This is a genomic window from Pseudonocardia terrae, from assembly GCF_021343995.1.
GTDB classification, from domain to species: Bacteria; Actinomycetota; Actinomycetes; order Mycobacteriales; family Pseudonocardiaceae; genus Pseudonocardia; species Pseudonocardia terrae.
Genome location: NZ_JAJTTE010000051.1, coordinates 1 through 47,056, shown reverse-complemented (window position 1 = coordinate 47,056; position 47,056 = coordinate 1). Strand labels below are relative to the sequence as shown.

At 73.6% G+C, this 47,056-nt stretch carries 46 protein-coding genes; 19 read left to right on the top strand and 27 right to left on the bottom strand.

Annotated elements, in window-relative coordinates; translation table 11 throughout:
- Positions 1 to 34: 34 nt before the first annotated feature.
- The 3 genes from LWC33_RS27170 to LWC33_RS27160 form a co-directional block, all read right to left on the bottom strand.
- Complete coding sequence (locus tag LWC33_RS27170) at positions 35 to 1,900, bottom strand: sigma-54-dependent Fis family transcriptional regulator (protein WP_233307527.1); 1,866 nt, start codon at positions 1,898 to 1,900, stop codon at positions 35 to 37.
- A gap of 94 nt (positions 1,901 to 1,994) precedes the next feature.
- Positions 1,995 to 3,125, bottom strand: coding sequence for an LLM class flavin-dependent oxidoreductase (locus tag LWC33_RS27165; RefSeq protein ID WP_233307526.1), 1,131 nt, complete (start codon positions 3,123 to 3,125; stop codon positions 1,995 to 1,997).
- A 13-nt stretch (positions 3,126 to 3,138) separates the two neighbouring features.
- Entirely contained in the window at positions 3,139 to 4,047 is a 909-nt protein-coding gene (locus LWC33_RS27160) for an alpha/beta hydrolase fold domain-containing protein (RefSeq protein WP_233307525.1), read from the bottom strand.
- 201 nt (positions 4,048 to 4,248) lie between these two features.
- On the opposite strand from LWC33_RS27160, the gene LWC33_RS27155 reads away from it, so the two are divergent.
- From LWC33_RS27155 to LWC33_RS27140, 4 genes are all read left to right on the top strand, one after another.
- Positions 4,249 to 5,088, top strand: coding sequence for a mycofactocin-coupled SDR family oxidoreductase (locus LWC33_RS27155; RefSeq protein ID WP_233307524.1), 840 nt, complete (start codon positions 4,249 to 4,251; stop codon positions 5,086 to 5,088).
- A 145-nt stretch (positions 5,089 to 5,233) separates the two neighbouring features.
- The gene (locus LWC33_RS27150) at positions 5,234 to 5,668 is read left to right on the top strand and encodes a PPOX class F420-dependent oxidoreductase (RefSeq protein WP_233307523.1); all 435 of its coding nucleotides are present in this window, start codon (positions 5,234 to 5,236) and stop codon (positions 5,666 to 5,668) included.
- 111 nt (positions 5,669 to 5,779) lie between these two features.
- On the top strand, positions 5,780 to 7,072 hold the full coding sequence (locus tag LWC33_RS27145; protein ID WP_233307522.1) for a phosphodiester glycosidase family protein: 1,293 nt from the start codon (positions 5,780 to 5,782) through the stop codon (positions 7,070 to 7,072).
- Between the two features lie 60 nt (positions 7,073 to 7,132).
- Positions 7,133 to 7,789, top strand: coding sequence for a Dph6-related ATP pyrophosphatase (locus LWC33_RS27140; RefSeq protein ID WP_233307521.1), 657 nt, complete (start codon positions 7,133 to 7,135; stop codon positions 7,787 to 7,789).
- Here the strand turns inward: LWC33_RS27140 and metX are convergent.
- Together metX and LWC33_RS27130 are read right to left on the bottom strand one after the other, a co-directional pair.
- Positions 7,770 to 8,912 carry a homoserine O-acetyltransferase MetX gene (gene metX, locus LWC33_RS27135; protein ID WP_233307520.1) on the bottom strand — a complete coding sequence of 381 codons (1,143 nt, stop codon included), beginning with the start codon at positions 8,910 to 8,912 and terminating at the stop codon, positions 7,770 to 7,772. The two genes, LWC33_RS27140 and metX, sit on opposite strands and share 20 nt — an antisense overlap.
- A complete protein-coding gene (locus tag LWC33_RS27130) occupies positions 8,909 to 10,219 on the bottom strand; it encodes a bifunctional o-acetylhomoserine/o-acetylserine sulfhydrylase (protein ID WP_233307519.1) in 1,311 nt (436 codons plus the stop codon). Before LWC33_RS27130 ends, metX begins: the two co-directional genes overlap by 4 nt.
- 204 nt (positions 10,220 to 10,423) lie before the next feature.
- On the opposite strand from LWC33_RS27130, the gene yaaA reads away from it, so the two are divergent.
- Positions 10,424 to 11,170, top strand: a complete 747-nt coding sequence (gene yaaA, locus LWC33_RS27125) for a peroxide stress protein YaaA (protein ID WP_233307518.1) — start codon at positions 10,424 to 10,426, stop codon at positions 11,168 to 11,170.
- Positions 11,171 to 12,007: 837 nt separating this feature from the next.
- Here yaaA and LWC33_RS27120 read toward each other — a convergent pair.
- Positions 12,008 to 12,763, bottom strand: coding sequence for an SDR family NAD(P)-dependent oxidoreductase (locus tag LWC33_RS27120; RefSeq protein WP_233307517.1), 756 nt, complete (start codon positions 12,761 to 12,763; stop codon positions 12,008 to 12,010).
- A 102-nt stretch (positions 12,764 to 12,865) separates the two neighbouring features.
- Here LWC33_RS27120 and LWC33_RS27115 point away from each other — a divergent pair, with 102 nt between their 5' ends.
- The 3 genes from LWC33_RS27115 (at position 12,866) to LWC33_RS27105 (ending at position 16,361) form a co-directional block, all read left to right on the top strand.
- Complete coding sequence (locus LWC33_RS27115; RefSeq protein WP_233307516.1) at positions 12,866 to 13,447, top strand: TetR/AcrR family transcriptional regulator; 582 nt, start codon at positions 12,866 to 12,868, stop codon at positions 13,445 to 13,447.
- A 278-nt stretch (positions 13,448 to 13,725) separates the two neighbouring features.
- Positions 13,726 to 14,586, top strand: coding sequence for a serine protein kinase RIO (locus LWC33_RS27110; RefSeq protein WP_233307515.1), 861 nt, complete (start codon positions 13,726 to 13,728; stop codon positions 14,584 to 14,586).
- Between the two features lie 380 nt (positions 14,587 to 14,966).
- On the top strand, positions 14,967 to 16,361 hold the full coding sequence (locus tag LWC33_RS27105) for a DEAD/DEAH box helicase (protein ID WP_233307531.1): 1,395 nt from the start codon (positions 14,967 to 14,969) through the stop codon (positions 16,359 to 16,361).
- Positions 16,362 to 16,454: 93 nt separating this feature from the next.
- On the opposite strand, the gene LWC33_RS27100 is transcribed toward LWC33_RS27105, so the two are convergent.
- Together LWC33_RS27100 and LWC33_RS27095 are read right to left on the bottom strand one after the other, a co-directional pair.
- Positions 16,455 to 16,892: a LapA family protein gene (locus tag LWC33_RS27100; RefSeq protein WP_233307514.1), complete on the bottom strand. Its 438-nt coding sequence runs from the start codon at positions 16,890 to 16,892 to the stop codon at positions 16,455 to 16,457.
- 101 nt (positions 16,893 to 16,993) lie between these two features.
- A complete protein-coding gene (locus LWC33_RS27095; RefSeq protein WP_233307513.1) occupies positions 16,994 to 17,452 on the bottom strand; it encodes a GNAT family N-acetyltransferase in 459 nt (152 codons plus the stop codon).
- A 61-nt stretch (positions 17,453 to 17,513) separates the two neighbouring features.
- Here LWC33_RS27095 and LWC33_RS27090 point away from each other — a divergent pair, with 61 nt between their 5' ends.
- The 3 genes from LWC33_RS27090 (at position 17,514) to LWC33_RS27080 (ending at position 21,582) form a co-directional block, all read left to right on the top strand.
- Entirely contained in the window at positions 17,514 to 18,896 is a 1,383-nt protein-coding gene (locus LWC33_RS27090; protein WP_233307512.1) for a mycothione reductase, read from the top strand.
- 100 nt (positions 18,897 to 18,996) lie between these two features.
- The gene (locus LWC33_RS27085; protein ID WP_233307511.1) at positions 18,997 to 20,019 is read left to right on the top strand and encodes an acyl-CoA desaturase; all 1,023 of its coding nucleotides are present in this window, start codon (positions 18,997 to 18,999) and stop codon (positions 20,017 to 20,019) included.
- Between the two features lie 123 nt (positions 20,020 to 20,142).
- A complete protein-coding gene (locus LWC33_RS27080; RefSeq protein ID WP_233307510.1) occupies positions 20,143 to 21,582 on the top strand; it encodes an MFS transporter in 1,440 nt (479 codons plus the stop codon).
- An 80-nt stretch (positions 21,583 to 21,662) separates the two neighbouring features.
- Here the strand turns inward: LWC33_RS27080 and LWC33_RS27075 are convergent, their stop codons facing one another.
- Positions 21,663 to 22,484 carry a lysophospholipid acyltransferase family protein gene (locus LWC33_RS27075; RefSeq protein WP_233307509.1) on the bottom strand — a complete coding sequence of 274 codons (822 nt, stop codon included), beginning with the start codon at positions 22,482 to 22,484 and terminating at the stop codon, positions 21,663 to 21,665.
- A 168-nt stretch (positions 22,485 to 22,652) separates the two neighbouring features.
- Here LWC33_RS27075 and LWC33_RS27070 point away from each other — a divergent pair, with 168 nt between their 5' ends.
- Complete coding sequence (locus LWC33_RS27070) at positions 22,653 to 23,354, top strand: alpha/beta hydrolase (RefSeq protein ID WP_233307508.1); 702 nt, start codon at positions 22,653 to 22,655, stop codon at positions 23,352 to 23,354.
- A gap of 49 nt (positions 23,355 to 23,403) precedes the next feature.
- On the opposite strand, the gene LWC33_RS27065 is transcribed toward LWC33_RS27070, so the two are convergent.
- The 10 genes from LWC33_RS27065 to dxr all read right to left on the bottom strand — a co-directional run bounded on the left by LWC33_RS27065 (position 23,404) and on the right by dxr (position 33,236).
- Positions 23,404 to 23,973, bottom strand: a complete 570-nt coding sequence (locus tag LWC33_RS27065; RefSeq protein ID WP_233307507.1) for a pyridoxamine 5'-phosphate oxidase family protein — start codon at positions 23,971 to 23,973, stop codon at positions 23,404 to 23,406.
- Positions 23,974 to 24,004: 31 nt separating this feature from the next.
- Complete coding sequence (locus tag LWC33_RS27060; protein ID WP_233307506.1) at positions 24,005 to 24,550, bottom strand: TIGR03086 family metal-binding protein; 546 nt, start codon at positions 24,548 to 24,550, stop codon at positions 24,005 to 24,007.
- Positions 24,551 to 24,597: 47 nt separating this feature from the next.
- Entirely contained in the window at positions 24,598 to 25,449 is an 852-nt protein-coding gene (gene map, locus LWC33_RS27055; RefSeq protein WP_233307505.1) for a type I methionyl aminopeptidase, read from the bottom strand.
- A 254-nt stretch (positions 25,450 to 25,703) separates the two neighbouring features.
- The gene (locus LWC33_RS27050) at positions 25,704 to 26,087 is read right to left on the bottom strand and encodes a DUF3054 domain-containing protein (RefSeq protein WP_233307504.1); all 384 of its coding nucleotides are present in this window, start codon (positions 26,085 to 26,087) and stop codon (positions 25,704 to 25,706) included.
- 55 nt (positions 26,088 to 26,142) lie between these two features.
- Positions 26,143 to 27,963, bottom strand: a complete 1,821-nt coding sequence (locus tag LWC33_RS27045) for a penicillin-binding transpeptidase domain-containing protein (protein ID WP_233307503.1) — start codon at positions 27,961 to 27,963, stop codon at positions 26,143 to 26,145.
- Positions 27,964 to 28,084: 121 nt separating this feature from the next.
- Complete coding sequence (locus tag LWC33_RS27040) at positions 28,085 to 28,921, bottom strand: GNAT family N-acetyltransferase (protein ID WP_233307502.1); 837 nt, start codon at positions 28,919 to 28,921, stop codon at positions 28,085 to 28,087.
- 100 nt (positions 28,922 to 29,021) lie between these two features.
- The gene (gene ispG / locus LWC33_RS27035; protein WP_233307501.1) at positions 29,022 to 30,167 is read right to left on the bottom strand and encodes a flavodoxin-dependent (E)-4-hydroxy-3-methylbut-2-enyl-diphosphate synthase; all 1,146 of its coding nucleotides are present in this window, start codon (positions 30,165 to 30,167) and stop codon (positions 29,022 to 29,024) included.
- Positions 30,168 to 30,255: 88 nt separating this feature from the next.
- A complete protein-coding gene (locus tag LWC33_RS27030) occupies positions 30,256 to 30,747 on the bottom strand; it encodes a phosphatase domain-containing protein (protein ID WP_233307500.1) in 492 nt (163 codons plus the stop codon).
- Between the two features lie 39 nt (positions 30,748 to 30,786).
- Positions 30,787 to 32,079, bottom strand: coding sequence for a M50 family metallopeptidase (locus tag LWC33_RS27025; protein WP_233307499.1), 1,293 nt, complete (start codon positions 32,077 to 32,079; stop codon positions 30,787 to 30,789).
- Positions 32,076 to 33,236: a 1-deoxy-D-xylulose-5-phosphate reductoisomerase gene (gene dxr / locus LWC33_RS27020; protein WP_233307498.1), complete on the bottom strand. Its 1,161-nt coding sequence runs from the start codon at positions 33,234 to 33,236 to the stop codon at positions 32,076 to 32,078. Before dxr ends, LWC33_RS27025 begins: the two co-directional genes overlap by 4 nt.
- 89 nt (positions 33,237 to 33,325) lie before the next feature.
- On the opposite strand from dxr, the gene LWC33_RS27015 reads away from it, so the two are divergent.
- Both LWC33_RS27015 and ligD read left to right on the top strand, forming a co-directional pair.
- Complete coding sequence (locus LWC33_RS27015; protein WP_233307497.1) at positions 33,326 to 33,577, top strand: DUF2631 domain-containing protein; 252 nt, start codon at positions 33,326 to 33,328, stop codon at positions 33,575 to 33,577.
- A 17-nt stretch (positions 33,578 to 33,594) separates the two neighbouring features.
- Positions 33,595 to 34,551: a non-homologous end-joining DNA ligase gene (gene ligD, locus LWC33_RS27010; protein ID WP_233307496.1), complete on the top strand. Its 957-nt coding sequence runs from the start codon at positions 33,595 to 33,597 to the stop codon at positions 34,549 to 34,551.
- An 87-nt stretch (positions 34,552 to 34,638) separates the two neighbouring features.
- Here ligD and mug read toward each other — a convergent pair whose 3' ends face one another.
- From mug to LWC33_RS26990, 4 genes are all read right to left on the bottom strand, one after another.
- Complete coding sequence (gene mug, locus LWC33_RS27005) at positions 34,639 to 35,193, bottom strand: G/U mismatch-specific DNA glycosylase (protein WP_233307495.1); 555 nt, start codon at positions 35,191 to 35,193, stop codon at positions 34,639 to 34,641.
- Between the two features lie 78 nt (positions 35,194 to 35,271).
- Positions 35,272 to 35,727, bottom strand: coding sequence for a MarR family winged helix-turn-helix transcriptional regulator (locus tag LWC33_RS27000; protein WP_233307494.1), 456 nt, complete (start codon positions 35,725 to 35,727; stop codon positions 35,272 to 35,274).
- A 60-nt stretch (positions 35,728 to 35,787) separates the two neighbouring features.
- A complete protein-coding gene (locus LWC33_RS26995) occupies positions 35,788 to 36,855 on the bottom strand; it encodes an ATP-dependent DNA ligase (RefSeq protein ID WP_233307493.1) in 1,068 nt (355 codons plus the stop codon).
- Positions 36,856 to 36,944: 89 nt separating this feature from the next.
- Entirely contained in the window at positions 36,945 to 37,946 is a 1,002-nt protein-coding gene (locus LWC33_RS26990; RefSeq protein WP_308191016.1) for a LacI family DNA-binding transcriptional regulator, read from the bottom strand.
- A gap of 379 nt (positions 37,947 to 38,325) precedes the next feature.
- Here LWC33_RS26990 and LWC33_RS26985 point away from each other — a divergent pair, with 379 nt between their 5' ends.
- From LWC33_RS26985 to LWC33_RS26970, 4 genes are all read left to right on the top strand, one after another.
- Entirely contained in the window at positions 38,326 to 39,675 is a 1,350-nt protein-coding gene (locus tag LWC33_RS26985) for an ABC transporter substrate-binding protein (RefSeq protein WP_233307529.1), read from the top strand.
- 100 nt (positions 39,676 to 39,775) lie between these two features.
- Entirely contained in the window at positions 39,776 to 40,717 is a 942-nt protein-coding gene (locus LWC33_RS26980) for a carbohydrate ABC transporter permease (protein ID WP_233307492.1), read from the top strand.
- The gene (locus LWC33_RS26975; protein ID WP_233307491.1) at positions 40,717 to 41,595 is read left to right on the top strand and encodes a carbohydrate ABC transporter permease; all 879 of its coding nucleotides are present in this window, start codon (positions 40,717 to 40,719) and stop codon (positions 41,593 to 41,595) included. The genes LWC33_RS26980 and LWC33_RS26975 overlap by 1 nt, the downstream gene beginning before the upstream one ends.
- A gap of 30 nt (positions 41,596 to 41,625) precedes the next feature.
- Positions 41,626 to 42,714, top strand: a complete 1,089-nt coding sequence (locus LWC33_RS26970; protein WP_233307490.1) for an ABC transporter ATP-binding protein — start codon at positions 41,626 to 41,628, stop codon at positions 42,712 to 42,714.
- Positions 42,715 to 42,780: 66 nt separating this feature from the next.
- Here the strand turns inward: LWC33_RS26970 and rlmN are convergent, their stop codons facing one another.
- Positions 42,781 to 43,893, bottom strand: a complete 1,113-nt coding sequence (gene rlmN / locus LWC33_RS26965; RefSeq protein ID WP_233307489.1) for a dual-specificity RNA methyltransferase RlmN — start codon at positions 43,891 to 43,893, stop codon at positions 42,781 to 42,783.
- Positions 43,894 to 44,036: 143 nt separating this feature from the next.
- The gene (locus LWC33_RS26960; RefSeq protein ID WP_233307488.1) at positions 44,037 to 44,594 is read right to left on the bottom strand and encodes a hypothetical protein; all 558 of its coding nucleotides are present in this window, start codon (positions 44,592 to 44,594) and stop codon (positions 44,037 to 44,039) included.
- A 148-nt stretch (positions 44,595 to 44,742) separates the two neighbouring features.
- Between LWC33_RS26960 and LWC33_RS26955 the strand changes: the two genes are divergently transcribed.
- Positions 44,743 to 45,222 (top strand): QcrA and Rieske domain-containing protein, encoded by a 480-nt coding sequence (locus tag LWC33_RS26955; protein ID WP_233307487.1) that lies wholly within the window; start codon positions 44,743 to 44,745, stop codon positions 45,220 to 45,222.
- A gap of 14 nt (positions 45,223 to 45,236) precedes the next feature.
- Here LWC33_RS26955 and LWC33_RS26950 read toward each other — a convergent pair whose 3' ends face one another.
- A complete protein-coding gene (locus tag LWC33_RS26950; protein WP_233307486.1) occupies positions 45,237 to 45,962 on the bottom strand; it encodes a class I SAM-dependent methyltransferase in 726 nt (241 codons plus the stop codon).
- 52 nt (positions 45,963 to 46,014) lie between these two features.
- Positions 46,015 to 46,917: a phosphatidate cytidylyltransferase gene (locus LWC33_RS26945; protein WP_443720048.1), complete on the bottom strand. Its 903-nt coding sequence runs from the start codon at positions 46,915 to 46,917 to the stop codon at positions 46,015 to 46,017.
- Positions 46,918 to 47,056: the final 139 nt, after the last annotated feature.

Here is a 47,056-nt window from a genome sequence, read left to right as displayed (position 1 = left end):
GTGGTGCTCTGAGCACCACCGACCACGCCCTGCACTAACCGATCCCGAAGCGGCGGATCTTGCGGTAGATCGTCGCGCGCGAGATGCCCAGGTCGGCGGCGGCGCGGTCCTTGTTGCCGCCGGCCTTCTCCAGGGCCGCCACGATCGCGTCCCGCTCGGTGCTCTCCATCCGGGCGAGCGGCCGGGTCGGCGGGCCCGCGCGGTACCCCTCGGGCAGGTGGCGGACGGCGATGTCGAAGTGCATCGCCGTGACCATCGCGCCGGCCAGGACCCGTCGCAGCTCGCGGACGTTGCCCGGCCAGGGGTGGGCGCGGAGCGCGGTCAGCGCCTGTGCGGTGCACCGCGGCCGCGGCCCGTCGGCGGGGGCGAGCTCGCCAAGGAGCTCTTCCACCAGGCCGGGCAGGTCCACCGCCCGGTCCCGCAGCGGGGGCACGGCCAGCGCGGCCCGGGCCTCGTCGAGCAGCCCGCCGGGGAGCCCGTCCGCCCGGGTCGCGGTCAGGACGACCCGGGCCTCGGCCGCGCCGACCAGGGCGGTCAGCACGCCGTCGTCGTCGAGCTCCTCGGCCCGGCGCAGCACCACCGTCGCGTGCGGATCGGCGAGCGCCGCGGCCAGGTCCGCCGGCCTCCCCGCCCGGCAGTCGACGACCGTGCAGGGACCGGCCCGGTCCTGGTCGTGCAGCCAGCGGGCCAGGCGCGCCTTGCCGACCCCGGGTTCGCCGTGCAGCAGCAGCGGCCCGCCCAGGCCGGCGAGCCGGCGGGCCCGGCGTTGCAGCTGCGCCCAGGTCGAGCCGGCTCCGGTACCGGAGCCCACGGCCGCCCGGCCGTCGGCGGGGATCATGGTGACCACGACCCCGGCCGGCCACGGACCGCCGCCGTCGACCGGCGCGCAACGGGCGTCGACGACGACGTCGCGGGTCAGGGTCAGCCGCCCGGTGATCTCGCGGCCCGAGGCGACCGCGCCGCGGGCCCAGTCCCACAGCAGGGCGTGGTCGGCGGGCTCGAACAGCTGCGCGGCCGCCGAGTTGGTGAAGAGGAACTCCTCGTTGAGCGAGGCGACAGCCACGCTGCGCCGCCGCCGGGAGCGCGCGACGAACTCCTCGAACAGCGCCCGCTCGTGCACGGTGGCCTGCTCCCGCAGCCGCATCTCGATCTCGCGGACCGCCTCGGTGAGCAGGGGCAGCAGGATCTCGTTGGTGTCCCGGGAGGCGCAGGTGAGGTCGAGGACGCCCTCGAGCCGGCGGGACAGCGGGTCGAGGATCGGCACGCCGACGCAGGTGAAGTCCTGCATCGCGTCCTGGTAGTGCTCGCCGCCGACGATCAGCGTGGGGCGCCGCTCCTCGACCACCGTGCCGAGCCCGTTGGTGCCGACCCGCTCCTCGCCGAGGCAGCAGCCCGGCGAGGCGGAGATCGCGTCGAGCCCGGCGAACAGCGCCGCCCGCCCGGCACCTCGCCAGAGGATCCAGGCCTGCGCGTCGGCCAGCACGACGGCCGTCGAGGTGCCGGCCAGCTGCGCCACGAGCCGGTCCAGCACGGGCTCGGCCGCGCGCAGCAGCCGCGGCGTCCCGGAGCGGTCCGGGTCCGCGGGCCCGGTGGGCATCCGGCCGGGGTCCACTCCGGAGAGCAGCGAGCGCCGCCACGACGCCGCGATCTCGGGGCGGACCAGCTCCTCCACCGAGGACGCCGGGACCGCCGCCGGGGACCGAACCTCAGGGGAGGCCGCGGAGGACCCTGCAGAGGACACCACCGAGGAGACCACCGAGGACACCACCGCGTCGGGGCCGGCGGACAGGAGCCGCTCCCGGGCCCGGCGGATGAGCCGCTGGCCCTCCGGGCTCCACCGCGCCGCGACCGGCCGCCCCCGGCCGTGCGCGACCGCCCCTGTCCACGACGCCTGCGCCATCCCGACCTCCTCGTCGGCACGCCCCCGATCTTCTCGACACTGCCTGCCGAACGGTCGTCGGGCAACCCCCGACGACCGTTCGGCCAGGGGCGGATCAGCCGCCGGCGGCCTCCCGGCGCTGGCGGGTGGTGCGGTGCTCGGTGTCGGTGTCGAACTTCGGGATGACGTGGTCGCCCATCAGCTTGATCATGCGTAGCGTCTCGTCCCTGCTCTTCACACCGCGCAGCATGAGGAACTGGTCGGCCCCGGTGGACTCCCACCGGCGCAGCTGGGCGATCACGTCGTCGGGGTCGCCGACGACCGCCGCCCCGAGCTCGAGGAAGCCGTCGAGCGCCTCCTCGGTGAGCTCGGGCAGCACCTCCGGCCACGCCGGGAAGCCCTCGGGCCGCGGGAACGTGTCGTGGTACCGGAAGACCTGGCTCATCTGGTAGTGGTTGCCGCCGTCGAGGAAGTCCCGGCGGGCGGTCTCGCGGTCCTCGGCGACCGAGTTGAAGCCGTTGGCCACGATCAGGTTGTCGTTGACCCAGGCGCCGATCGGGTCGTCGCAGCGGGCGACGGCGTCCTTGTAGGCCTTGATCGCCACCTCGGTCTTGGGGATCTCGTCGAGCGAGAAGCCCAGGGCGCCCATGCCGCGGCGGCCGCACATCTCGAAGCTGGAGGTGTTGCCCGCGGCGTACCAGATCGGCGGGTGCAGCGGCCCGTACGGCTTGGGCAGGACCCGCCGCGCGGGCATGTCCCAGTACTTGCCGGAGAAGCCGGGGTACTCGTCCTGCAGCCACATCTTCGCGAACTCGGGCACCGTCTCGAAGAAGATGTCCTTGGTCTCGTTCACGTCGGTGACGTGGGTGTGGAAGCCCTTCACCTCGTGGCTGCCGGCGCCGCGGCCGACGCCGAACTCGAAGCGCCCCTCGGTGAGGTGGTCGAGCATCGCGACCCGCTCCGCGACCGCGGCGGGGTGGTGCACGCGGGGCAGCGGGTTGAAGATCCCGGAGCCGACGTGGGCGCGGGTGGTGAGCGCCCCGAGCGCACCGAGGAACACGTCGTTCGACGAGATGTGGCTGTACTCGTCGAGGAAGTGGTGCTCGGAGATCCAGATGTACTTGAACCCGGCCTGCTCGGCGGCCAGGCACAGCTCCAGGTCCTCCATGAGCACCCGGTGCTCCGCATCGGGGTCCGTGCGGCGGTCGGCGGGCAGGTAGCCCTGGGTCAGGAAGCCGAACTCCATCGTCGTCGCCCCCTCAGACCGTCGCCGCGCTGCGGACCCGCGCCCGGACGAACGCGCCGATCCGGTCGATCGCGGCGGCCCCCTCGGGCAGCCGGTCGGCGAACATCTGGAACACGTGCACCATCTCGTACCCGACCTGCAGGAAGGCCTCGCCTGCCGCGCGCAGCACCCCGTCGGCGATCCGCACGGCGTCGTCCTCGAGGACCTCGCTGCTGCCCACCTGGACGAGCAACGGCGGCAGCCCGGCCAGGTTCCCCAGCAGCGGCGACGCCCGGTGGTCGGTCGGGTCGGCGCCCTGCAGGTAGCCCTGCTGCATCTCGGTGAGCACGGCCCGGCTGACGAGTGGGTCGACGGCCTCGCGGCCGTCCATCGAGTCGCCGGACAGCGTGAGGTCGGCCCACGGCGACATCAGCACCCCGGCCGCCGGGAGCGGGTCGCCCGCGTCCCGGGCCGCGGCGAGGACCGCCAACGCCAGGCCGCCGCCGGCCGAGTCGCCGGACACCACGAGCGAGGCCGGGTCGACGCCGTCGGCGAGCATCCCGCGGTAGGCGGCCACGCCGTCCTCGTGGGCGGCCGGGAAGGCGTGCTCCGGGGCGAGCCGGTAGTCGGCGAGGAAGACCCGGGCCCCGGCGGCCCGCGCGATCCGGGCCCCCAGGTCGCGGTGGCTGGTCGGCGAGCCGATCAGGTAGCCGCCCGCGTGGAAGTGCAGGATCGTGGCCGACGATCCGGCCCCGCCGCTCTCCGGGACCTCCACCCACGTGCCGCGCACGCCACCGACCACGCCCTCGGTGAGCGTCGCGTCGGCGGCCGGCTCGGGGCACATGCCGTCGAAGCCCGTCCGCATCTCCTCGAGGGTCGCGTCCTCCCGCAGCCAGCCCGCATAGGCCGCCGCGGCCATGTCGTTCACCCGTGCCGAGACCATCGCTCCTCCGTCGGTACTCGCGGGCCGCACTGCCCGCTCCCCCCGGAGATCACCAGCCCGCGGACGCGCCCGGAGGTCTCACTCTGAGATCGGCCGGTCTCAGAGTGAGACCTCCGCGGCGACGGGCCGGTTGCCTAGCGTCGAACGGCGGGACCGGCGGCGTGGCCGGTCCGAGGAAGCGATCGGAACGGTGGTGCACCCATGGGACGGATGGACGGCAAGGTCGCGCTGGTCACCGGGGCGGCGCGCGGGCAGGGCCGCTCGCACGCGCTGCGGCTGGCCGAGGAGGGCGCGGAGATCGTCGCCGTCGACCTCTGCGCGCAGATCGAGTCCGTGCCGTACGGCATGTCGACGCCGGAGGACCTCGCCGAGACGGCCAAGCTGATCGAGGAGCTGGACCGGCGGGTCGTCACCCGGGAGGCCGACGTCCGCGACTCCGGCTCCCTCGACGCGGCCGTGCAGGCGGGCCTGTCGGAGTTCGGGCACATCGACGTCGTGTGCGCCAACGCGGGCATCTTCAGCTACGCCCCCGCGTGGGAGATGACAGACCAGATGTGGGACGAGATGCTCGCGGTCAACGTGACCGGCGTGTGGAAGACCCTCAAGGCGGTGCTGCCGTCGATGATCGAGCGCGGTCAGGGTGGCTCCCTGGTGCTGACCAGCTCGACGGCCGGGCTGCGCGGGTTCGCCAACATGGTCCACTACACCGCGGCCAAGCACGGCGTCGTCGGCGTCATGCGGACCATGGTGCAGGAGGTGTCGCAGTACGGGATCCGCTGCAACACGGTGCACCCCACCGCGGTCGACACCGACATGATCCAGAACGAGCCGATGTACAAGCTGTTCCTGCCGGACGCGAAGCCCGAGGAGCTGACCCGGGAGCGCTACGGCGAGGCCTTCCAGGCGCTGCACACGATGCCGCACCCCTGGGTCGAGCCGCGCGACATCTCCAACGCCGTGCTCTGGCTGGCCTCCGACGAGTCCCGCTACGTCACGGGCCAGACCATCGCCGTCGACCTCGGGTTCCTCGACAAGGTCTGACGCAGGACGAGTCTGACGCAGGACGAGTCTGACGCAGGACGAGGTCTGACGCAGGTCCACTGCCCGTGCCCGGGGTGGGTGGTGCCGGAGCACCACCCACCGCGCACGGCGGAATCAGCGGGGCGGGCGACGGGTTGGGGCGGGTATGACCTCCGCCACGGACTTCGACCCGCACGCGCTGCTCGCCGGGACCCGTCTCGGGGTGCTCGCCACGATCAAGAAGGACGGGGTGCCCCAGCTCTCCCCGGTGACGCCCTTCTACGACCGCGAGGCGGGCACCATCTCGGTCTCGATGACGGAGGGCCGGGCCAAGACGGCGAACCTGCGCCGCGACCCGCGGGCCGCGCTCGAGGTGACCAGTTCCGACGGGTGGGGCTGGGCCACCGCGGAGGGCCCGGTGACGCTGACCGGTCCGGGCGCGACCCCCGACTCCCCCGAGGTCGAGGCGCTCGTCGAGTACTACCGCCGCGCCGCCGGCGAGCATCCGAACTGGACGGAGTACCGGGAGACCATGGTCGCGGACCGCCGCGTGCTCATGACCATGACCGTCGAACGGGTCTACGGGGCCCGGATCCGGTAACCCGACACGGGAACTTTCCTCCACTGGGGAGTGAATCGCGTGTCGCTCCCTCGGAAGTACTCGCTCTTCGTGGTCGCATTCCCCGGAACACGGTCTCCGGGGGGAGCGGACATGCGCGTGGGACTGCTGTCGACCACGGTCGGGCGACTGCTCGTCACGGTCGGTGCCGGACTGGTCTTCCTGACACTCCTCCTGGCACCGACCGCGAGCGCCGAGCCGCTGCCACCGCCGCCCGACCATCCGCAGCGGATCGTCGAGTCGCTGTCCGAGGCGGTCGAGGTCGCCCCGGGCGTCACGCACCGGGACATCACCACGACCACCGCCGCCGGGCACGTGATGGGCGACGTCGTCGAGGTCGACCTCACGACACCCGGGGTGCGGGCCGACCTCCTGACGCCCGGTGCCGTCGCGGCGCGGGCCGGGGTGAAGGCGATGGCCGACGGCACCGGTGCCGTCGCCGGGATCAACGGCGACTTCTTCGACATCGGCCGCACGAGTGCGGCGGCCGGACCTGCCGTGCAGAACGGCCGGTTCCTCAAGGCCGCGGTGCCGCAGGGCCGCCGCGCCGCGCCAGCAGTGCCGGGCGCGGAGATGGACTACGTGTTCGCCGTCGGCACCGACGGGGTGGCCCGGGTCGACCGGCTGCCGCTGCGGGGTGAGGTGCGCCGCACGGGGATCGAGCGCGTCTCCTACCAGGGCCCGCGCAGCGAGCAGGTCGCCGAGCAGGACGCCCTGCCGATCGTCGCTCTCAACCAGTTCGCCGTACCGGTCAACGGCATCGGCGTGTTCACCTCGGACTGGGGCGACGCCGACCGCGCCCGCACCCTCTGCGGCTCGGACACCGACCGGGATGCTCCGTGCGCGGCCGACCAGGTCGAGGTCGTGGTCCGCGGCGGCGCGGTGACCGCGGTCCGCGCGCCCGGTGCGGGCCGGCTGCCCGCGGAGGAGACCGCGCTGGTCGGGCGCGAGCAGGGCGCCGTCGCGCTGCGCGGTCTCAAGGTCGGTGACCGGGTGAGCGTCGACTACGCACTGGTGCCGGCGAGCGGGGTCGCACCCCGGATGGCCGTGGGCGGCAGCCCGATCCTGCGCGACGGGGCCCCCACCGAGCGGCTCGACGACAGCGCCCGCGCCCCGCGCAGCGGCGCCGGGGTGACCGCCGACGGCCACCGGATGCTCCTGGTGACGGTCGACGGGCGACAGTCCGACAGCGTCGGCGCCACGCTGCTGCAGTTCTCGAACCTGCTGCGCGAGCTGGGTCTCGACGACGCCGTCAACCTCGACGGCGGCGGCTCCTCCACCCTCGCCTACCGCGACGCCGGCGCCCCGGCGACGACGATCGTCAACGACCCGTCGGACCCCTCGCCGCGCCTGGTGTCCAACGGGATCGGCGTCTACGCGGGGTAGCCCCGGACGCCGCCGGAGGCCACCTCGACCACGTGCACGTGTCCGTGCGACGGTGACCGGGTGACGGCCTGGCTGAGCTGGTCCTGCGGGAAGGACAGCGCGTACGCGCTGGGGGCCTGCGCTGACGTCACCGGCCTCTTCACCACGGTCACGGCCGGGCGGGTCCCGGTGCACGGCGTGCGGCGGGAGCTCGTCGAGGCGCAGGCGGCGGCGCTGGGCCTGCCGCTGCACGTCGTCGAGCTGCCGTGGCCGTGCCCGAACACGGAGTACGAGCGGCGGACCGGGGCGGCCCTTGCCGCCGCCCGCGCGACCGGCGCGGACACCGTCGTCTACGGCGACCTCTTCCTGGACGACATCCGCGCCTACCGCGAGCGCACGCTGGCCGGCACCGGGCTCACGCCGCGGTTCCCGTTGTGGGGCAGACCGACCGGCGCGCTCGCCCGGGAGATGATCGCGGCCGGGCTGCGCGCCGTCGTCGTCTCCGTGGACCCGGCGCGGATGCCGGCCGAGCTGGCCGGGCACGCGTTCGACGCGGAGTTCCTCGCCGCCCTGCCCGAGGGCGTCGACCCCTGCGGGGAGAACGGCGAGTTCCACACCTTCGTCACGGCGGGCCCGGGCTTCCGTGCCCCCGTCCCCGTCACGGTCAACCGCGTGGGTGACCGGGACGGGATGCTGGTCGCCGAGCTCGTGCCGGGGATCAGCCCAGCAGCTCCGTGACCAGCCCGCCGACGGCCTCGGTCTCGATGAGGAAGCCGTCGTGCCCGTACGGGGACTCGATCACCCGCAGCTCCGCGCCGGGGATGCCCGCGGCCAGCTCCTCCTGCTGCGACACCGGGTAGAGCCGGTCCGAGCTGATCCCGACGATTGTCGTGCGGGCCGTGACCCGCTCCAGCGCCGCGGCCGTGCCGCCCCGCCCGCGCCCGACGTCGTGCGCGTTCATCATCTCGGTGAGCCGCACGTACGAGCCGGCGTCGAAGCGGTGCACCAGTTTCGCCGCGTGGTGGTCCAGGTAGGACTCCACCGCGTACCGTCCGCCGTGGAACGGGTCCTCACCGGTCTGCGGGTCGCGGCCGAAGCGGGTGGCCAGCTCGTAACCGCTGCGGTAGCTCAGGTGCGCGATCCGCCGGGCCACGCCCAGCCCCGCGTGCGGCCCCGCCCCCGGCGGGAGGTCGTGGTAGTCGCCGCCGCGCCAGCCCGGGTCGGCCCGGATCGCCGCGAGCTGCGGGGCGGCCCACCCGATCTGGTCGGCCGAGGCGGCTGCGGGCGACGCCAGCAGCATCAGCCGGGCGACCCGCTCGGGCTCGGTCGCGGCCCATTCCAGGGCACGCATGCCGCCCATCGACCCGCCGACCACCAGCGCCCACGTCCCGACCCCGAGCGCGTCGGCCAGCGGGACCTCGGACCGGACGGTGTCCCGCGCGGTGACCAGCGGGAACCGGCTCCCCCACGGCCGCCCGTCCGGCGCCCGCGACGCCGGACCGGTCGTGCCCTGGCAGCCGCCGACGACGTTCGGCGCCACCACGAAGAACCGCTCGGTGTCCAGCGGGCGGCCGGGGCCGATCAGCCCCTCCCACCAGCCGGCGGTCGGGTGCCCCGGGCCGGCCGGGCCGGTCACGTGCGCGTCGCCGGTGAGGGCGTGCAGGACCAGCACGGCGTTGGACCCGGTCGCGTCGAGCTCGCCCCAGGTCTCGTAGGCGAGCCGGACGCCCGGGAGCTCCCCGCCGGCCTCGAGCGGCAGCGTGGCGGGGAGGTCCAGGAAGCGGCGTCGGCCGGGATCCGCCCCCTCCCGCCACGCGCCGGTGGCGGGAGGGAGCAGAGTCTCCGGATCCGTGGTCGTCACGCGCTCTTGGCCGCCCGGAACCCGGCGTCGAGGTCGGCCTTGATGTCCTCGATGCCCTCCAGGCCCACCGACAGCCGGATCAGGCCCGGGCCGACGCCCGTCGACAGCTGCTCCTCGCCGGAGAGCTGGCTGTGGGTGGTCGACGCCGGGTGGATCACCAGGCTGCGGACGTCGCCGATGTTGGCCAGGTGGCTGTGCAGCTCCAGCGCATCGACGAACTTCTTGCCCGCCTCGACGCCCCCGCGGATGTCGAACGCGACGATCGCGCCCGCACCCTTGGGCAGGTACTTCTGCTGCAGCGCGTGCCACGGGCTGGACGGCAGGCCGGCGTAGTAGACCTTCTCCACCTCGTCCCGGGCCTCGAGCCACTCCGCGACGGCCTGCGCGTTCTGCACGTGCCGCTCGAGCCGCAGCGACAGCGTCTCGATGCCCTGGATCAGCAGGAACGAGTTCAGCGGCGCGATCGCCGGGCCGAGGTCGCGCAGCAGCTGCACGCGGAACTTGATCAGGAAGGCCTGCGGGCCGAGGGCCTCCCAGTAGTTCAGCCCGTGGTAGCTCGGGTCGGCCGTGGTCAGGCCCGGGAACCGCTCGGCCCGGGCGCCCCAGTCGAAGTTGCCGGAGTCCACGACGACGCCGCCGATGCTCGTCCCGTGTCCGCCGAGGAACTTCGTGGCCGAGTGCACGACGATGTCCGCGCCGTGCTCGAAGGGCCGCACCAGGTACGGCGTCGGCACGGTGTTGTCGACGATCAGCGGCACGCCCACCTCGTGCGCCAGGTCGGCGACCGCGCGGATGTCGAGGACGTTGCTGCGCGGGTTGCCGATCGACTCGGCGTAGAAGGCCTTGGTGTTCGGCCGGACCGCGGCGCGCCACTCCTCGACGCTGTCCGGGTCGTCGACGAACGTGACGTCGATGCCCAGCTTCGGCAGCGTGTAGTGGAAGAGGTTGTAGGTGCCGCCGTAGAGGGACGCGGAGGACACGAAGTGGTCCCCGGCCTGCGCGATGTTGAGGATCGCCAGGGTCTGCGCGGCCTGCCCGGAGGCGACGGCGACGGCCCCGATGCCGCCCTCGAGCGCGGCCACGCGCTGCTCGAGGACGTCCTGCGTCGGATTCATGATCCGGGTGTAGATGTTGCCCAGCTCGGCGAGCCCGAACAGCGCCGCGGCGTGGTCGGTGTCCCGGAACGTGTACGACGTCGTCTGGTAGATCGGGGTGGCGCGGGCGCCGGTCGTCGGGTCCGAGGTGGCGCCGGCGTGGACCTGCTTGGTCTCGAAGGACCAGGCGGCGGTGGGGTCGTTCTCGGGCATGCAGGGTCTCCTGAGGTGATCGTTCGGGGGCGACGCGTGGGGATGTGGTTCAGCCGCGCGAACGACAGGCCGCGCTGGTCACGCGCATGAAGTCGACATGGCGACGGGCCACGAGGCGGATCACGAACGCGACCGTAACGGGGTCGTCATACCTGCACAACACCGGTCCGGGTGGCGGTCACCGTGCCGGTTACCCTGCCGGGCGTGCTCGTCCTGCTGCCGCCGTCGGAGACCAAGCGCGCCGGGGGCGACGGCCCGCCGCTCGACCTCGCGGCGCTGAGCCACCCGGAGCTCGACCCGGTGCGCAAGGCGCTGGTCGACGAGCTGGTGGAGCTCGCCGACGACGTCCCCGCCGCGCGGGCTGCCCTGGGCCTGTCGGAGCGGCAGAGCGACGAGATCGAGCGCAACGCGTCCCTGTGGACCTCCCCGACCGCCCCGGCGATCACCCGCTACACGGGCGTGCTCTACGACGCGCTCGACGCCGGGTCGCTGCGTGGGGCCGCCGCGGGGCGGGCGCGGGAGCGGCTCGCCGTGGGGTCGGCGCTGTTCGGGCTGGTCCACGCCGGCGACCCGATCCCGGCGTACCGGCTGTCCGCGGGCTCGGCGCTGCCCTCCGGCGGCACGCTCGCGGCCCGGTGGAAGCCCGTGCTGGAGCCGGTGCTCGCCCGGCTGGCCGCGGAGCAGCTGGTGGTGGACCTGCGGTCCGGCGCCTACGCGCAGCTGGCGCGGGTCCCGGGCGCGGTCACGGTCAACGTCCTGGCCGAGCGCCCCGACGGGTCGCGCTCGGTGGTGAGCCACCACAACAAGTCGCACAAGGGCGGCCTGGCCCGGCTGCTGGTCTCCTCCCGCGCCGAGCCGGCCGACGCGGCGGCGGTCGCGCGCATCGCCCGCCGCGCCGGCCATGTCGTCGAGCGGAGCGGGGACCACCTCGACCTGGTCCTCCCCGCCTGACCACGCGAGTCGCGCTCCGGGCTCCCGCGAGTCGCGCCCCGGGCCCCCGCGAGTCGCGCCCCGGGCCCCCGCGAGTCGCGCCCCGGGCTCCCGCGAGTCGCGCCCTGGGCTTCCGCGAGTCGGCAGTTTCGAGAGCGCGGGTCGGCAGTGTCGAGAACGCGGGTCGGCAGGTCCGCGAGGCGGTGCGCCGGGCCCGGAGCAGGGAGCCCTCCGGATCCGGCGGCCCGAACCGCGTCGCTGCACCGATCCCGGACCGAGCTCGGAGCCATGATCACCGATCGTGGAGCGAGAACGTCGGGAATCGACCGTCCCCGTCCCGAAGCCGTGATCATGGTCGGCAAGTTGCCCGCCCACCGCGCTGCCCGGGCTCTCGCCACCTCATCGACACCTCGACCTCGCTCCGCACGGGCGGGACGGCGGGTTGCGTTGAGCCCCCGCGAGTCGCGCGATCGAACACCGCGAGTCGCGCGATCGAGCACCGCGAGTCGGCACTTTCAGCACCGCGAGTCGGCAGATTCAGGAGCGCGAGTCGGCAGTTCCGGGAGGCCGCGCTGCCGGGCCCGGAGCAGGGAGCCCTCCGGGTCCGGCGGCCCGGACCGCGCCGCACCGATCCCCGGCCCACACTCGGAGCATGATCACCGATCGTGGAGCGACAACGTCGAGAATCGACCGTCCCCGTCCCGAGGACGTGATCATGGTCGGCAAGTCGCGCAGCGACCCCGCGAGTCGACAGTTCCGGGAGCGGCGAGCCGGCAGTTCCGCGTGCCCGAGTCGGCGGTTCCGGGAGGCGGGCGCCGGGTCCGGAGCAGGGAGCCCTCCGGAACCGGCGCGCCGACCTCACTGGGCCGCGTAGCCGCCGTCGACCAGGTGGTAGCTGCCGGTGATGAAGCTCGCGGCGTCGGAGACGAGGAAGGCGACAAGGTTCGCGACCTCGTCGACGGTCCCGAGCCGCCCGAGCGCGTGCTTCTCGGCGAGGGCCCGCTGCGTCTCGGCGTCGAGGTTCGCCTCGAGCAGCGGTGTGGTGATGAAGCCGGGGCCGACCGCGGTCACGCGCACACCCTGGGCGGCGTGCTCGAGCGCGGCGTTCTTGGTGAGGCCGATCAGGCCGTGCTTGGCGGTGACGTAGGCCGACGAGCCGGCGATGCCGACCGAGCCCAGCACGGACGCCATGTTCACGATCGCCCCGCCGCCGTGCGCGGCGATCGCGGGGATCTGCGCCTTGAGCCCGTAGAAGACGCCGTTGAGGTTGACGTCGACGACCTTGCGCCAGCTGTCCTCGGGGTACTCCCCGACCGGCGCGTTCGCCCCGCCGATGCCCGCGTTGTTCACCGCGATCCGCAGCGGCGCCAGCTTCTCCGCCGCCTCGACGGCCGCGCGCGCCACCTCGGGGTCCGCCGCGTCGCCGACGAAGGCCTCCGCGGTGCCACCCACGGCCCGGATCTCCTCGACCACGAGCTCGGCCGCCTCCGCGTTCAGGTCGTGGACCAGGACCGCGGCGCCGTTCGCGGCCAGCAGCAGCGCCACCGCCCGACCGATGCCCGACCCTGCCCCGGTCACGATCGCGGACCGGTCCGCCACGTCGTAGGTCGCCATGATGATCCCTCTTCCTCGAGTTACCCGACGTCTGTCGGTCATCTAAGTCCTACAAACGTCGGCTAACATCGGCGCCTTCCCGCGGAACGAGTGAGGTGGGTCATGGACGCACGGCGGCGTCGGAGCCGGGACCGCCTGCACGGCGCCGTCCTCGAGCTGGCCCGGGACACCCCCGTCGCGGATCTGACGATCACGCAGCTCGCCGAGGCCGCGGGGGTGCACCGCTCGACGTTCTACGAGCACGCACCCTCCCCCGGCGATCTCCTCCGGGACGCCCTGCGCGCCGAGCTCGACGAGCTGCGCGCCGGCCTGCTCGACGATCCCGGCGACACCGAGGTCGCTGTCCGCGAGGTCACGCGGCGGGTTCTCGAGCACGTCCGCCGGCACGCCGCGATCTACCGCCGCGGGCTCGCCCGGGACAGCGGCCCCGGCTCGCTGCACGGCATGCTCAGCGAGCACTTCCTGGAGACGAGCCGCCGGCTGATCGGTCTCGGCCGGCTGCGGCTGCCGCTGCACGTGGCCGGGGTGCCGGACCAGGCCGTCGCCGACACCGCCGCCCGGTTCGTCGCCCAGGGCACGGTCGGGGCGATCCAGGGTTGGCTGGACCTGCCCGGGGAGCCCGAGGTCGCGGTGTTCGAGGACCTCTACCGCGTGCTGGTCCCCTCCTGGTGGGTACGCGGGTGACGGCGGTGGGCGCCGTGCCCCGGTCCTCGTGGTCCTGGCGGTTCTCGCGGTGGCCGCTGCGCGGAAAACCGGTTGAGCCCGCGGCGTCGGCGCGCGACCCTCGCCCGGTCGACGTGAGATCCGAGCGACGTGAGGTGGAGGAGGTGCCCCGATGACGACAGCCGCCCGGGTGGCGGCGCGCCCCGGCGCGCCCTCCGGCCACCACCGCACCCCGCGCTGAGACCGCACCGAGGTCGCTCGCGTGGGGTGTCCACCCCACGTCAGGAGAACCCCTTCTCATGCGCGGGCCCATGCCCAAACGCCGTCGTGGTTTCGACGACGACGAGTACGTCCCCCACCCCGTGCCCCTGCACGAGGACCCCGATCTCCCGCCCGCCGGCGACCGCTGGTCCACCTGGAGCGGCGCCCAGCACGGCCCCGAGCCCCGCCCGGCCTGGGTGGAGACCGCGCACGCCGCGGTCGACACCGAGCTCGGCGTGCTCAAGACCGGCAAGGAGGCCGACGTCCACCTCGTCGAGCGCGGAGTGCCCGGCTCGCCAGGGGTGCGGATGGCCGCCAAGCGGTACCGCACCGCCGAGCACCGGATGTTCCACCGCGACGCCGGCTACCAGGAGGGACGGCGCGTCCGCCGCTCCCGGGAGATGCGGGCCATGACCAACCGGACCGGGTTCGGCCGCGAGCTGCTGTCCGGGCAGTGGGCGGCCGCGGAGTTCGCGGCGCTGTCCACCCTGTGGTCCGCGGGGCTGCCGGTCCCCTACCCGGTGCAGCTCGACGGCACGGAGCTGCTGCTCGAGTTCGTCGGGGACGGGACGACGGCCGCGCCCCGGCTGGCCCAGCTCCGCCCGTCGGGCGCGGAGCTGGCCGAGCTGTGGGCGCAGCTGGTCGAGGCCCTGCGCGGGCTGGCCCGGCACGGCTGGGCGCACGGCGACCTGTCCGCCTACAACCTGCTGGTGCACCGCGGCCGGCTGGTGCTGATCGACCTCCCGCAGGTCGTCGACCTCGTCGGCAACCCGCACGGGGCCGAGTTCCTGGTCCGCGACGTCCGCCGGGTGGCGGAGTGGTTCACCGCCCGCGGGCTGCCCGAGTCCGCCGGCGAGGAGCTCTTCCACGAGCTGGTCGACGAGGCGGGACTGGCTTGAGTCACGGGCGGGTGGCGCCGGCGCGCCACCCGCCCGTGCGGGCCACGGTGGGCGAGCACACCCTCCGGCCACACCGGTGGGCGCCGCCCGCTCCTGTAGGATCAAGGATGACCGCGCGGGCCGCTCATTCGTGCCCGTGTTCCTGCACCATTCGTCGGGCGTGCTCCCCACCAGCCGCGCCCGGGCTCGTCCCCGTGCCGGCCGCGCAACGCCGCCGACCGCTCCGTGTGACGTGCCAACGTCCCGGAGGTCTCGTGACCAGTCCGTCCCGCCGTCCTGCCCGCCGCCCGGAGCGGAGCGCACAGCAGCCGCGCCGCTCCGGTGGTGCGCCGCGCCGCCGCTCCGGCGGCGCCCCGCAGCAGCGGCCCGTCCGGCCCGCCATGCCCCCGGAGGTCCTCTGGACCGCCCCGGAGAGCGGGCTGCCCACCTTCGGCGAGCTCGGCCTGCCCGAGCCGGTGCTGCGTGCCCTCGCCGCGGAGGGTTTCGCCGAGCCCCGCCCGATCCAGGCCGCCACGCTCCCGGAGACCCTCCGGGGCCGCGACCTGCTCGGCCGCGGCCAGACCGGCTCCGGCAAGACCCTCGCCTTCGGCCTCGCGCTCGTCGCCCGGCTCGCCGGTGGCCGCGCCCAGGCCCGCCGCCCACGCGGCCTGGTCCTGGTGCCGACCCGCGAGCTGGCCCAGCAGGTCGTCGACGCCGTCGAGCCGTTCGCGAAGGCGCTGCACCTGCGGCAGGCCGTCGTGGTCGGCGGGCTGTCGATGAACCGGCAGATCGACACGCTCGCGCGCGGCGTCGACCTGCTCGTCGCCACCCCCGGCCGGCTCACCGACCACCTCAACGAGGGCACCTGCGACCTGTCCGCGGTCGAGATCACCGCGATCGACGAGGCGGACCGCATGTCCGACATGGGCTTCCTGCCGCAGGTCCGGCGGATCCTCGACCGCACCCCGGCCGACGGCCAGCGGCTGCTGTTCTCCGCCACCCTCGACAACGAGGTGTCCACGCTCGTCGACCGGTACCTCCACGACCCGGTCACCCGCGCCGTGGCCTCGGCGGCCGCGCCGGTCGAGACCATGGACCACCACCTGTTCATGGTCCGCCGCGACGACAAGAACCGGATCGTGCACGAGATCGCCGCCCGCGAGGGCCGCACGATCTTCTTCGTGCGCACCAAGCACGGCGCCGACCGCGTGGTGAAGCAGCTGCGTCGCGAGGGTGTCCAGGCCAGCGCGCTGCACGGCGGCAAGGCGCAGAACGCCCGCAACCGCGCCATCGACGCGTTCAAGGACGGCAGCATCCCGGTGCTGGTGGCCACGGACGTCGCCGCCCGCGGCATCCACGTCGACGACGTCAGCCTCGTCGTGCACGTCGACCCGCCGGGCGACCCGAAGGACTACCTGCACCGCGCCGGCCGCACCGCCCGCGGCGGCGAGTCGGGTGTCGTGGTCACGCTGGTCACGGCGGAGGAGCGGCGCGACGTCGACATCCTCATGCGGCAGGCCGGCGTCACCCCCGACGTGGCCGACGCCGCCCCCGGCTCCGCCTCGCTGGTCGAGGTCACCGGGGCGCGCATGCCCAGCGGCATCCCGGTCGAGGCGCCGAAGCCCCCGCAGCAGCAGCCCGCGGCCGGCACCGGACGGCGCCGCCGCAGTTCCGGGCGCGGTGCGACGGGCCGGCAGCCGGGTGGCCAGCAGGTTCCCGCGGGCGAGGCCCGGGGCCGGCGCTCCGGGGGACCGCGGCGGAGCGGTCGCGGCGGCAGCCCCCGCACCGCGGCCTGAGTCCGGTCCGCGTCCGGGCGCACGGTCCGGGCGCACCGACCCGATCCGCGTCCGGGCGCGACGCCGAGGGCGACGGGCGCGGGTCCCGGCCCGCTACAGCGCCCGGCGGCCCTTCCTGGCCGCCCGGCGCAGCTGGACGATCCGGGCACTGCCCGGGATCGCGACCAGCAGCACGCCGGCGATCGCGGCGAGGAGCAGCGCGACGCCGGTGGGCAGCGTGCCGTCGGCGCCCAGGAAGTGGATCTGCACCGGGTCCAGGTTCTGCAGGATGAAGATCAGCAGGAACAGCAGGACGACCGCGGAGAGGATCAGCCCGACCCACATCCCGCTGACCCGCGTGCGGTTCGATGCCGCCCGGTGTCCGGCTGACCGCGGCGGGGTCGCGGGAGGGCCGGTCGGCTCGACAGACCCGGTCGGCCCGGTCGGGACCACCACCGTGGCCTCCGGCGACGTCGTGCCCGGCGCCACCGGCGCGGTCTCCCCCTCGGTGGCCGGCCCGCCCCCGGTGGTCCGGACCTGCTCGTCGCTCATCGTGCTCCCTCGCCCGTCCCGGGCGCGGGCCGCCCGGCTGCGCGGAGTATCGCGCAGGAACGACCCGTCCGCCCGGATCCGGACGTCACCGGAGCGGGTGGTCAGCGCCCCGGGCGGCGCATCGGCAGGTGCGCGACGCCGTCCCAGTCGTAGGCGGGTCCGGTCGGCTCGAAGCCGTAGCCGCGGTAGAAGTCCGCGAGGTGCTCCTGGGCGTCGAGCACGCACGAGCCGTCGCCGATCTCGGCGAGCGCTGCGTGCATCAGCTGCCGGCCCAGCCCCCGCCCGCGCGCGGTCTTCGCCGTGCACAGCCGCCCGATCCGGTAGCCGCCGTCGGGCTCCTTGAGCAGCCGCAGGGTGCCGAGGACCGCCGCGGGGTCGCCGTGCCCGGCCAGCCAGTAGTGCCGGGCGCGCTCCTCGAGGTCCCGCCCGTCGAGCTCTCCGTAGGGGCAGGCCTGCTCGACCACGAAGACGTCCACGCGGAGCCGGAGCAGCTCGTAGAGGGTGGCGGCGTCGAGGTCGAGGGCCCAGGATCGGCGGAGGGTCGCGGCGGTCTCGGTCATGGCCCGTGCCTACCAGACTTCCGGGCGCGACGACGCGGGCGCGGGCGATTAGCCTCGTGCCGTGCCCCACCACGATCTCGTCGTCATCGGTACCGGATCCGGCAACACGTTCCTCGACGAGCGGTACGCCGACAAGGACGTGGCCCTCGTCGAGCACGGCGTCTTCGGCGGGACGTGCCTCAACGTCGGGTGCATCCCGACGAAGATGTACGTCTACGCGGCCGACGTCGCCGAGCACGTCCGGCGCGCGGCGAAGTACGGCGTCGACGCCGGCATCGACAAGATCCGGTGGCGCGACATCCGGGACCGGGTGTTCGGCCGCATCGACCCGATCTCGGCCGGCGGCCGGGAGTACCGGGTCCAGCGCAGCCCGAACGTGACCGTGTACTTCGGGCACGCCTCGTTCACCGGGCCGCGGGCCCTGCGGGTCGAGCGCACGGACGGCTCCGGCGAGGACGAGCTCACGGCCGACCAGGTCGTCGTCGCCGCGGGCGGCCGGCCGATGATCCCGCCGGTGATCGCGAAGTCCGACATCCCGTACGAGACGTCCGACACCGTCATGCGGATCGACGACGTGCCGCCCCGGCTGGCGGTCATCGGCGGCGGGTACATCGCGGCCGAGTTCGCCCACGTCTTCTCCGCCCTCGGCAGCACGGTCACCCTCGTCGTGCGCGGCGGGCGGCTGCTCAAGTCGCACGACGAGACCATCTCGCACGCCTACACCGACCTCGCGGTGCGCGGTTCGCGCATCGACGTCAAGCTGAACACGCAGGTCAGGTCCGCGTCGAAGACCGAGAGCGGCATCGCACTCGCGCTCGACGACGGCGAGACGCTCGAGGCGGACGTCGTCCTGGTCGCCGCGGGCCGCATCCCCAACGGCGACCGGATGAACCTGGGTGCGGCCGGCATCGGCACGCACTCGGACGGCCGGATCGAGGTCGACCGCTTCCAGCGCACCACCGCGGACGGGGTCTGGGCGCTGGGCGACGTCAGCTCCCCGTGGCAGCTCAAGCACGTCGCCAACCGGGAGGCGAAGGTCGTGGGGCACAACGTCCTGCACCCCGACGACCTGATCGCGATCGACCACCGGTACGTCCCCTCGGCGGTGTTCACCGACCCGCAGGTCGCGAGCGTCGGCAAGACCGAGGAACAGTGCCGGATGACGGACATCGAGTACGTGGTCAAGGTCCAGCGGTACGGCGACGTCGCCTTCGGCTGGGCCATGGAGGACACGACCAGCCTCTGCAAGGTCGTCGCGGAGAAGGGCACCGGCCGGCTGCTCGGCGCGCACCTCATGGGGCCGGAGGCGTCCTCGCTCATCCAGCCGCTGATCCAGGCGATGTCCTTCGGGCTGACCGCCCGCGAGATGGCCACCGGCCAGTACTGGATCCACCCGGCGCTGCCCGAGGTGGTGGAGAACGCACTCCTCGGCCTGGACCTGTAGATCTCGCCATCGGGTGAGGGTCGACCTACGCTGGACGGGCCGATCCGCCGCGGCCCGGCCCCCGAGGGCCGGGCCGCAGACCGACACACGAGGTACCCGTATGACCCTGGCCGCCCAGCCGGAGCACACCCGGCCCGAGCAGACAGAGCCCACGCGAACAGAGCCCGAACGGACCCGGGCGGGGCAGCCCGAGACCCGCTCCGGGCCCAAACCGGTCCTCGCCGGCAGGCGCGGCCTGCCCCAGCAGATCGGCGTCTACGTCTTCGTGTTCACACCGCTCGTCGCGCTGCTGGCCGCGATCCCACTGGCGGCGACCGTCGGGTTCCTCGGCTGGTCCGACGTCGTCATCGGGCTCGTGTTCTACGTGATCAGCGGGCTGGGCATCACCGTCGGGTACCACCGGTACTTCACGCACGGCTCGTTCAAGGCCAGCCGCGGGCTGAAGATCGCGCTCGCGCTCGCCGGCAGCCTCGCCATGCAGGGCCCGGTGATCAAGTGGGTCGCCGACCACCGCCGGCACCACGCCTTCTCCGACAAGGAGGGCGACCCGCACTCCCCGTGGCTCTTCGGCACCTCCACGCGGGCGCTGGCCCAGGGCTTCTGGCACTCGCACACCGGCTGGCTGTTCGACCGCGACCTCACCAACGAGGAGCGCTTCACCCCGGACCTGCTGGCCGACACCGACCTGCGCCGCATCGACTCGCTGTTCGGCCTGTGGAGCGTGCTCACCCTGGTGGTCCCCGCCGCGCTGGGCGGGTTGGTGACGTGGTCCTGGTGGGGCGCGCTGACCGCGCTGTTCTGGGCCGGGCTGGTGCGGGTGGCGTTGCTGCACCACGTCACCTGGTCCATCAACTCCATCTGCCACATGTGGGGCGAGCGCCCGTTCGCCGCGCGGGACCGCTCGGCCAACGTCTGGTGGCTGGCCGTCTTCTCCTTCGGCGAGTCCTGGCACAACCTGCATCACGCCGACCCCACGTGCGCGCGGCACGGCGTCCGCCGGGGGCAGATCGACCTCTCCGCGATCACCATCCGGGCCTTCGAGAAGCTGGGCTGGGCCACCGCCGTCCGCTGGCCCACGACCACGCGCCTCGACCGCCTCGCCAAGGACCCCGCCGCCGCATAAGTCCCTGCGGTACAAGTGCTGCCGAGGTGGGTCGTGCGGTTCGGGCCGGGTCCGTCATCGAGCGGCCGGGCTCGTGCGGACGTAGGCTCGTCGCCTCTCACTCACCCGTGAGGAGGCCCGATCATGGCCGTGTTGGCTCCCCATGAGCCGCCGAGGACCTGGACGCTGGAGGAGGTCCTGGTCACCGAGCCGGGGGTGATCCGCAGGGCGATCGGCGCCGCGGCGATCGGCAACGTCACGGAGTGGTACGACTTCGGCGTCTACGCCTACTTCGAGCCGACGATCAGACAGGTGTTCTTCTCCGGCCTCAGCGAGACCGTCGGCACCATCGCCACGTTCGGTCTGTTCGCCGTGGCGTTCCTGATCCGGCCGCTGGGCGGGCTGTTCTTCGGGCCGCTGGCCGACCGGATCGGGCGCAACCGGGTGCTGGCCACGACGATGGTGCTGATGGCGCTGGGCACCTTCGCCATCGGGTGCATCCCGAGCGAGGCCAGGATCGGCATCTGGGCCCCGGTCCTGCTCCTGGTGGCCCGGCTGGTGCAGGGCTTCTCCACCGGTGGCGAGTACGGCAACGCGATGACGTTCATCTCCGAGTACGCCCCGGACCGCCGCCGTGGCTTCCTCGGCAGCTGGCTCGAGTTCGGGACGTTCACCGGCTACCTGCTCGGCGCGATCGCGGTCACGGTCGCGGACGCCGCCCTCACCCAGGAGCAGCTGCTGTCCTGGGGCTGGCGGCTGCCGTTCTTCGTGGCCCTGCCGCTCGGGGTCGTCGGGGTCTACATGCGCACCCGGCTGGCCGACACCCCCGCCTTCGTCGCGCTCGAGCGCAGGGCGGAGCAGCGGGAGAAGGCGCAACGGCGCCTGCATCCGCACGAGACCCGGACCCTGCTCGCGCTGTGGCCGTTCCTGCTGGTCTGCATGGGCCTGGTGCTGGTCTGGAACGTGACCAACTACATGCTCACCTCGTACATGCCGACCTACGTCACCGAGACCCTGCCGAAGATGCAGGGTGCGACCACCGACACCACGACCACCTCGCAGGTGGTGCAGATCGCGGTGATGGTGGTCGCGCTGATCCTCATCCCGCTGATCGGCAGGCTGTCGGACCGTGTCGGGCGCAAGCCGATCGCGTGGGTGGGCTCGATCGGGCTGGTCGTGCTGGGCCTGCCGATGATCCTCCTGGTCCGGACCGAGACCACGGTGGGCGTCTTCGTCGGCCTGATGATCATGGGCCTGCTGTTGATCTGCTTCAGCGCGACGATGCCGTCGACGCTGCCCTCGCTCTTCCCGACCGAGGTGCGCGGCGGGGGCCTGTCGATCTCCTTCAACGTGTCCGTGTCGGCCTTCGCCGGCACCACCTCGCTGGTGGTCGGCGCGCTGGTCGCGGTGTCCGGCGACCTGAACTGGCCGGCCTACTACCTGATCATCGCCGGGGCGATCGGCATCTCCTCGCTCTGGTTCCTGCAGGAGCCGAACGGCCGGCGCATGTGGGGCTCCCCACCGGCCGCCGCCGACCGGGAGGAGGCCGAGCGGATCATCCGGGCACAGCAGACGTCGGCCTGAGCGGCCTGAGCGCCGGCGGCCCCGACGCCCGCCCGGCTGCCGAACCCGAGCGGCCCGTCAGCTCGAACCCGAGCGGCCCGTCAGCTCGCCGCGGGAGGCTCCGCGACCGGCTCGGGAGGGCCGGCGGGGGCGGGGGCGCTCGCGGGGTCGTAGGGCTCCGCGGGCGGCGTCTCCCCCCGCACCTTGCCGACCAGCTCGGTGACGGCGGACATGATGGCGGCGGTGGCCCCGTCGAGGTTGGTCCTGGTCCGTGGCTTGCCGATGTACGCCGAGAGGTCGACCGGCGGCCCGGCCACGACGCTGACCCGCTTCGGCGGCCAGAGCGACGGCTTCCCGTCGGTCGGCAGCACGTCCTGCGTCCCCCAGTTGGCCAGCGGGATCACCGGCACCCCGGTCATCACGGCGATCCGGCCGATCCCGTTCTTCGCCTTCATCGGCCAGCCGGCCGGGTCGGCCGTGTAGGTCCCCTCCGGGTAGAAGACCACCACCTCGCCACGCTCGAGCGCCGCCACGGCCTCCTTGTAGGCATCGGTGGCCCGGGCGGACTGCCGGTACACCGGGATGTGCCCGCCCTGGCCGAGGACCGAGCGGACGATCGGCACGTCCCACAGCTCCGACTTGGCCAGGTACCGCGGCATCCGCCGGTGCGAGATCACGAACGCCGTGTCGAAGATCGGGTCCGACGACGACACGTGGTTGGCCGCGATCAGCACGCCGCCGGTGCGCGGGATCCGCTCGCCGCCCGACCAGCCGAGCTTCGTGAAGAGCATGACGAACGGCCAGATCAGCTCGATGGCGAGCCCGAACCAGAAGCCCGAGCCCCGGCGCCGGCGGCGCAGCGTCAGCAGCAGGCGCCGGCGGGCCGTCAGCGGCGGCGGCAGGTCCGGTGCGGGACTCGTCACGTCTCCTCCATCGGTCGGTACTCCCCCGATCCTCGCTCACGCCGGGCGGGCGGCCGGGCCCGGGTCGGGCGATGATCTCCCCGGTGTGACATGTCTCCCAGCGCACCACCCGACGGTCCCGCGAGGATCGGAGGAACTACGGACTTCGCCGAGCGACGTGAGGTGCACGTGCCCGAGAGCCTGCCGCGGCCGGAACCCGTCGGACCGCATCCGGAACGCCCGGCCGCGCTCGCCCTCGTCGCGCACGGCGGCAGCGAGAGCGGGACCGACCCCGCCGGGCGGCGCGGGCTGCCGTACTGGCGAATGGTGCCCTTCGCGAGGGCGCTCACGCGCAACGACGGCCTCGCCGTGTTCATGCTCCGGTACCGGCTGCGCGGCTGGAACGGCGCCGCCCGCGACGCCGCCCGCGACGCCGACGCGGTGCTCGCCGACCTGCACGAGCGCCACCCGGGCGTTCCTGCCGCGCTGGTCGGGCACTCGATGGGCGGGCGCGCCGTGCTGCACGCCGCCGGCGCACCGGGCGTCCGGGCCGTCGCCGCCCTGGCCCCGTGGCTCGACGGCACCGACCCCGTCGAGCAGCTCGCCGGCCGCAGCCTGCTGATCGCCCACGGCGACCGCGAGCGCACGACCGACCCGCGCGAGTCGCTGGCCTACGCCGTCCGGGCGCGGGGGGTCACCGACCGGGTCGCGCGGTTCGACGTGCTCGGCGACGGTCACGCCATGCTCCGGCGCGCCCGGGAGTGGCACGCCCTCGTGACCCGCTTCGTGCTCGGCGAGCTCGGGTTCGCCGCGGAGGACCCGACGATCGCCGACGCGATGCGCCGGCCCGGCCCGGACGGCCTGCAGGTGCCCCTCTCCGGGATCCGATGACCTCGCGACGGCACGACGACGGGCGGCCGCGTCCCGGGCCGGACGGGGCTCAGCCGGGGGTGACGAGGCCCGGCAGTCCGTCGAGGCTCACGCCGTTGCGAGTGCGGTGGTACTCCACCAGCTGCTCGGGCGACTTCCTCGCCAGCGACCTGTCCAGGACCTCGCGCTCCGCGACCAGGTCCATGCGCGGCACGGCGAACCCGCACGAGTCGGCCACCCGTGTGACGTCGACGGTCACCACCGAACGCGCCCCGTGCAGGCGGCTCGTCCCGGCCTCGCCGAACGCCGCCACCGCCTCCTCGAACCCCGGCTCGCCGACGGCGAGGACCCGCCCGGTGCCGTGCAGCCGCACGATGGTCGGCCGGCCCTCGAAGGCGCAGAACATGAGGCAGATCCGGCCGTTCTCGCGCAGGTGGGCCACGGTCTCGATACCGCTGCCGGTGAGGTCGAGGTAGGCGACCGTGTGCGCGTCGAGCACCCGGAAGGTGCCGCGCGTGCCCTTCGGAGACAGGTTCACGAGGCCGTCGGCGGAGAGCGGAGCGGTGCCGACGAAGAAGACCGGCTGCCGCTCCAGCCACTCCCACAGGGTCGGCGTGATGCCGTCGTAGACCGTGCCCACGGCCCGAGAGTAGAGCCGGGGCGGGCCGCGTTCACCAGGCTTTCCGGCCGATGTCCGCGAGCAGGCGGGTGTGCGCGTCCGCGCCGGGCGGCGGGGTCAGCGCCGGGCCGAACACCGTGCCCGCCTCGCGGACCTCGTCCGGCATCATGTCCAGCACCGCCGCGACCCGCGGGAACTCGTCCTCCGGGACCGTGACGTCGAGGCCGGCGGCCCGCCCCAGGTCCCAGCGGTGCACGACGAGGTCGAGCGTCACGAACCCGTCGACGGACCCCTCGAAGGTCTGCGGGCCGAACATGCCCTCGTAGGTCGCGCCGGCCCGCTCTGGGTCCTCCAGGTCGGCCTGCACGATGTCCCGGACGTACGCGAACGCCTCCGCGGGGTCCTCCGGGCCCGGCTCGGGCTTGCGGCCGACCAGGCCCAGGAACATGCCGTGGACGTCGGCGACGTGCGCCACGAGGTCGGCCGCGGTCCACCCCTCGCAGGGCGACGGCGCGGACCAGCGGTCGGCGGGGACGGCCGCGATCGTGGCGGCGAAGGCCGCGGCGTGCCGGGCGTAGCGCTCCGAGATCTCCGTCATGCGGCCGAGCCTGGCACCGGGCCGCGCCCCCGGATAGGAGATTCGCGTCAGGGCAGGGTGAGGATCTCGGCGCCGTCGGCCGTGACGAGCACGGTGTGCTCGAACTGCGCGGTCTTCTTCCGGTCCTTGGTGACGACCGTCCAGCCGTCGTCCCAGATGTCGTAGTCGATCGTGCCGAGGGTGATCATCGGCTCGATCGTGAACGTCATGCCCGGCTCGAGGACGGTGTGGACGTCCGGCTGGTCGTAGTGGAGCACCACGAGGCCGCTGTGGAACGACCGGCCGATCCCGTGCCCGGTGAAGTCGCGGACCACGCCGTAGCCGAAGCGCTTCGCGTAGGACTCGATGACCCGCCCGACCACGTTCAGCTCCCGGCCCGGCCGCACCGCCTTGATCGCGCGCATCGTCGCCTCGCGGGTGCGCTCGACCAGCAGCCGGTCCTCCTCGCTGACGTCGCCGGCGAGGAAGGTGGCGTTCGTGTCGCCGTGCACGCCGCCGATGTAGGCGGTGACGTCGATGTTCACGATGTCGCCGTCGTTCACCACGGTGGTGTCCGGGATCCCGTGGCAGATGACCTCGTTGAGGCTGGTGCAGCACGACTTCGGGAAGCCGCGGTAGCCCAGGGTCGACGGATAGGCGTCGTGGTCGACCAGGAAGTCGTGGACCACGCGGTCGATCTCGTCCGTGGTGACGCCGGGCCGCACGGCCTCGCCGCCCACCTGCAGCGCCTGCGCCGCGATCCGGCTCGCGACCCGCATCGCCTCGATCGTCTCCGGCGTCTGCACGTCCGAGTCCCGGCTCGGCGACGGCGCCTTCTTCCCGACGTACTCCGGCCGCGGGATGTGCGCGGGGACGTCACGGATCGGGGTCGGCGCACCGGGAACGAGAACTGCGGTCACGTCCCGACTGTAACCCGGTCGCCACGCCCCCTTCCGCCCACGGCGACGCAGGTCGCACCGGGCGCGGCGCGGCGGCCGGGCAGGACGAGTCCATGCCACGAGAATGACCGGAGAACTCCCGTTCTCGCGGTGCGGATCCGTCGCCTGTGGACAACGCGGTCGGCACACACCGTCACCCCTCCGCACCCCCGTCGTACCAGGTGTGCAAGACGCCGACGGTCTGTGCGAGCGGCCCGGGACGGGCCGCCTGTGGATCAGCGGACGGAGGCGCGGCGGCGGGAGAGGTGGGAGGTCAGGGCGGCGATGCCCCGCCAGCCCAGCAGGAACACCGCCAGCGAGACCGTGGCGACGATCGCGAAGCTCAGCGGCAGCTGGCCGGTGAAGGCGGCGCGGAGCAGCAGGCCGAGGACGGCGGTGCCGGCGAGCACCCCGGCGCCTGCCTTGAACCCGACCGGGTGCGCCCGCACCCACGGCGTGGCCCACGCGGCGACGGCACCGACCAGGAACGGCGCGGCGGTGCCGAGCAGCCCGACGACGCTGCTCGCCTCCTCGTGGCTGGCGCGCCCGATCGCGGCGAACACCAGGACGGCGACGGCGTCGGCGGCGAAGGCGAGGACGGGGATGCGGGGGCGGCGCACGGGTCGAGCCTACGCCCGCGTCCGGAGCACGGGCCGCAGCGCCGCGCGAGGTTCCTCACGCCCCGCGCAGCCCCGCCAGGAACCGCTGGGCGACACCGACCGCGGGACCGGAGGAGCTGCCGTCGACCACCAGCACGGCGAAGGCGAGGTCGCCGCGGTAGCCGACGAACCACCCGTGCGCCCGGTTCGTCCCGTTCTGGCTGTACTCCGCGGTGCCCGTCTTGCCGTACACCTCGCCGGAGTTGCGCAGTCCGGTGGCGGTCCCGTCCGTGACCACCTGCCGCATCATCGGGCGCAGCTGGTCGAGCGCCGCGGCGTTCGGTTGCGTCGCGGCCGTGACCGTCGCGGTCGGCCGGTCGCGGATCAGCTGCGGGACGACCGGGGCGCCGTGCGCGACGGTCGCCGCCACCAGGGCCATGCCGAAGGGCGTGGCGACGACGAGCCCCTGGCCGAAGCCGTCCTCGGCGCGCTGGACGAGGTCGTCGGCCGGCGGGACGTTGCCGGTCACGGTGGTCAGCCCGGGCACCGTGTAGTCCGCCCCGAACCCGAGCTGCCGGCCCGCGGTGGGCAAGGCGTCGGGCGCGAGCTGGGAGGCCAGCGTCGCGAAGGTCGTGTTGCAGGAGCGCGCGAAGGCCTGCTGCAGCGGCACCGTGCCCAGCACGAACTCGTCCTCGTTCGGCACCACCCGGCCGCCGATCGACGTCGTGCCGGGGCAGGCCTCCGGGGTGCCGGCCGTGACGCCGAGGTTCTGCAGCGCGGCGTTCGCCGTCACGATCTTGAACGTGGACCCCGGCGGGTACCGGCCGGTGAACGAGATCGCGCCGGCCTGGTCGGCGGCGGCGTTCTGCGCGGCGGCGAGGATGTCGCCGGTCGACGGCTGGATCGCCACGATCGCGACCTGCTGCGGCAGCGTGTCCGCGGCGTCCTCGGCGGCGGCCTGGACGGTGCGGTCGATGCTGACCTGCGCCGTGGTCCCGGGCGTGACGGGCTGCTCGGTGAGCGTCTTCTGCGTGGCGCCCGTGCTGTCGACGGCGTCGACCGACCAGCCGTCCTTGCCGTTCACCTGCGCCGCGACCTCGGTCCGCACCGCGGGGAGCACCTGGGAGGCGAAGGCGGCGTCGGGCGCCAGCAGCCGCGACGACGACGTGAACCGCACCCCGGGCAGGTCGTAGATCGCGCCGCGGACGCTCTGGTAGTCGGTCTCGCGCAGCACCGCGACGGTGTAGGCCTGCCCGTCGGGCGTGCGCGCCGCGCCGTCGGTGATCGACTGCTGGGTGATCTCGCGGTCGATCGGGTTGAGCGCCCGGGCCAACGTGCCGGTGACGGCGTTGAGGTCGCCGGTCGCCTTGCGGTCCAGCAGGATCGTGACGACCTTCGTCGGGGCGAGCAGGGGCGTGCCGTTGCGGTCGGTCACCGGCGCCGGGTCGGGGCTGGTCGTGCGCAGCGCGAGGCCCTGCCCCGGCTGCAGGTCCGGGTGCACCACGCCGGGCGCCCAGTGGATCCGCCAGCCCGTGTCCGCGTCGGCGGCGGGCTGCAGGTCCAGCTGGGTGAGGTAGCTCCAGTGCCGGTCCTGCCCGAGGTCCCAGGTCACGTTCACCGACGCCGACGACCGCTGTCCGGCCGTGCGCACCTGCGCCACCTCGGCGGTGATCGCGGCCGGCCTCAGCGCGGTGCGCACCGAGCCGAGCAACTCGCGGGCCGCGTCGGCCGAGTCGGTCTGCGCGGCGGCCCCGGCGTCGTCGCCCCCGGTCCAGGCCTTCACGTAGGCGTCGACGGTGTCCTGCGGGCCGCTGTCGCCGAAGAGGCCGCACCCGGCCGTCGCGAGCACCGCCACCAGGACGGTCAGGAGGGCCGGGATCCGGACGGGTCGGGGCACCGGACGAGTATGCATTATGGAGCCATAACGCGATTTTCCAGGCCGCTCGACGCCATTATGGTTCCATGATGCGCGCCGCCGGCCGCCGAAACCGCAATTGTGGCTCCCTGTGGCGATCGGGCTAGAACAGCACCGTGGCGAAGCTCGCGACCTGCGTGAACCCGATGCGGTCGTAGGTGCGGCGGGCGGGCGTGTTGAAGCCGTTGACGTAGAGGCTGGAGATCCGGCCGAGTGCGGTGAGCCGTTCGACGACGGCGGCGGTCCCGACCGTGCCGAGCCCCTCGCCGCGCCGCGACGGGTGCACCCACACGCCCTGGATCTGCCCGACCCGCGCCGACATCGCGCCGATCTCGGCCTTGAACACGACCTCGCCGTTCTCGTCGAAACGCGCGAACGCCCGGCCCGCGGAGATCAGCTCGGCGACCCGGGCGCGGTAGCCCGCGCCGCCGTCGCCCGCCCGCGGGTCGACGCCGACCTCCTCGGTGAACATCGCGATCGCGGCCGGCAGGTACCGGTCGATCTCCTCCGGGCGCACCGGGCGGACCTGCGGGTCCGGCGCGATCCGCGGCGGGCCGGCCAGCACCATCAGCGGCTGGTCGGCGCGCACCTCGCGGGCGGGCGCCCAGCTGGAAGCCAGCTCCTCCCACAGCGGCAGGACGAGCTCGGCCCGCCCGACGAGCGACGAGCAGGAGCGGCCGTGCCGGCGCGCGCGGTCGGCGAAGGCGCGGATCGCCCCGCGCTGCCCGCGCAGCGGGACGAGGTTGGCACCGGAGAAGCAGAGGCCCTCGAGCCGCGAGCCCGAGGCCCAGATCTCGCCGCCGAGCCGCCACGGGTCCAGACCGGCCGCCTCGACCCGCGCCGCGACCATGCACGCGGCCACCGGGTCGGCCTCCAGCGCAGCGCGGACGCCCCCGCGGTCCCGATCATCGAGCAACCGAGCCCCGGCGACCCTCAGCACCCCTCTACGGTGCCACACGCGGGGCGTGCTGCCTACGCCAGGATCACCGGCCCGATCACCGGCACGGTCATCCCCGCCCCGCAGGACGTTCATCCGGCGCTCAACCCACGGTCACCGACGGCTCACCGGCGCCCTCCTCCATCGTCTCGGCGATCTTCATCGCCTCCTCGATCAGGGTCTCGACGATGGCGTGCTCCGGCACGGTCTTGATGACCTCGCCCTTGACGAAGATCTGGCCCTTGCCGTTGCCCGAGGCCACGCCGAGGTCGGCCTCGCGGGCCTCGCCCGGGCCGTTGACGACGCAGCCCATGACGGCCACGCGCAGCGGCACCTCCATGCCGGTGAGCCCGGCGGTGACCTGGTCGGCGAGCTTGTAGACGTCGACCTGCGCGCGCCCGCAGGACGGGCAGGAGACGATCTCCAGGCGGCGCGGCTTGAGGTTCAGCGACTCGAGGATCTGCCGGCCGACCTTGACCTCCTGCACCGGCGGGGCCGACAGCGACACCCGGATGGTGTCGCCGATGCCCCGCGAGAGCAGCGCGCCGAACGCCACCGCGGACTTGATCGTGCCCTGGAACTCCGGGCCCGCCTCGGTGACCCCGAGGTGCAGCGGGTAGTCGCACCGCTCGGCCAGCAGCTCGTAGGCCCGGACCATGACGACCGGGTCGTTGTGCTTGACCGAGATCTTGATGTCGTGGAAGTCGTGCTCGGCGAACAGGCTCGCCTCCCACATCGCCGACTCGGCGAGCGCCTCCGGCGTGGCCTTGCCGTACTTCTGCAGCAGCCGCTTGTCCAGCGAGCCCGCGTTGACGCCGATCCGGATCGGGGTGCCGTGGTCCTTGGCGGCCTGGGCGATCTCCTTGACCTGGTCGTCGAACTTCCGGATGTTCCCGGGGTTCACGCGCACGGCCGCGCAGCCCGCCTCGATCGCCGCGAACACGTACTTCGGCTGGAAGTGGATGTCCGCGATGACCGGGATCTGCGCCTTCCGGGCGATCGCCGGCAGCGCCTCGGCGTCGTCCTGGCTCGGGCAGGCGACGCGCACGATGTCACAGCCCGCGGCGGTGAGCTCGGCGATCTGCTGCAGGGTGGCGTTGACGTCGGCGGTCAGGGTGGTGGTCATCGACTGCACCGAGATGGGGTGCTCGCTGCCGACCCCGACCGACCCGACCATCAGCTGCCGCGTCGGCCGGCGCGGCGCCAGGGTCGGAGCGGGGGTCGAGGGCATTCCCAAGGAGACGCTCACGACCCCCAGTATGCGCCTTCTCCGCCGTCGAGATCGTGTGACCCGGATCCGCCACCTGCTGTTCACCCCGTCGGCAGGTGGGCCGCGATCACGTACGCCCCTTGCTCTCCTGGGCGTCCTGCAGCGTCGAGGAGTGCGGCAGCCAGGTGGCCAGCTCGACCGGCCAGCCGTCGTCCTGCAGCACCCGGACGACGGCGGGGTCGTCGTCGATCACCGACGCGATCTCACGGCGGTCGGAGAGCCGGCGCAGGACCTCGCGCTTCATCATCCGGGCCGGCCGGTAGTCGTCGTCCTCGCGCATGAACAGCGGGCCGGTGGGCAGGCCGTGCTCGGCGAGCCAGCGCTCGGTGAGCCGCCGGTTCCGCTCCGGCCGGCCCGTGAGGTAGACGACGTCGTGGTCGGACCGGGCGGCGCGCAGCCGGTCCGCTCCCTCCTCGAGCAGCGGGTCGACGTCCGCCGCCGCGAAGAACCGCTCCCAGCGTTGCGGCCGGGCGCGCAGGTGGTGCAGCCGGTGCGTGACGTCGGCCAGGACTCCGTCGATGTCGAAGACCGCGAGCGGTCGGGCTCCGTTCCGGGTCACAGCGCGATCACCGGTCCAGTATCACCGGTGATCGGGATCTCAGCTCAGCCGGACCGGGTTGATGACGTCGGCGACGAACACCAGGGCGCTCCAGCCGATGAAGATCAGGGCGACGGTCATCGCCACCGGCATGAGCTTGGCCGCGTCGACCGGGCCGGGGTCGGGCCTGCCGCGCAGCATGGCGAGCCGCCGTCGGATCGCCTCCCAGATGGCCGGGAAGATCTGCCCGCCGTCGAGCGGCGGGATGGGCAGCAGGTTGAACAGGAACAGCGAGATGTTGACCAGCGCCAGCAGCGACAGGAACGCGGAGATCTCCTGCCCCGGCGGGGCGTCGCTGGCCAGGATCTGCCCGCCGATGCGGGAGGCGCCGACGATGCCGACCGGCGAGTCCTGGTCGCGCTGTTCGCCGAGGAAGACCGCGCCGAAGAGGTTGGGCACCCGTTGCGGCATCTCGACGAGCTTCTGCCCCACCTGGCCCACGATGTCGACCATCGTGGTGCCGACGGCGCCGACCCCCTGGCGCTGGACCTCGCGCAGCGGCGAGAGGCCGAGGAAGCTCGCCTGCTCGGTCTTCGCGGGGTCGTCGAGGTCCGGCAGCGCGGTGGTGATGAGCGTGGGGTTCAGCGTGACCTGCTGCCCGCCGCGGTCGACGACGACGCGCACGGTCCCGCTGGCCTGCCGGATGGCGACCTGCAGGTTCTCCCACTTCTCGAACGGCCGGCCGTTGAACGACACGATCCGGTCGCCGGGCCGGAAGCCCGCGGCCGCGGCCGGGGTGAGCGGCGCGCCGGGCGGGCAGGTGTCGGTCTGCGTGGCCGTGGCGGGCAGGACGCACTGGCTGACCGTGCTGACGGTGAGCGTGGAGGTCATCTGCCCGAAGCCCATGAGCACGATCGCGAACAGCACGACCGCGAGGATCAGGTTCATGACCGGCCCGGCGGCCATCACGATGATCCGCTTCCAGGGCCGGCGGGTGTAGAACTGCCGGTCCGCGTCCTCGGGCCCGACGTCGGCCATCGAGGCCTGGCGGGCGTCGTCGATCAGCCCCTGGAACGGCCCGGTGCGCCGGCTGCGCCCGTACACCTCGCCCTTGGCCGGGGGCAGCATGCCGATCATCCGGATGTAGCCGCCCAACGGCACCGCCTTGACCCCGACCTCGGTCTCCCCGACCTTGCGCGACCAGACCGTCTTGCCGAAGCCGACGAAGAACTCCGGGACCTTGATGCCGAACCACTTGGCCGTCACGAAGTGGCCGAGCTCGTGCCAGGCGACCGACAGCAGGATGCCCAGGAAGAAGACGACGATCCCGACGATCGTCCACACAATGCTCACAGCACCCGCTCCTGTGCGTGGGCCCGCGCCCACTCCTCCGCCGCCAGGACGTCCGCCACGGTAGCGGGATCGGCCGACCACGCGTCGGCGGCCGCCAGCACCCGCTCCAGCTCGTCCGTGACGGCGGTGTAGCCGATCCGGCCGGCCACGAACGCGGCGACCAGCTCCTCGTTGGCCGCGTTGAACACCGCGGGCAGGCACCCGCCGGTCTCCCCCGCGGCGCGGGCCAGCCGCACGCCGGGGAAGGCCTCGTGGTCGAGCGGCTCGAAGGTCCAGTTCTGCGGGGTGTCCCAGGTGCACTGCGGGGCCGCCCCGGGCACCCGGTCCGGCCAGCCGAGCGCGAGCGCGATGGGCAGCCGCATGTCCGGCGGGCTGGCCTGGGCGATCGTGGCGCCGTCGGCGAAGGTCACCATGGAGTGCACGATCGACTGCGGGTGCACCACGACGTCGATCCGGTCGTAGGGCACGCCGAAGAGCAGGTGCGCCTCGATCAGCTCCAGGCCCTTGTTGACGAGCGTCGCGGAGTTGATCGTGACGACCGGGCCCATGTCCCAGGTCGGGTGCTTGAGGGCGTCCTCGACCGAGACGTGCTCGAGGTCGGCGCGCGGCCGGCCGCGGAACGGGCCGCCCGACGCGGTGAGCACCAGCCGCGCGACCTCGTCGCGGCCGCCCCCGCGCAGGCACTGCGCCAGCGCGGAGTGCTCCGAGTCGACGGGGACGAGCTGACCGGGAGCGGCGGCGTCGAGCACCAGCGGCCCGCCGGCGACCAGCGACTCCTTGTTGGCCAGCGCGAGCACGGCGCCCGAGCGCAGCGCGGCGAGGGTGGGCCCGAGGCCACGCGATCCGGTGATGCCGTTGAGCACGACGTCGGCGGGGGTGGACTCGACGAGCTCGGCGGCGGCACCCGGACCGTCGAGCACCTCGACGCCCGGCACCTGCTCGCGCAGGCGGGCCGCGGCGGCCGGGTCGGCGACGGCCACCCGGCGCACCCCGGTGGCCTCGACCTGCGACGCGAGCAGCCCGACGTCGCCACCGCCCGCGGCGAGACCGGCGACGGTGAACCGGCCGGCCGCCTTCTCGACGACCTCGAGGGCCTGGGTGCCGATCGAGCCGGTCGAGCCCAGGACCAGCACCGACCGCGGTGGGTTCGCGTTCATCACCGCCCATCATCCCCGGCGCGGTGTTGTGCGACGATGAGGGCCGCACGACACGAGCCCTTCGGGCTTCGGCGATACAGGAGGAACTCATGGCGAGCAGCTCCCGCGAGCTGGCGAAGGTCGACCCCGCGGACGAGCCCTCGGCCGAGTGGGGCTGGCACGGCACCTTCCCGAAGGCCATCCCGACCGCCGGCGTCATCGTCGCGATCCTGTTGGGCCTGATCCTGATCGGCCACCCGGTGAGCTGGACGGAGATCCTCTTCGCCGCCGTGCCCGCGGTGGTCGTCCTGCTGGCCGTCATCGTCGGGACCCTGCGCAAGCGCAACGACTGGCGGCGCTGAGCCACCGGGGCGGCCCGGTGGCGGGGGACGCGGTCGAGCTGGAGGTCGGGGACCGGACGGTCCGGCTCTCCAGTCCCGACCGCGTGTACTTCGCCGCCCGGGGTGAGACCAAGCTCGACCTCGCCCGCTACTACATCGCCGTGGGGGACGGGATCGTCCGCGCTCTGCGCGAGCGGCCCTGCATGCTGCACCGCTTCCCCACCGGGACCGACGGCGAGAAGGTGCACCAGAAGCGCCTGCCGCGCGGGGCCCCGGACTGGGTCCGGACGGTGCGGGTGCACTTCCCCCGCTACAACCGGCACGCCGACGAGCTGTGCGTGACCCACCCCGCCGACGTCGTGTGGGCCGTGCAGATGTCCACCGTCGAGTTCCATCCCTGGAACTCCCGCGCCGCCGACACCGAGGCGCCCGACGAGTGGCGCATCGACCTCGACCCGATGCCCGACGCGTCGTACGCCGACGTCCGGCGGGTGGCGCACGTGGCCCACGAGGTGCTCGACGAGCTGGGCGCCACCGGGTACCCGAAGACCTCGGGCGGCAAGGGCATGCACGTCTACGTGCGGATCCCGCCGGAGCACGGGTTCGCCGAGGTGCGCCGGGCCGCGCACGCGTTCGCCCGCGAGGTCGAGCGGCGCTGCGCGATCGTCGACCTGAGCTGGTGGCGCAAGGACCGCGACCCGAAGTCCATCTTCGTGGACTACAACCAGAACGCCCGCGACCACACGATCGCCTCGGCGTACTCGGTGCGCGGCACGCCCGAGGGCCGGGTCTCCACGCCGATCCGCTGGGACGAGATCGACTCGGCCGAGCCCGGCGACTTCACCATCGCCACCGTGCCGGCCCGCTTCGCCGAGCTCGGCGACCTGCACGCCGACATCGACGACACCGTCTTCGGCATCGAGCCGCTGCTGGAGTGGGCGGACCGGGACGCCCGGGACTCGGGCGAGGACGTGCCGGACCTCGACGACCTGTGACGGTGTAGGCGGCCGCGCACGCGGTCGTTCCGACGCGCTCTCGACCCGCGAGAGGTCCCGACGGGGGCCGGGCTGTCGGCCCACGGTTCAGAAGGCGGCGGCCTGCAGCCGCGCGAACTCCTCGGCCAGTTCGGCCCGCGACCAGTGGGCGTTGAGCCCGCTGGGGTTGGGCAGCACCCAGATCCGCGTGGCGCCCAGCGCCGGCTCCTGGGCGCCGACGAGGGCGCCGCGGTCGGCGAAGGCCGTGCGGTAGGCCCCCAGCCCGACGACGGCGAGCCAGGTCGGGCGCAGCCGCTCCACCAGCGCGCGCAGCACCGCGCCGCCCTCGAGCAGCTCGGCGTCGGTCAGCTCGGCCGCGCGGGCGGTGGGCCGGGCGGCCATGTTGGTGATGCCCAGCCCCCAGCCGGGCAGCTCGCCCTGCTCCTCGGGATGCAGCAGCCGCGGCGTGAACCCGGAGTCGTGCAGCACGGGCCAGAAGCGGTTGCCGGGGCGGGCGAAGTGGTGCCCCGTGGCGGCCGAGACGAGGCCGGGGTTGATGCCGCAGAAGAGCACGCGCAGGGGCGGATCGTCCGGCCCCGGCAGGACGTCCGGGAGCAGGCGCTCCCGTGCGGCCTCGAGCTCGGCGGCGGTCGGCATCGCCATGGCGCCATCATCGCGGGCGGCGGCGGGCGCCGCACCCCGGTCGGGCAGGAAGGGCCCGTTCGGGGCGGTGCGGGCCGATCAGGACAGGTTCCGGGCCATCCGCTGCAGGACCGCGATCGTCGCCCGGTACTCCGCGTCGCTCACGCCCTCGGTGATCCGCGCGCGGTACTCGCGGACGGCGGCGACCAGGCGGCCGCGGGCGGCGGCGCCGACGGGCGTGATCGTGACCCGGCCCGCGGCCTCCTGCACCCAGCCCTTGGCGCGCAGCTGGTCCAGGACCATGCGGATCCCGGGTCCGGTGCCGCGGAAGGCGGCCAGGGACGAGTCGAGCGCGGCGACGGTGTCCGCGCCGCCGGCGATCGCGTTGAGCGTCTGCCAGTGCCGGCGGCCGATCCCCTCGCCGGCGAGGGTGCGGTCGAGCGACGACTCGATCAGCCGGTCGACGTGTTTGAGCCACCAGCCGATCGGCTTCTCGGCCGAGTGGTCGCAGCCGGGCCCGTGCACGTGTCCGGGCCGGTCGTGGGCGGTGTCCACGGGATCAAGGATGCCCCTTGTCGGCCGGCCCGACCAGCGGCGACGGGTGCGACGCGCCGGTCAACCGCTCGCCAGCACCTCGGCGAGGTCGAAGGAGACCGGCCGCTCGAGCTGCTCGTAGGTGCACGACCCGGGGTCCCGGTCCGGCCGCCACCGCACGAACTGCGCGGTGTGCCGGAAGCGGGCGCCCTCCATGTAGTCGTAGCGCACCTCGACGACCCGCTCGGGCCGCAGCGGGGTGAACGACAGGTCCTTGCCGGCGTTCCACCGGCTGGTCTCGTTCTTGCGCGGGGTCCGCTCCCCCTCCAGGTGCGCCGCCCAGTTCCAGGGGTGCCCCTCGAACTCGGTGACCAGCGGCTGGAGCTCGGTGAACAGCTCCCTGCGGGTGGCCATGGGGAACGCCCCGACGACCCCGACCGACGCCAGCACGCCGCGCTCGTCGAACAGGCCGAGCAGGAGCGAGCCGATCGCGTCGGGCCCGGACTTGTGCACCCGGTAGCCCGCGACCACGCAGTCGCAGGTGCGCTCGTGCTTGATCTTGGTCATCACCCGCTTGTCGGGCTGGTAGGTCTGGTCGGGCTTCTTGGCGATCAGCCCGTCGAGCCCGGCGCCCTCGAACTGTTCGAACCAGCGGCGCGCCTCGGCGGTGTCGCGGGTCAGCGGGGTGAGGTGGATCGGCGGCTGCGCCTTGGCCAACGCCTCCTCCAGCCGCGCGCGGCGCACCTCGAAGGGCTCCTCGGTGAGGTCCTCGTCGCCCACGGCCAGCAGGTCGAAGGCGATGAAGCTGGCCGGCGTCTGCTCCGCCAGGAGCGTCACCCGGCTGACCGCGGGGTGGATCCGCTGCTGCAGGGCCTCGAAGTCGAGGGTGTTGCGCCCGGTGTCGGCCACGACGATCTCGCCGTCGATCACCGCGCGCTCCGGGAAGTTCGCCAGCACCGCCTCGACGACCTCGGGGAAGTACCGCGTCATCGGCCGCTCGTTGCGGCTGCCGATCTCCACCTCGTCGCCGTCGCGGAAGACGATCGAGCGGAAGCCGTCCCACTTCGGCTCGTAGAGCTGACCGGGCGGGATGTCCTTGACGGGCTTGGCCAGCATCGGCGCGACGGGCGGCATCACGGGCAGGTCCACGGGGCCCAGTGTGTCGTGCGCCGCCCGCTCGGGCGAGTGGGCTCCCCCGGACGCGCCCGCGCAGCTCACCCGGCCCGGCCCCACCGGGCTCACGCGCAGCCGCAGGAGTCCCGGTGCACGAACCGCGGGGCGAGCCGGCGGGTCACGGGCTCGGCGGTGGGATCGGCCATGCGGCGCAGCAGCAGCCGCACCGCCTCGCGGCCGATCTCGGCGAAGGGCTGTGCGACGACGGTCAGCCGCGGCGCGAAGAGGTCGGCCCAGGGGAAGTCGTCGAAGCAGGCCAGCGCGACGTCGCGCGGCACGTCGACGCCCGCCTCGCGGAACGCCTGCATCGCCCCGATCGTCATCGAGTTGTTCCCCGTGATCACCGCCGTCGGCGGGCGGGCCGCGGCGAGCAGGGCGTGCACCGCGACCCGGGCGGGCTCCTCGGCCGAGTGCCCGTCGACCAGCAGGTGCGGGTCCTCGTCGAGCCCGGCGCGGCGCAGCCCGAGCCGGTAGCCCGCGATGCGCTCGACCGTCGTCCGCAGCCCCGGGTGGCCGGCGACCAGCGCGACCCGCGTGTGCCCACGCCCGGCGAGGTGGGCGACGAGGCCGGCGACCGCCTCGACGTTCTCGCTGCCGACCTGGTCCATCCGGTCGTCGATCAGCCGGTCGACGAGCACGGTCGGGACCGCGCGGGCCGCGACGTACTCCAGGGCCGCGGCCGGCCGGGCCGACGGTGCCAACAGCACGCCGTCGACCCGGCGGGCGTGCAGCCGTCGGATCACGGTGTCCTCGTAGTCCGGGTCCTCGTGGGGGTCGACGAGCAGCAGCGTGTAGCCCTGCCGCGCGGCCTCGGCCTCGATCGCGTGGATCAGCTCGCCCAGGAACGGGTTGGAGATCGCCGACAGGGCGAGGCCGATGGTGGTGGTGCGGGCGGTGGCGAGCGACTGCGCCACCGTGTTCGGGGTGTAGTCCGCGGCGCGCACGGCGTCGAGCACCAGCGCCCGCGTCTCCGGGCGCACGGCCCGGGTCCCGTTGAGGACGTGCGACACCGTCGCGATCGACACCCCGGCCAGCCGCGCCACGTCCGCCATCGTCGCCACGCGCACCTCCCGCTCCCCGGCTCCGGGCGGCTGACCGGTGCCCGCCCCGGACGTCCGGCCGCGGGGGCGCCGTCGACGCGTGAGCCACGTCACCCGAACGCTCGAAGTATAGAACGTAAGCGGTTGCGCAAGCGCTTAACTTCCCCTTAGCGTAGTTCCGGCGTGACATGGGACACGTTCATTGCGGGTCTGCACGACGGCTGCCCGCGAAGACACGTCGGTCTCGCCGCGGTCCACCGGGGCGGCCTCCGGGCCCCCCGGCCGCGGCGGGCCGACGACCGCGACCGACCAGGAGGGCACCGTGGCCCCACCGCACAGGAGATCCGACCGACCGCCCCGTCGCACCCCGGGCCGTCTCCGGCCGGCCCGGTCCGGCCCGCTCGCGCTGCTCGCCGTCCTGGCGCTCGCCCTCTCCGGGTGTGCCGGCGCAGGCGACCTCGGTGGCGGGGGCCCCGACCAGAAGACGATCACCATCGCGATCGTCTCCAACCCGCAGATGCAGGACGCGATCAAGCTGTCCTCGCAGTTCGAGCAGCAGAACCCGGGCATCCGGCTGAAGTTCGTGAGCCTGTCGGAGAACGAGGCCCGCGCGAAGATCACGGCCTCGGTGTCGACCGGCGGCGGCGAGTTCGACGCGGTGATGATCTCGAACTACGAGACGCCGCAGTGGGCCGCCAACGGCTGGCTGGTCAATCTCGACCCGCTCATGGCCGCCACCCCGGGCTACGACGAGAACGACTTCATCCCGGCCGTCCGGGCGGCCCTCTCCGGACCCGACGGCCACATGTACTCCGTGCCGTTCTACGGCGAGTCGTCCTTCCTGATGTACCGCAAGGACCTCTTCCAGCAGGCCGGCATCGAGATGCCCGCCCAGCCGACCTGGCAGGACGTGGCCTCCGCGGCCCAGAAGCTGGACGACCCGGCGAAGGGCATGGCCGGCATCTGCCTGCGCGGCAAGCCCGGCTGGGGCGAGGTCATGGCGCCGTTCGACACCGTCGCCAACACCTTCGGCGCCCGCTGGTACGACGAGAAGTGGAACGCCCAGCTCACCTCGCCGCAGTTCCGCCAGGCCGCGAACTTCTACGTCGACCTGGTCCGCAAGTACGGCGAGCCCGGCGCGGCGACCAGCGGGTTCAGCGAGTGCGGCACGCAGTTCAGCCAGGGCAACGCGGCCATGTGGTACGACGCCACGGTCGCCGCGGGCATCGTCGAGAACCCGCAGGAGAGCCGGGTCGCCGGCAAGGTCGGCTACGCGCCGGCGCCGATCGTGGAGAAGCCCGACTCCGGCTGGCTCTACAGCTGGTCGCTGGCGATCCCGAAGACCGCGGACGAGAAGGGCAGCACCGCCGACACCTGGAAGTTCCTGTCCTGGATGACCAGCAAGGAGTACGGGCCGATGGTCGGTCAGCAGCTCGGCTGGCAGCACGTCCCGCCGGGCGCGCGCCAGTCGACCTACCAGATCCCGCAGTACATCGAGACGTCGAAGCTCTACGCCGGGCCGACGCTCGACGCCATCGCGAAGGCCGACCAGAACAAGCCGACCGTCGAGCCGGTGCCCTACACCGGCGTGCAGTTCCTCGCGATCCCCGAGTTCCAGGACCTGGGGACGCGGGTCAGCCAGCAGCTCTCGGCGGCCATCGCCGGCCAGAAGTCGACGGACGAGGCGCTGGACCAGGCACAGGTCTACGCCACGACCGTCGGCGAGTCCTACCAGCGACAGGGGGCGGGCTCATGACCGCTCGGACCGGACACCCACCCGCTCGGCTCCGTAGCCGTCGGGACGCAGGCGGCGGCGAGCGCCCCGCCGCGGCCGGCACTCCCGAGGAGGTGGAGACATGACGGTCACGGCCGAACGGCCCGCGGAGCTCACGCCCCGCCGGCCGGACCGCGGACCGGGATCGCGGGCCGACGGATGGGTCCGCCGCGCCCCGCTGCTGCCGGCGCTGGTCTTCACGATCATCGTCACGCAGCTGCCGTTCCTGTTCACGATCTACTACTCGCTGCAGTCCTGGAACCTGGTGCGCCCGGGCAGCCGGCAGTTCGTGGGGATCGACAACTACATCCTGGTGTTCACGGACAGCCAGTTCCGCCAGGTCGCCCTCAACACCGTCCTGCTCACCGCGGGCTCGGTGCTGTTCTCGCTGATCCTGGGGCTGCTGTTCGCCCTGCTCCTGGACCGGGCCTTCCTCGGCCGGGGGTTCATCCGCACGCTGCTGATCACGCCGTTCCTCATCACGCCGGTCGCGGCCGCGCTGCTGTGGAAGACGGTCCTGTTCGACCCGACCTACGGCCTGATCAACTTCGTGCTGTCGCCCTTCGGGGTGGGTGCCACGGACTGGATCTCGACGTTCCCGCTGACCTCGGTCATGGTCGCCCTGGTCTGGCAGTGGACGCCGTTCATGATGCTGCTGATCCTCGCGGGCCTGCAGAGCCAGCCGCACGACGTGCTGGAGGCGGCCCGGGTGGACGGCGCGACCTCGTGGGGCGTCTTCCGCGAGGTGACGATCCCGCACCTGCGACGGTTCATCGAGCTGGGCATCGTCCTCGGCGCGATCTACCTGATCAACACGTTCGACGCCATCTACATGATGACCCAGGGCGGCCCGGGTACCGCCAGCGCGAACCTGCCCTTCTACATCTACCAGCGCGCGTTCCTGGGCTTCGACATCGGACAGTCGGCCGCGATGGGCGTGGTCGTCGTGGTCGCCACGATCATCGTCGCCACGTTCGCCCTGCGGTTGATCTTCCGCAGCTTCTCCGGAGGGGAGGAGACGTGATGGCCGCCCCCACCACCACCGAACGGCCCGCCACGCCGAGCACGCAGGACCTGGCGCCCGCGAGGAAGGGCCGGGTCGGCGCGAGCCTGCTGACCGTGCTGGCCTGGATCGTCGGCATCGGGTTCTTCTTCCCGATCCTGTGGATGGTGCTCACGGCCTTCAAGCAGGAGGCCGACGCCTACACCACGCCGCCGAAGCTGTTCTTCACGCCGACACTGGACCAGTTCCGGGCGGTGTTCGACGCCGGCATCGGCCCGTACCTGCTCAACTCGCTGTTCGCCACGGTCGTCTCGACGATCCTGGTGCTGGTGCTGGCCACGCCGGCGGCGTTCGCGGTGTCGCTGCGCCCGGTGAAGAAGGTGCAGGACGTCCTGTTCTTCTTCATCTCCACGAAGATGCTCCCGGTCGTCGCGGCGATCGTGCCGATCTACGTCGTCGTCAACGACATCGGGATGCTCGACAACATCTGGACGCTGATCGTCCTCTACACGGCGATGAACCTGCCGATCGCCGTGTGGATGATGCGGTCGTTCTTCCAGGAGGTCCCCAAGGAGCTCCTGGAGGCGGCGAGCATGGACGGGGCGTCGACCGCACGCTCGTTGCGCGAGGTCGTGCTCCCGGTCATCTCCCCCGGCATGGCGGCCACCGCGCTGATCTGCGTGATCTTCGCGTGGAACGAGTTCTTCTTCGCCGTCAACCTCACGGCGGCGCGGGCCGCGACGGTGCCGGTGTTCCTCGTCGGGTTCATCACCTCCGAGGGGCTGTACTTCGCCAAGCTGTGCGCCGCGGCCACCCTGGCCGCGCTGCCCGTCGTCATCGCCGGGTGGATCGCGCAGAACAAGCTCGTCCAGGGCCTCTCCTTCGGAGCCGTGAAGTGACCGGGGCCAGTCCAGTGAAGGAGGCCCGTCGTGGCTGAGGTGGAGTTCGACCAGGCGTCCCGGATCTACACGGCCGGGGCCAAGCCGGCCGTGAACCGGCTGGACCTCGAGATCGCCGACGGCGAGTTCGTCGTCCTCGTGGGCCCGTCCGGTTCCGGCAAGTCCACCGCCCTGCGGATGCTCGCCGGGCTCGAGGAGATCGACGGCGGCCAGATCCGGATCGGCGGCCGGAACATGGTCGGGGTGCCGTCGCGGGACCGGGACATCGCCATGGTGTTCCAGAACTACGCGCTGTACCCCAACAAGACCGTCGGCGAGAACATGGCGTTCCCGCTGAAGATGCGGGGCGTGCCGAAGGAGGAGCGGGCGACGAAGGTGAAGGCCGCGGCCGAGATCCTCGGGCTGTCCGAGTACCTCGACCGCAAGCCGCGGGCGCTGTCCGGCGGCCAGCGGCAGCGCGTCGCGATGGGGCGTGCGATCGTCCGGGAGCCGCAGGTCTTCCTCATGGACGAGCCGCTGTCGAACCTGGACGCGAAGATGCGCGTGTCCACCCGCACGGAGATCGCCGCGATGCAGCGCCGGCTCGGCGTCACCACCGTCTACGTCACCCACGACCAGGTCGAGGCCATGACGATGGGTGACCGGGTGGCGCTGCTCAAGGACGGGGAGCTGCAGCAGTTCGCCACACCCGCGGAGCTCTACGACAAGCCGGCCAACGCGTTCGTGGCCGGGTTCATCGGCTCGCCCGCGATGAACCTGTTCACGCTGCCGGTGTCCGAGGAGGGCGTGCGGATGGGCTCGTCGGAGCTGGCCCTCCCGCGGTCCCTGCGGTCCCGGATCACCGAGGCCGGGCTGTCGACCGTGCAGCTCGGCATCCGGCCGGAGCAGTGGACGGTCGGGTCGAACGGGGACGGGGCCGGGGTGAAGGCGCAGGTCGACGTCGTCGAGGAGCTGGGCAGCGACGCGTTCCTCTACGCCCACCTCGACGACGGCGAGCAGACTCCCGTCGTCGTCCGCACCGGCGGGCGGTCCGGGGCGCGGCGCGGCGACCAGATCGCGCTCACGCCCACCAGCGAGGACCTGCACCTGTTCGACCCGTCCACGGGCGAGCGCGTGTAGGGCGCCGGGAGGCGCGGCCCGTCCACCTCCGGGTGGGCGGGCCCGCTCGTTCTCGGGCGTTCCCTCTCAGGCGCGGGCGGTGGCGGCGAGCTGACCGCAGGCGGCGTCGATCTCCTGGCCGCGGGTGTCGCGGACCGTGCAGGACACGCCGGCGGCCTGCACCCGACGCACGAACTCGCGCTCGACGGGCTTGGGGCTGGCGTCCCACTCGCTGCCCGGGGTCGGGTTGAGCGGGATGAGGTTCACGTGCACCCGCTTGGTCCCGATGCGCTGGCGCAGCAGCTTCCCCAGCAGGTCGGCGCGCCAGGGCTGGTCGTTCACGTCCCGGATCAGCGCGTACTCGATGCTGATCCGACGGCCGGTCGTCTGGGCGTAGCGCCGCCCGGCGTCGAGGACCTCGGCGACCTTCCACCGGTTGTTGACCGGGACCAGGGTGTCGCGCAGCTCGTCGTCCGGGGTGTGCAGGGAGATCGCCAGGGTGACCGGCAGCCCCTCCCGCGCCAGCTTGTCGATCGCCGGGACGAGCCCGACGGTCGACACCGTGACCCCGCGCGGGGAGATCCCGAGACCGCTCGGCGCCGGCTCGGTGATCCGGCGCAGCGCGGCGACGACCCGCTTGTAGTTCGCGAGCGGCTCGCCCATGCCCATGAACACGATGTTGGACAGCCGCCGCGGCTCGCCCAGCGCGCCCTCCTGCGCCGTGCGCGCGGCCTGCCGCACCTGGTCGACGATCTCGGCGGTGGACAGGTTGCGCTGCAGCCCGCCCTGGCCGGTGGCGCAGAAGGGGCAGGCCATGCCGCAGCCGGCCTGGCTGGAGATGCAGACCGTCGTGCGCTCCGGGTAGCCCATGAGGACGGACTCGGCCAGCGTGCCGTCGTGACCGCGCCAGAGCGTCTTGCGGGTCTGCCCGGCGTCGCAGACCTGCTCGGTGACGGTCTCGACCAGCGGCGGCAGCAGCGCCGTGAGCTGGGCACGGGCGGCGGCCGGGAGGTCGGTCATCTCGTCGAGGTCGGCGGTCAACCTGCCGAAGTAGTGCCGCGCCAGCTGGTCGGCCCGGAAGCCGGGCAGCCCGAGCTCCGTCACCGCCGCCTTGCGCTCGGCGGGATCGAGGTCGGCGAGGTGGCGGGGCGGGGTCGCGCGCTTCGGCGCGTCGAAGACCAGGGGCAGGGAAGTCGACATGGCCCTTCCAGTGTGCCATCCGCACCGGCGTGGCCGGGCCGGGCCGTGACCGGCGCCGCCTCCGGGTGCGGTTCGTCCCCGCGTGTCCCTCGTCTCTTCCGCGTCTCTTCCGCGCCTCTTCCGCGTTCGATCCGTGCGCGCGGTCAGCGGCCGACGCGCGCGCGGAGCTCCTCGACCAACCCGATCCGGCGGACGCCGGTGAGCCACAGGACCGCAGCGCCGCCGAGCCCGACGACGCCGAGCGGCAGCGCGGCGCCCCCGGTGTTCAGCGCGAGCAGGCACCCGACGGCGCCGAGCACGACCAGCAGGCCGCCGACGGCCACGAACGACCGCTCGCCGAGCAGCGTCGACAGCGAGCACAGCCCCGCGCCGACCACCGCGGCCCCGGCCGGCACCGTCAGCTCGCCCCAGCCCTGCCCGATCAGCGGCAGCCCGATGCCCACCACGACCAGCACCACCCCCACGGCGACGCCGAGTCGCAGCACGCGGGTGCGGAGCCCGCGGTCCAGGCGCGCGCCGAGGCTCTGGCGGCGCCGGACGGTGGTGAACAACCACCCGGTGAGCAGCAGGCCCGCGGCCATGACCAGCGTGCCGCCCCCCGCACCGAAGCCGAGCGAGCCCGCGACCCAGCCCGCGCCGCCCAGCAGGATCTCCAGCTGCGGCAGGGGGATGCCGGAGACGGCACGCACGGTTCGGCTCATGCCGCCACGGTAGCGAGACCGTCACCCGGCGGGGGCACGGCCCGGCGCTGCGCGACCGCTCGGCGTTCCGCACAGCGTGATCTCAGGCGGGTCGTGTCATGGTGACCGGGACCACCACGTTGCTGGCCGATCCCTGGGGGGAGCCGACATGTCCGAGAAGCGTGAGGCCACGACCACCCCGACCGCCCCGGTGTTGACCCGGCGCGCCGCCGTCGCCGGGGCGGGCGCCGCCGCCGTCGGGATCGGGCTTCTGGCCGCCGGCTGTTCCGGCGGCGGTTCCGGCAGCACGAGCACCAGCGCCTCCGGCACCGGCGGCGGCGCGGCGCCGGCGGCGGCGCCCGCGGCCATCACGCTGGGCCCGGCATCGAGCGTTCCGGTGGGCGGCGCGGAGGTGTTCCCCGACCAGAAGGTGATCGTCACACAGCCGACTGCGGGAAACTACGTCGGCTTGTCCGCGGTCTGCACGCACCAGGGCTGCACCGTGACCGGGGTGCAGGGCGCCACGCTGGTCTGCCCGTGTCACGGCAGCACCTACGACCTCCAGGGCAAGGTGCTGAAGGGCCCGGCCCCGCGGGCGCTGTCGTCGGCGACCGTCACGGTGTCCGGTGGCCAGATCACGCTGGCCTGAGCCGGGCCCGAGGGTCAGGCGGTGATGATCCCGGCGGGCCTGCGGCGGATGTGCAGGCGGTAGCCCACCGGGATGGTCAGGCACGTCGTCTCCGCGATCGCGCGGGCCGCGGTCGCGGGGGCGAACTCGATCCGCAGGACCGCCTCGAGCGTCGCCCGGTCCGGGAAGCGCCAGGTCGAGGTGAGGCGCTGCTGTGTGAAGCCCTGCCGCACGAAGAACCGCTCGACCGCCGCCGGGTCGTAGCGGGGCAGGTCGGCACGCAGCCAGTCGCCGTAGGGCGGCACGGTGAAGTCGAGGTCGACGATCGCGAGCACGCCACCCGGCCGGAGCACCCGGTCGGCCTCCGCGAGCCCCGGCTCGCAGCCCTCGCCGAAGAAGTAGGCGGTGCGGGCGTGCACGACGTCGGCGCACGCGTCGGGCAGCGGGAGTGCCTCCGCTCCCCCGCGCAGCACCTCGTACCCGCGCCGCCGGGCGCGCTCGACCAGCGGCGGGTGCGGCTCGACCCCGACGACCGAGCGGGCCTCCTCCGCGAAGTGCGGGAGGTGGAAGCCGTCCCCGCAGCCGACGTCGACGACGTCGAGGCCCGCCCACGGTGCCGCGGCGCGCAGGGCCGCCCAGAGCACGCCGTCGGCGTCCTGCGCGCGGTTCTCGCGCTCGTACACGTCCGGCCAGTGCCAGATGTTGGGGCTGGGGATGGCGGGGCCGGTCTTGAGCTGCCCGCCGAAGCCCTTGTACCTCATAAGGCCGTCCGGGTTGCTGCCGTGCGGGTCACGGCCGTCCGGGGCGCGAGAGTCATGCGACCGGCACGAAGAGGCTCAGGAGGGCCCACGAGACGAACGCCGCGGGCAGCATCGAGTCCATCCGGTCCATCAGGCCGCCGTGGCCGGGCAACAACGTGCCCATGTCCTTGATCCCCAGGTCGCGCTTGATCATCGACTCGGTGAGGTCGCCCAGCGTGGCGGTGACGACCAGGACCGCGCCGAGGATCGCACCCAGCCACCAGACGCCGTCGAGCAGCAGGAGGACGGACAGCGCGCCCGCGATCATGCCGGCCAGCAGCGAACCCCCGAAGCCCTCCCAGGACTTCTTCGGGCTGATCCGGGGGGCCATCGGGTGCCGGCCGGCGACGACCCCGGCCGCGTAGCCGCCGACGTCGGAGGCGACCACGCAGATCATGAACGTGAGCACCCGGCCGACGCCGTCCTCGGGGAGCACGAGGAGCGTGGCGAAGGAGACGAAGAAGGGCACATAGGCGGCGGAGAAGATGCCGGCGCCGACGTCGCGCAGGAAGCCGTCCGCGGCGTGGGCGCCGCTCCCCCGCGCGCCGAAGCCCATGCGCCAGAGGAGCGAGACCAGGACCGTGACCGCGAAGGCCACCGCGGAGCCGCGGAGGCCGAACGGCCACGCCAGCCAGACCATCGCCTGGCCGCCGACCAGCAGGACCGGGAGCGGGACCTTGATCTGCGCCGTGCTGCGCCGGAACGCGCCGGCGAGCTCCCAGGTGCCGACCGCGGTGGCCGCGGCCAGGACGATGATGAACGCCTGCCGCTGCACCAGCAGCGACGCCAGGATGACCGCCCCCAGCGACAGCCCGACCGCGATGGCGGCGGCGAGGTTGCGCCCGAGCCGCCCCGAACGCGACGGCGGTGCCGACGGCGTGCCCGGCAGCCCTGAGCCGGGCAGGTCCGAGGTCACCGGAGGCGTCTCGGCCGCGGCGGCCGAGGAGCCGGCACCGTCGGCCCGCTCGTCGCCCTCGTGGTCGGCCTCGTGGTCGGCGCTGTCGGCGCTGTCGGCGCTGTCGGCGCTGTCGGCGCTGTCGGCGCTGTCGGCGCTG

Coding starts and splice junctions, on each gene's coding strand:
- LWC33_RS27170 (WP_233307527.1), bottom strand. CDS start 1,900: ATGGCGCAGGCGTCGTGGACAGGGGCGGTCGCGCACGGCCGGGGGCGG.
- LWC33_RS27165 (WP_233307526.1), bottom strand. CDS start 3,125: ATGGAGTTCGGCTTCCTGACCCAGGGCTACCTGCCCGCCGACCGCCGC.
- LWC33_RS27160 (WP_233307525.1), bottom strand. CDS start 4,047: ATGGTCTCGGCACGGGTGAACGACATGGCCGCGGCGGCCTATGCGGGC.
- LWC33_RS27155 (WP_233307524.1), top strand. CDS start 4,249: ATGGGACGGATGGACGGCAAGGTCGCGCTGGTCACCGGGGCGGCGCGC.
- LWC33_RS27150 (WP_233307523.1), top strand. CDS start 5,234: ATGACCTCCGCCACGGACTTCGACCCGCACGCGCTGCTCGCCGGGACC.
- LWC33_RS27145 (WP_233307522.1), top strand. CDS start 5,780: ATGCGCGTGGGACTGCTGTCGACCACGGTCGGGCGACTGCTCGTCACG.
- LWC33_RS27130 (WP_233307519.1), bottom strand. CDS start 10,219: ATGCCCGAGAACGACCCCACCGCCGCCTGGTCCTTCGAGACCAAGCAG.
- LWC33_RS27120 (WP_233307517.1), bottom strand. CDS start 12,763: ATGGCGACCTACGACGTGGCGGACCGGTCCGCGATCGTGACCGGGGCA.
- LWC33_RS27115 (WP_233307516.1), top strand. CDS start 12,866: ATGGACGCACGGCGGCGTCGGAGCCGGGACCGCCTGCACGGCGCCGTC.
- LWC33_RS27110 (WP_233307515.1), top strand. CDS start 13,726: ATGCGCGGGCCCATGCCCAAACGCCGTCGTGGTTTCGACGACGACGAG.
- LWC33_RS27105 (WP_233307531.1), top strand. CDS start 14,967: ATGCCCCCGGAGGTCCTCTGGACCGCCCCGGAGAGCGGGCTGCCCACC.
- LWC33_RS27100 (WP_233307514.1), bottom strand. CDS start 16,892: ATGAGCGACGAGCAGGTCCGGACCACCGGGGGCGGGCCGGCCACCGAG.
- LWC33_RS27095 (WP_233307513.1), bottom strand. CDS start 17,452: ATGACCGAGACCGCCGCGACCCTCCGCCGATCCTGGGCCCTCGACCTC.
- LWC33_RS27085 (WP_233307511.1), top strand. CDS start 18,997: ATGACCCTGGCCGCCCAGCCGGAGCACACCCGGCCCGAGCAGACAGAG.
- LWC33_RS27080 (WP_233307510.1), top strand. CDS start 20,143: ATGGCCGTGTTGGCTCCCCATGAGCCGCCGAGGACCTGGACGCTGGAG.
- LWC33_RS27060 (WP_233307506.1), bottom strand. CDS start 24,550: ATGACGGAGATCTCGGAGCGCTACGCCCGGCACGCCGCGGCCTTCGCC.
- dxr (WP_233307498.1), bottom strand. CDS start 33,236: ATGAACGCGAACCCACCGCGGTCGGTGCTGGTCCTGGGCTCGACCGGC.
- LWC33_RS27015 (WP_233307497.1), top strand. CDS start 33,326: ATGGCGAGCAGCTCCCGCGAGCTGGCGAAGGTCGACCCCGCGGACGAG.
- mug (WP_233307495.1), bottom strand. CDS start 35,193: ATGGCGATGCCGACCGCCGCCGAGCTCGAGGCCGCACGGGAGCGCCTG.
- LWC33_RS26980 (WP_233307492.1), top strand. CDS start 39,776: ATGACGGTCACGGCCGAACGGCCCGCGGAGCTCACGCCCCGCCGGCCG.
- LWC33_RS26975 (WP_233307491.1), top strand. CDS start 40,717: ATGGCCGCCCCCACCACCACCGAACGGCCCGCCACGCCGAGCACGCAG.
- rlmN (WP_233307489.1), bottom strand. CDS start 43,893: ATGTCGACTTCCCTGCCCCTGGTCTTCGACGCGCCGAAGCGCGCGACC.
- LWC33_RS26960 (WP_233307488.1), bottom strand. CDS start 44,594: ATGAGCCGAACCGTGCGTGCCGTCTCCGGCATCCCCCTGCCGCAGCTG.
- LWC33_RS26955 (WP_233307487.1), top strand. CDS start 44,743: ATGTCCGAGAAGCGTGAGGCCACGACCACCCCGACCGCCCCGGTGTTG.
- LWC33_RS26950 (WP_233307486.1), bottom strand. CDS start 45,962: ATGAGGTACAAGGGCTTCGGCGGGCAGCTCAAGACCGGCCCCGCCATC.